Origin of the sequence: Chryseobacterium sp. HMWF035 (assembly GCF_003094695.1) — a bacterium.
Taxonomy (GTDB): domain Bacteria; phylum Bacteroidota; class Bacteroidia; order Flavobacteriales; family Weeksellaceae; genus Chryseobacterium; species Chryseobacterium gambrini.
Genome location: NZ_QEHP01000096.1, coordinates 15,634 through 73,304, shown reverse-complemented (window position 1 = coordinate 73,304; position 57,671 = coordinate 15,634). Strand labels below are relative to the sequence as shown.

Sequence of the window (57,671 nt, the reverse complement as noted above, 5' to 3'; positions counted from 1 at the left end):
TTTGATTTACAATCCACAAGTCAAGACTACATAAGAGCGATGATTTAAAAAACTGAATTTCTTTGTAAAAATTCAAATAAAAAAAACCGACTGAAAAGCCGGTTTTGGGAACAACTATTTTTTTGATTCTTCAACAGAAACTTTTCTGAATTCCTTGAAAAGCTTGCTTAGTTCCAAAGCTGCTTTACGAGCTCTTGTTCCAGCTGCCTTGTTTCCTTTTTCTGCTTGTTGGTTTGCTTCAGTTGTGAAAGCTTCAAATTCTGCGTTGATTTTTTCAATTAGTTCTTTCATTATTTTTAAAATTTAGGCTGCAAATATAGCTTTTATGGTGATTCCAGCCTAATAGTGAAGAAAAAATTTCCAAGAATTCACAAATAATTTCAATTTTCCGGCAAAATGCTTCAGATTGCCGTAAAACAAGCCGATCCGGAGGAATCGAAAAACAATTCTGCTGCATTTAAAAATTCCTACTGAATGGCGACTGAATATTCTTCATCTATCACCGCTTTCAGCCACGTAACCTGCTCATCACCTTCATAATTGGTGATGGCAATATGCGTCATGGAAGTTTTGGAACCTGCTCCATGCCAGTGTTCTGTGTTTTCAGGAATATTAATTACGTCTCCTTTCTTAATAACCTGAGCGGTTTTTCTTTTTTCCTGATAAAGACCTTCTCCGTCAATAACCAGTAAAACCTGTCCTTTGGGATGCGTATGCCAGTTTGTTCTGGCTTCAGGTTCGAAAGTAACACTTCCTGCGGAAAAATTATTGTTTTTATCTTTTGAAACCAAGGGAGTAAGAAAAGCTTTTCCGGTAAACCATTCTGCCGGAAGCGGCTCTCCTTTTTTAAATAGATCTGCTGTATTCATTGTTTCTTTTTTATGATATTGACATCCTGACAATATAAGAGCCGGAATGATAAATGCTGCTTTTTTCATGGTAATAAAAACTTAAACGGAATCAATCGTTTTAATAATTTTTGCCGGAATTCCTCCTACAATTGTATTTTCCGGAACATCTTTGGAAACTACCGCTCCTGCAGCAACGACTGCATTTTCTCCAACGGTAACGCCGGGCAGAATCGTTACATTGGCTCCTATCCATGCATTCTTTTTAATAACGATAGATTTCCCCGTAAGACCTTTTCTGTGTTGAGGTTCCAGAGGATGATTTTCTGTGATGAGGCTGACTTTCGGACCGATCAGGACATCGTCTTCTATTGTGATTCCTCCCAAAGAAAGAAAAGTACAGTCGAAATTGATGAACACATTTTTGCCGATGGTAATCCCTTTTCCGTAATTGAGGTAAAGAGGCGTGAAAACCGTTACATTTTCAAGTTTCTTTTCTGTAATTTCACTTAACAGTTCTGAAATCTCATCCGGATCGGAAGAATTGTTCAACTGATTGAGCTTATTTTTGATTCCATAAAATGCTTCTCTCAAATGATGGATTTCAGGATCATCCGGCAAAACCGTTTCGCCATTCTGTAATCTGCTGAAGATATTTTCTTTATAATTCAATTCTGATTGTTTTAAAGTTAAACATAAGATTATTTTAAATTTGTTCTGAAAAAGTTTTCCAGTTTATCAAAAGGAATTACTTCTATTCTGTCATACAAATCTACATGAACCGCATTAGGAATAATCATTAATTCTTTAGGCTCTGTAGCCATTTTATAAGTGTCTTCAGAAAAATATCTGGAGTGGGCATTTTCTCCGGCAATCAAAAGAACCGGTCTTGGAGAAATTTCTCTGATATAAGCTAAAATCGGAATATTCATCAGAGAAAAACCGTTTGTTTTCGTCCATGCCTGATTTGAATTAACAGAACGTTCGTGAAATCCTCTCGGTGTTTTATAATAATCAAAATAATCTTTTACGAACTGAGGTTCATCCCCTTTTAAGACGTTTGCATTAGGACCGTTTCCATAATCCGGAGTTCCTTTTTCAGCGTCTTCCCATCTTTGCAGGCTCATTGTTTTAAGAATCTGATCCCGCTCTTCCTGAGTCATTTTATCAAAATATCCTTTTGAAGAAACGCGGGGCATATCATACATACTTGTTGTGGCAACCGCTTTTACCCTTTTGTCTATGGCGGTTGCGTTCAGTGCAAAGCCTGCGAAACCGCAGATTCCGATAATCCCGATTTTATCCCGGTCAACATTCTTCTGCAAACCCAGAAAATCTACTGCCGCACTGAAATCTTCCGTATTGATGTCCGAAGAAGCAATATTTCTCGGCTCTCCTCCGCTTTCGCCGGTATATGAAGGATCAAAGGCAATCACTGCAAAGCCTTTCTCCGCCATATGATTGGCATATAAACCTGAAGACTGCTCTTTCACAGCTCCGAAAGGTCCGCTGATTGCCAAAGCAGGAAGTTTTTCGTTTTCTTTGTTTTTGGGAAGATAATAATCTCCTGAAAGCACAATTCCGTAACGGTTTTTAAAGCTGACTTTCTTTCTTGTCACTTTATCGCTCAGGGTAAAAGTGTAATGTTCTTTTTGTTCTTTTGTATTCATTTTTTTCTGATGGGTCTGATTTTTTTGCGCAAATGCCTGTCCGATCAACATAGAGGACAAAACCACCGCAGCGGTAATTATTTTCATATCCTGATTTTTAATTAAAAATTGATGATACAAAATTAGAAACCGCAAGAGCGCAGCAGGTAATGATAATCAAACCAAAAATTAAGAAAATCAAACTTCAGCAGATCTGAAAGCTTTTGGATTGGTTCCTGTCTGTTTTTTAAAGAAATTGTTGAAATAAGTAGGATAATCGAAGCCCAGTGCAAAGGCAATTTCAGAAATATTCCAGTCTGTATGCTGCAACAGAGCTTTTGCTTCGGTAAGAATTCTTTCGGTGATATGCGATGTGGTGGATTTCCCTGTGATTTCCTTTACAGAACGGTTAAGATAGTTCACATGAACATTAAGATTTTTCGCAAACTCCTGAGCGGATTTGAGTTGCAGCGGATGATCTGTTGTTTCAATCGGGAATTGTCTTTCCAGCAATTCAAGAAAGACGGAAGTTAATCTGGATGCCGCATTTTGATTCTGATCTATATTTCCCGCAGGTTCAAGCTTTAAAGACTCATGAATGATCAGACTGATGTAATTTCGGATGAGTTCATCTTTATAAAGGTAATCGCTTTCCTGCTCGGCAATCATTTTTTTAAACAGGGTATTGAGAAAGTCTCTCTGTTCTTCGGTGATTTTCAGCACAGGAGTTCCGCCGATCTTAAAAAATGAAGATTGCTGAAGACTTTCTGAACGTTCGGAATTTTTAAAGAATTCTTCAGAAAAAAGAATGGTATAGCCTGCATAAGCTGAAGAAATCGTTTCCCAGGAGTACGGAATATGGGGATTTCCGAAAAACAGAATGGTTCCTTCCTGCTCAAAGGTTTTATCTGAATAATGAATTCTGCTTTTACCGGTAGTAAGACAAATCTTGTAGAATTCTTTGCGGCTGTAAGTGCGGGTTTCATTAGTATCCTGCTCTATCTGAAAAGCACGGAATCCTTTTAATTTCAGTTCACTGTTAAAATCCGAAACCGTTCTTTTTACTTTGTCTTTCATAGAACAAAGTTAAGAAATTCAAACAAATGAAAAATATGTATTTATCTTTCATTATTGATTTTTAAATTACGGAAAATTATCTTTTCACTGCACAATTAAGTAAAACTACTGACTTTTTTCTTTCCCAGACTGATTAATTTTGAAAAGTAAAACTGATGATTTCGGAAATCTTTAAACCTCTATTTTGAAGTTTAAAATAATTTTCAGAATCAAAAAAACTAATCATTATAAAAACGAAATTACCATGCTGAAAAGACAAAAAGAAAGTATTGAGCAGGAAAGCCTGTTTCTGAGAACATCCGCAGACAGTTCTCAGGGTTTTCTGGAAAACCTTATGAAAGGGTATTCCAAACTCACGATCGATGATCCGCTGATTCCTTTCAGAGAAAAAAATCTGAACCAGATTGTAGATAATGTAGACTATGGAATTTTAAAGGCTCTGGACGGAACCTGGGTGAGCTACAACGCCGATTACAATAAAAATATCGACAGAACAATGAACGGAAGCGGCATTCATACCACGATTATGCCTTCACCGGGAACCAATTCGGGAACAATTCCGGGAAAGTTCAGCTTCGAATGTGAAGAATACATTGAAAAACTGGTTTTTTCTCTTGTTCCGGGAGGTGTGCGCAATCGTGGCGGGGCAAATGAGCTTTTCTGCGGGGCTATAAAGTATGAGCAGAGCATTAAAAGTGTAAATACCCAAAAAGATAATCCGGATTTGCTGTACACGCCTATTCATGAAGAAAATGGGATGTATCTTTGGCTGAGTGATGTCTACAATCACGCAGCCACAAAGGAATCTATAGAAAGAGACCGCGGAATTCATGCTTTTGATGAGGAAGATTATAAAAACTACGGGTACAAAGGCGAATACAGAAACGAACCTTTGGTACAGGTGAAAGATGAAAACGGCAATCCTCTGTATATTCTGATGAGTGAACTGAAGGAAGGACAGGAATATTATGAGATCATTCCGGCAAAAGAACTGAAACCGGGAGCCGGTAATCGCGGACCTTATTTTATTCCCGATTATTCTATTTCGCGAAGCGGAGTGATTCCTCACGGAAGCACGATTACTTTACTGGGCGACATTGTTCCTTCCCAATCCAATTATCTTGTTCAGGGAGCTCCGCAGTTTCCGGAAGGCGATAAGGCATGGAATTACGATTTTCTTTCTGTTTCGCCAACGATGGGAGGAGCAGGAGCGAGTGAAACGCATCCTATCAATCTGGATGAACCCGCTCCGGCGTGGGTTCACGAAACACTGAATGACCAAAATGATCCGGGAGAAAATAAAATTTATACGCAGAGAATTCTTGCACACGATCTTTATCCTTATTCGGTAAGACCGGATCTGAGATTAAGAGATACGCTCAGCGGACAGGAAGTTAAGAATTATGTTTTTCTTCAGATGTCTTCCAAAAACAAGACCGGCGCACAAGGCGGGATTTTAAATGTTCCTTTCGTAAACCGTTTTGTTCCGACGGTGGAGGTAAATTTCAGAATGTGGATTGAAACCGTTGTGGAAAACGGAAGAGAGATTCTTCAGCTTCAGTATGAGCAGATTATTCTTTTTGAATTCCATTTCGGAGATGACGGCGGAACGACAAGCTGGCCGCATATTCAGGTGAACACGCTTCGAAAACTGGAGGATATTCCTGAAGATCAGAGAAAAATTATAGAAGAGCAGTTTTTTGAAGGAACAAAAACTCCGGAAAATATATCCTTAAATGCTCCGGCTGCAACATCAGGCTGTCCGTATCACAAAGGATAAGTAAATATTTAACTATGGTTTTAAAGAAAGCAGCGACGGCACAAGTGCCGTCGCTGCTTAATATATGCAATACCTATTTAAACAATTATTAATTTAACGATAAAATTAAACATCAATTCTTTATTGAAAATCTTTGATTTTCTTGCGCCTTAAAGATTTGAGACTAATAGAAATCTTGCGTCTTTGTATTTTCCAACAAGAATATTTTTGTTTTAAAAAACTTTAAAATCTTTATTAACTTTAACTACGGCAGCTCAATCTTTTGTCCTTTTTTGTGGTTCAAATAAAGAGCTTAAACAAGTTTAAATTTAATGATTACCCTTTTGCTTTTTCGTCTGTGAAAAGTTCTACACAATCTCTTTTTTCAATAAGCTGCATCGGATACTGTTCGGGATTGTAAACTCCGTTTAAAACTTCATTCAGAGCGTGTTTTTTGCTTTCTCCAAAGGTGACGATTAAAATATTTTCAGCGTTATTGATGACTGGAGCTGTAAGGGTAATTCTGAACATTTCCTGAGGTTTCAGGTAATACGCATCCACCCACTTTTCTTTTTCCCAAAGCACTTTTTCTCCCGGAAACAGTGATGCTGTATGTCCGTCGTCTCCCATTCCCAACAGAATAAAATCAAAACTTCCATCATTTCCCAGTACATTTCTGATCTGATTTTCATATTCCGCAGCAAATTCTTCCGCAGAAACTCCGTCTTTATACATCGGGAAAATGTGATCTTTAGTTACGGAAACATGATCGAGAAGTGTATCGAATGTCATTTTAGCATTGCTTTTCTCGTCATTCAGCGGAACCCATCTTTCGTCTACCCAGAAAAAAAAGACTTTGCTCCACTCTATTTTATCTGCATATTCCCCGGAAGCCAACAGCTTAAAGATAGCTTTCGGAGAAGAACCTCCACTTAGCGCCACCACAAAATGGTCGTGATCCTGAATCGACTTTTCGGCCAAATCTACAAAACGGTCTGCAGCTTTTTTATATAATGTATCTAAATCGTTAAATACGGTAATCTTCATTTTTACTTTTTTCTTTATTATATTAAATCTGTTTAGAATTTTATTTAACCGCGAAAGTCACCAAAGATGAACTAAACTTTTATTTAAAGCTGACAATTATAAATGAAAAAGCTCACAATAGTTTTTAAAAATGAGCGCTTTGATTATTATAGAAATTCACTTTAAAATTGTCTATCGTTTCTTTTGTGGTTAATTCTGAAATAGTTTAACACAAGTTTATTTTTAAACCCAGTGATGTCCCTGTCTTTCTACCAGAGCAGTACTTTCTTCCGGTCCCCAACTTCCGGCTTCATAGTTCGGGAAAGAGTTATCTTTTTCATTTGCCCATGCTTCCTGAATGGTTTTTACCACATCCCATGCTTCTTCCACCTGATCGGAACGCATAAACAGGGTTAAATCTCCTAAAAGTGCATCCAGCAATAAGGTTTCGTAAGCTTCCGGCGTATCTTCCTGACAGGCAAAATTATCAAAAATCATTTCTACAGGTTTTAAAACTAAAGAAAGTCCCGGTTTTTTTGCCATAAACTGGAGTCTGATATCCATTAAAGGCTGAATATTGATAATCAGTCGATTGGCAGACAATTGTTGCGAACTTTCTGAAAACGTAGAATGCGGAAGCGGCTTAAACTGAATGGTGATGTAAGAATGTTTTTCTTTCATCTTTTTCCCTGTCCTTACGTAAAACGGAACATCCTGCCATCTTTCATTATCCAGATAGAACTTTACGGCTGCAAAAGTTTCTGTGTTGGAATCCGGCGCAATCCCTTCTTCCTGTCTGTATCCCTTCGCTTTTTCGCCATTTACCGATCCTTTTCCGTACTGTCCTCTTACTGCGTAATGGTCTACTTTTTCCGCAGGAATTCTTCGGATAGACTTTAATACGTCCACTTTACGATCTCTGATCTCTCCGGATTCCAGCGAAGCAGGCGGTTCCATTGCCACCATGCAAAGGATCTGCAAGAGGTGATTCTGGATCATATCTCTCAATGCACCGGTCTGTTCATAGAAGCTGCCTCTGGTTTCCACTCCTACTTCTTCAGCCACCGTAATCTGTACAGATTCAATATGTTTGTGATCCCACAAAGGTTCAAAAATAGCATTTCCGAACCTGAAGGCAAGAATATTCTGTACGGTTTCTTTTCCCAGATAATGATCGATGCGGTAGATCTGTTCTTCTTCAAATGCTTCTGCCAAAAGGCTGTTCAGTTCAATGGCAGACTGTTTATCGTGTCCGAAAGGTTTTTCGATAATAATACGGTCTTTTTTAGGATCTGAAGCAAGCGATGCATTTTTGATATGATTGGAAATGGTAGCGACAAAATTAGGACCTATTGAAAGGTAAAAAAGTCTGTTTCCTCTTGTTCCGTAGACTTTGTCAAAACTTTCCAGCTTCTGATTAAGATTTTTATAGGAACTCTCTTCATCAAGCTGATGCTGAACATACGTTATGTGCGCCTGAAAACCCGCCCAGTCTTCTGAAGTTACTTTTTTTCTTGAAAAGCTGTTCAGGTTTTCTCTGATGTAATTTTTAAAATATTCGTCGGAATTATCTGCTCTTCCCAAAGCGATGATGTTAAAGCCTTTCGGCATTCTTCCATCTATATACAGGTTGTAAAATGCAGGAAAAAGTTTTCTTTTTGCTAAATCTCCTGTTGCGCCAAAAATGATAATTGTGGTGGGCTGCAAAACTTTATTTTCGCTCATTTCTGAATTTTAATGATTAAAACTTTCCCAGTTGGTGTGAAAAACTCCCTTTCTGTCGGTTCTCTGGTAAGTGTGTGCTCCGAAATAATCTCTTTGTGCCTGAATCAGATTCACCGGAAGAGATTCTGTGGTATAGGCATCAAAATATCCTAAAGCCGTCTGAAGTCCCAAACTTGAAATACCGTTTGAAACTGCAAAAGCTGCTGTTTTTCTCAATGAAGAAACCTTTTCTTTAACGATAGCTGCGATATTTTCATCAAGCAGAATATTAGAAAGCTGAGGATTTTTTGTATAAGCAGTGTAGAATTTCTCCAATAAAACAGAACGGATAATGCATCCTCCTCTCCAGATTTTTACCACGTCTTTCAGAGGAATTTCAAACTGATATTCTTCAGAAGCCTTTACGAGTAAAGCCAGACCTTGTGCATAGCTGATTAATGTAGACAAATACAGCGCCTCTCCCACTTCTTTAATGAAAATTTCTTTGTTCTCAGGAGTTACAACTTCACTGTGAGAATACAGTTGGGACGCTTTTATTCTTTCATCTTTATAAGCAGAAAGAATTCTGGACGTTACCGCAATATCAATCGTCGGAATTGAAACGCCGATTTCCATTGCCTGTTCGGAAGTCCATTTTCCGGTTCCTTTAGCACCTGCTTTATCTAAAATCTGATCAACCAGATAACCATCGGTTAAAGAATCTTTCTGCTGGAAAATGTCTCTTGTAATTTCGATCAGGAAAGAATTCATCTCTCCGTTATTCCATTCTTTAAACACTTCATAGAGCTCATCATTTGTAAGCTTTGCTCCTTTTCTCAGCAAATCATACGCTTCGCTGATGATCTGCATGATGGCATATTCAATCCCGTTGTGAACCATTTTCACATAATTTCCGGCAGAACCTTTTCCCATGTAGGCTGTACACGCATCACCATCTACTTTGGCTGCAATGGCTTCCAGCATCGGCTGTAAAAGTCCGAACGCTTCCTGATCTCCGCCCGGCATAATGCTTGGTCCTGTTCTCGCTCCTTTTTCGCCTCCGGAAACTCCCATTCCCATAAAATGAAGCTTTTGGGAAGCCAGATCTGCCACACGTCGGTCGGTATCTTTGAAATAAGAATTTCCGGCATCTATTACGATATCTCCTTCGCTCAGAATCGGTTTAAGATTTTCTAATACCGCATCTACCGGTTTTCCGGCAGGAACCATCAGAATAATTTTTCGCGGTGTTTCCAGCTGCGATACAAAATCTTCCAGAGAAGGTATTCCTTTGATATTCATATCGGAAGTTTTCTGTTCTTCCAAATCTTTTATTTTTTCATGATCAAGATCAAATCCTGCAATAGAAAATCCGTGATCGGCGATGTTGTACAGGAGATTTCTCCCCATAACTCCCAGTCCGATCATACCATAACTGTATTTTTCCATTATGATGATGTATTAGTAAATGTTTAAACGTTTAAAGCTTTAAAATTAAGCATTATGAAAGTGATATAGAAATAAGATTAATAAAAATTTTCTATCTTATGTTTAAGGCAATATTTAAAATTTAGTTAAAAATATAATCCTCAAATGTTTACCGCTGAGATATCACACAAAAAACTGGCAACACGTTTATGTGCTGCCAATTCTTAAAAAATAATCGGATATATTTGAAATCAAGAAATTTTTCCTGCCAGTCTTCTTACCATCCCTTTAAAGATAATTCCGTGAAACGGCAAAACAGAATACCAATAGAGTCTTCCCGTTAATCCGTGAGGTCGGAAAACCGCTTTTTGCCAGAGTTTTCCTTTATACACTTTAAACATTAACCACGCTTCTCCGGGAAGTTTCATTTCTGCGAAAAGAATCAGTTTTCCTTCTTCTTTGTTGGCATACAGAACACGCCAGAAATCCAGTGCATCACCTTCGTGAAGTTTATCGGGATGTGTTCTTCCGCGTCTCAGTCCCGGTCCGCCAACCAATAAATCCATAAATCCGCGAACCTTCCAGAGACTCTGACCGTACCATCCGTTTGCACCTCCCAAGGAAAAAACTCTGTGGAGACATTTTTCACGGTCATCATATTCTTCAGTTCTTAAATCTACAAAGCAGCCGTACTTCGGAACATCGAGATAATCTTTCAGGCTGGAATCGCTTCTGCTGCTAATAAAGCTGTCTTTCCAGCTTGAAGCAATTTCGTTGTCCTGAATTTTAGCCAAAGTTCTTCTTAACGCCGTATCATAAGAAAAAGGCTGAACTCCGGTAATCTGTTTAATTTCCGCAAGGCTTTCCGGTCTGCAGATAACTTCAATTTTCATACTTCCAACCAATGCAGAAGCTAAATTATAGGATGTTGAAGTAATGAAATACAGCCAATACGAAGAAAGTTTCGGAGTCATTACAGGAACGGTAAAAATTTTTCTTTTCAGTCCTCTGATTTTAGCAAACTCCAAAAGCATTTCTTTGTATGTCAAAACATTATCACAACCAATATCAAAATTCTTGCGATAAGCTTTTTCTTTAAATAAGGTAAAAATCAGAAAATCCAGAACATTGGCAATTCCAATCGGCTGACATTTTGTGTGAAGCCATTTCGGAGCCACCATCACCGGTAATTTTTCTACCAGATCTCTGATGATTTCGAAAGAAGCACTTCCTGAACCAATGATGATTCCTGCCCGTAAAACCGTTGCCGGAACTTTACATTTCATCAGGATTTTTTCAACTTCAAATCTTGAACTCAGATGTTGAGAAAGCTCCTTTTCATTCGCCAAACCCGAAAGATAAATAATGTGTTTACAATCGGTGGTTTCAATATAATTTGAAAAATTAACGGCGCATTGTCTTTCAATTTCTGCATAATCGTTGCTGTTGCTCATCGAATGCATCAGATAATAGGCTCCAGAAATATCTTTCGGGATATTTTCCAGTGTTTCGGGTTTCAGAAAATCCACTTCCACCACTTCAATCTGGGCATCATCAATATCCACACTTTTAGAAAAACGGTTTTTATCTCTGCAGCAGCAGATTACCTGATAACCCTGAGCTGCGATTACGTTAATCATTCGTTTCCCGATATATCCGGTAGCGCCGGTAAGCAGAATTTTTTTCATAAGATTGGTTTTGGTGACTGGAATTTGTTTCTCAGCGTAATGAGAAAATTATACCTTTTCTAAGAGGTGTCCAAAATAATCTTTCTTTTTTGAAAGATAACTTTCGTTCACTTCGTTCGATTCTATTTCCAAAGGAACTCTGTGATTGAGAATTATTCCGCTGTTTTCCAAAGATTTAAGCTTATCCGGATTATTGGTCAGCAAATTAATTTCTTTCACATCCAAAATTTTAAGCATTTCCACCGCTACATCAAAATTTCTTCCGTCTGCAGGCAAACCAAGTTTCAAATTCGCTTCCACCGTATCAAAACCTTTTTCCTGAAGCGCATATGCTCTTAACTTATTAATGATTCCGATATTACGACCTTCCTGTCGAAGGTAAATAATCATTCCTCCGTTTTCCGACATATATTTCATTGCCGCGTCTAATTGCTGTCCGCATTCACACTTTTTAGAATGAAAAATCTCGCCTGTAATACATTCCGAGTGAAAACGCACGTTTACCGTTTTGCTGAAATCTGTATTTTCTGCCACCCAAACCAAGTGCGGATTCCAGTCTTCTTCGTGTTCTGAGAATGCATAAACAGTAAACATTCCAAAATCTGTAGGTATATTCGATTGTGCCTGTATTGTCAACATAATTCAAAAATTAAATGGTTTATATAGTACAAATTTATACTTTATTTTAATTAAATGTAAATTTATTTACTAAATTTGTCAATAAATAAATTCTATTATGCAAGAACAAGCCAATATCACGCAGGAAAAAATATTTGAATTATACGGAGATTATCTTTTGAATCACGGAGAAAAACCGAAAAACGTTTACCTTTTTGCGAAAGAAAACAATTTTGAGGAGAAAGAATTTTACCACTATTTCTCAGGATTCGAGCAAATCGAAAGAGAAATATTGAATCATCTTTTCACGAAATCTCTGGAACTCGCTTCGGAAGTAAATTCCTCGAGCGAAGTGACAACCAAAGAAAAACTCCTGAATGTGTATTACATTTTCTTTGAAAATATGACGATGAACCGTTCTTTAGTATTATCAATTTTGGGAAGCAATAAAATCCAGAACATCAAAACGCTTCAGAATCTTCGGGAAACCCACAAACAATTTGTTAATACTCTCGATTTCAACGAGTGGGAAATGATTGAAAAAGCGAAAGAAGATATCAGAAAATTCAACGAAAAATCGAGACAGGAAGCACTTTGGCTCCATTTGGTTTCCGCCATTGATTTCTGGAAAAAAGACACTTCTCCCGATTTTGAAAAAACGGATATTTTCATCGAAAAAACCATCGATACGGGTTTTGAACTGATGGACAACGAGCCTTTGAGAAAAGTTTTCGACCTTGGAAAGTTTCTGTGGAAAGAAAAGTTTAAAATGAGTTGATGAATAGCGATTGGCAATTGGCTTTTGGTTTCGAATAAGCTAATATTTATTTGGGCAGCTATTTCCGACCTCCGTTCTCGCTTTTTTGTACCAATGCTTTTTCCAGTCTTACAAAAAGAGCTCCACTCAGGTCGGGCTGCGAGATTCGCCGATTCAAGAATTAAAGATAAAAGAATGAGGCAATTCGGCTGCGAAAATGAATGAAAATAATCTAAAGAATAGTGCGCTCCGTAGGTGCGGAATCTGTGTAGAAATTACGAATAATTGTGTTGAAGAGAACTCCGTAGGAGTTCAATCTGAAAATTCAAAGATGAATTAAAAATAGCACTCCTACGGAGTGCCACCAAAAACAAATGATTTAAGCTACACAGATAAAGCTCCCAAAGGAGCTTAACACAACACCTTTGCGAACTTAAAAACAGTTAGCAATTAAAAAATCTTTGCGAACATTGCGTTAAAAACATTTGACAAACAAAATTTAAAAATGAAAACATTAGATAAAATTCCTACAGGAAAAATTGAACGGACAAGCAGCCTGCTTAAAGCGGGAGCGAAAGTCGGTGTCAATTACCTGAAATATTACGGAAATAAAATCACGAAAGATGAAGATGAAGCCCGCAAAATCCTGAATGAGGACAATGCAACAGACATTTACGACTCACTTAAAGAATTGAAAGGTTCCGCGCTCAAAGTTGCCCAAATGCTGAGTATGGAAAAAAACATTCTTCCGGTGGAATATGTGGAGAAATTCTCACTTTCGCAGTTTTCCGTTCCGCCTTTGTCGGGTGCTTTGGTGAAGAAAACATTCCGAAAATATTTCGGGAAAAATCCGGAAGATATTTTTGATGAATTTTCCGCAGAATCGGTTAATGCTGCAAGTATCGGACAGGTTCATACCGCGAAAAAAGACGGCAAAAAACTGGCTGTGAAAATCCAGTATCCCGGCGTAAGAGAAAGTATTTCAAGCGACCTTAAAATGGTAAAACCGATTGCGATGAAAATGTTCAACATCAAAAAAGAAGGTTCGGAATCCTATTTTCAGGAAGTGGAAGACAAATTGTTTGAAGAAACCGATTATAATCTGGAACTGAAACGCAGTCAGCATTTTGCAGAAGAATGCAGTCATCTTCCGAATGTAAAATTTCCGCATTATTATCCGGAATTTTCGTGTGAGAAAATCATTACGATGGATTGGATGTCGGGAATTCATTTTTCGGAATTTACTAAAAAACAGAATTCTCAGGAGGATTTGAATAAAATCGGACAGACGCTTTGGGATTTTTATATGTATCAGATGCATATTCTGAAAAAAGTTCACGCCGATCCGCATCCGGGAAATTTCCTGATTTCGGAAAACAATGAATTATTGGTTATCGATTTCGGCTGTATCAAGGAAATTCCGGAAGATTTCTACATTCCGTATTTCGAATTGGCGAAAGAAGAAAATCTGAAGAATCCTGAGATTTTCCGTGAGAAATTATTCACCTTAGAAATTCTTCGAGCAGAAGATTCAGAAAAAGAAAAAGAGTTTTTTGCCAAATTATTCTACGAATTGCTGGAATTGTTTACGAGACCTTTTAATCAGGAAAAATTTGATTTTTCGGATGAGTCGTTCTTTCAGGAAATTGCCGATCTGGGACAAAAATATGCGAAAGCAAGTGATATGAAAGGAATGAATACCAACCGCGGTTCCCGACATTTTATTTACCTGAACCGTACGTTTTTCGGACTGTATAATATGATGCACGATCTTAAAGCGAAAGATGTGGCGATTAATAATTTTAAAAATTATTGTAAGTGATATTTAACTGCAAATCGAAGATTCGACGGAGTCAAAAGTCACAAAAGATTTTGATGAATTACAGGTTATTAAAAGAGCCGAAAGGTTTGAAAACGATTTTGTTGGAATAAATGAATCATTAACAGGTCGCTCCTACGGAGCTCATATCATATAAAAATGTTAGCTATTAACAGTCAGCTCCTATCGGAGCATTATAAAATTCCGTAGGAATGTACTGTTAATAGAAAATAGAAAGCCGTAAAAAGGAAGCTCCGTAGGAGCGACCTGTTAACATTACAATTGTATTTGAATTAAAGTTTAATATAAAAAATATGCCTTCAGGATTACCTTCCAAAATCTGTGAAGTCTGCGGACTACCCTTCAACTGGCGGAAAAAGTGGAAAAAAAACTGGGACGAAGTAAAATATTGCAGCGAAAGATGCCGAAAAAACAAAAAATCAACATCCTCTGGTTCACCAAAGATTTAAGAACAAGAGATTCAGAATCCTTATACAATGTGATGCAGGAAGAGTTGCCTTTTCTTGCAATGTATGTTTTTGACGCTGAATTTTTTGCTCAAAAACAGTTCGGTTCAAGAAAAATCGGAAAATACCGTGCAAAATTTTTGTTGGAAAGTGTAGAAAATTTAAAGCAGAATTTAGCGAAACAGAAGATTCCTTTTTTAGTTAAGTACAGCAAAACGGAAGACGTTTTTAAAGAAATTTCCGAGGAATTTGAAATCGTGAAGATTTTTTGTCAGGAAGAATGGACGAAGGAAGAAACCGAACTTCAGACAAAAATCAGAAGTGTGGTTACGGCTGCCGTTTGGGAAAAATCGTATTCTCAGTTTCTGGTTCATCCGCTTTTTGTTTTTAAAACTTTGGATAAAATTCCGATACTTTTTACCGCGTTCCGGCAGAAAATTGAAAAAAATCTGCTGATTCGCCCTGAATTTGAATCGGAAGATTTGATGTACGATAAACCGGAAATTCATTTTAAAAGTGATACCATTTCGTTAAAATCGCTCGGTTTTGAAGATTTTGAAACGGACGAAAGAACTGCTTTTCCTTTTTCGGGCGGAGAAAATGAAGCATTGAAAAGATTGCATCATTATTTCTCGGAAACACAGAATCTGAGTCAGTACAAGCAAACCCGAAACGGTTTGGTGGGAACAGATTACAGTTCGAAATTTTCGGCTTGGCTGTCGGATGGAAGTCTTTCTGCGGTAACCATTTACCACGAGATAAAAAAATATGAGGAAGAATTCGGAGCCAATGATTCAACATATTGGTTGATTTTTGAGCTGCTCTGGAGGGATTTTTTCAGATATGTTTCTTTACAGTATAAAGATTTGATTTTCTGGAAAAGCGGAATTAATCATCAAAAGTATTTAGCGGAAAACAATAAACCATTGATTCAAAAATGGAAGGATGGAGAAACGGATTCCGATTTCGTCAATGCCAATATGCTTGAACTGAAAAATACAGGCTGGATGAGCAATCGCGGTCGTCAAAATGTAGCTTCCTATTTCTGCAAAATTCTGAAACAGGACTGGAGAATCGGAGCGGCGTATTTTGAAGAAATGCTGATTGATTATGATGTTCACAGCAATTACGGCAACTGGATGTATCTCGCCGGAGTCGGAAATGACAATCGTGACCGGACTTTTAACCCTGAAAAACAGGCAGAAATGTATGATTCCAATCAAAAATTCAGACGTTTATGGCTAAAGCAGTAAAACATACCGCCCAATTGATTTTTCCACATCAGCTTTTTGAAGATATGGATTATCTGGATAAAAGTCAACCTGTATTTTTGATAGAGGAATTTTTGTTTTTTAAACAGTATTCATTTCATCAACAGAAGATTGCGTTTCACCGTTCGACAATGAAATTTTATGAAACTGAATTAAAAAAGGTGGGTTTTGAAGTTGAATATGTTGAAAGTTCATCGAAATTCAGCGACATCCGAAATTTAATTCCGAAACTTGAAAAAGAGAATTTTACAACGATAAAAACAACGGATGTTTGCGACAACTGGCTGGAAAAAAGATTAAAGGAAACAAAATTAGAACTCGAAATTTTGGATAGTCCGCTTTTCATCAACAGCAAAGAAGACCTGAAAGATTATTTTGAAGATAAAAAAGCCTATCATCAGACTGATTTTTATAAGCAGCAGAGAATTACCCGAAATATCCTGATGAAAGCCGGAAAACCTTTGGGCGGAAAATGGACGTACGACACCGAAAACCGGAAAAAATATCCGAAAAATAAAAAAGCGCCCGCGATTCATTTCCCAAAAAACAATGAATTTTACGAGGAAGCAAAACAATATACCGAAAAGCATTTTGCAAAGAATTACGGAACGCTTACGGATGAACAGCTCTACCCGACTACTTTTAAGGAAGCTGAACATTGGCTGGAACAGTTTCTTGAAAACCGCTTTCTGGAATTTGGCGTTTACGAGGACAGCATCGTGGAAAAGGAACATTTTCTTCATCACAGTGTGCTTTCTCCATTAATGAACGTCGGACTTCTAACACCAGAAAATGTTTTGGAAAAAGCGATTTCATTTGCTAACAACAATGATATTCCGGTGAATTCTTTGGAAGGTTTTGTCCGCCAGATTTTGGGTTGGCGAGAGTTTGTTCGCGGGGTTTATGTTTATCAGGGGACGTATCAGCGGAATAAAAATTACTGGAACCATAAGCAAAAACTTCCGGAATCTTTTTACACCGCCAAAACAGGAATCCGCCCGATTGATAGTTCGCTCCAGAAAATCCTGAAAACCGGCTATGCCCATCACATCGAACGACTGATGATCTTTGCCAATTTTATGAATCTTGCTCAGTTCAATCCGGATGAAGTCTATCAATGGTTTATGGAAATGTTCATTGATTCTTACGATTGGGTGATGGTTCCGAATGTGTATGGGATGAGCAGTTTTTCAGACAGCGGAAAGATGAGTACGAAACCGTATATCAGCGGAAGCAATTATATTAAAAAAATGAGCGATTATCCGGACGGAGAATGGAATGAAAAATGGGATGCTCTGTTTTGGAACTTTATTAATGACCATCAAGATTTTTTTGCCAAAAATCCAAGATTGGGAATGATGCTGAGAACACTAGAGAAAATGCCGGAAGAAAAACGAAAACAGCATTTTAAGACGGCGAAGGAATTTATTGGAAATCTGAAATGATTTTTTAAAAATAAAAGAATTTAATATCAATAGGAACGGGTTTTAACCCGTTTGCAAAAAGAAATAAAATGGTTGGCTTTAGCCAAAACTTAAAATATATTTCGGCTAAAGCCTTTTGTAAATTAAACTTCAACATCGGGCTAAAGCCCGATGCAATTGATAGAATATTTATCAAAATCAAAAAAATGAATACAAACCTCAACATAAAAGAAATCGACAGAATCATAGAAATGGCGTGGGAAGACCGAACGCCGTTTGAAGCGATACAATTCCAGTTTGGAATCAGCGAATCGGAAGTAATTGAACTGATGCGTTCGGAACTGAAAGAATCGAGTTTTAAGCTTTGGAGAAAAAGAGTGAATTCGGGAGTAAGCCAGAAACACCTGAAAAAAAGAAGTGAAGAGATCGATCGTTTTAAATGCAGCAGACAGAGAGTTATCAGCAATAATAAAATCTCGAAAAGGTAGTTGATTTAACCGCAAAAGGCACAAAAGAATTGTTTGGAAATAAAGTTTTGCAAAAGAGCAAAAAAGCATTGTAAATAGACACTTTATTTCGTCAGACTCAGGATAAACTAAGCTCAGCCTGACAATTAAGAGATAATTAAACGAATAGTATTAGAGATGTCACACTGAGCCTGTCGAAGTGTCTCGAAATAAAACCTTCATGTTCAAAACATTAAAATAAAAATTATGAAAAATATCGTCATCATCGGTTGCGGAAAGGGAATAGGATTAGCAACGGCAAAAATTCTTGCAGAACAACACAAAATCATTGGAATTTCCAGAACGGAAAATCACGAACTGAATCATCCGAATATTGAATTTCACGCAATGGATATTCTTTCGGGAAATTTAGATGAAATTACTTTCCCTGAAGTGGTGGATGGATTGGTTTATGCACCGGGAAGCATTAATTTAAAACCTTTTAACCGACTTTCTGTGGATGATTTTAAGAATGATTTTGAAATCAATGTTTTGGGAGCGGTTAAAATTATTCAGAAACTGTTGCCGAATCTTAAAAAGTCGGAAAGTGCCTCTGTTGTGCTTTTCAGTTCGGTGGCAGCAAAACTGGGAATGCCTTTTCACGCTTCGATTGCGGCGAGTAAAAATGCAGTGGAAGGTCTTACGAAAAGTCTGGCGGCGGAATTTTCGGCTCAGAAAATAAGGGTGAATGCGATTGCACCATCTTTAACGGACACGAATTTAGCATCACAGCTTTTAGCAACGCCTGAGAAAAGAGAAGCCTCTGCAAAAAGACATCCGTTGCAAAGAGTGGGAACGGCTGAAGAAATTGCGGAAATGACGGCTTTCCTTGTTTCGGATAAATCTTCGTGGATCACAGGACAGGTTTTCGGAATTGATGGCGGAATGGGAAGTGTGAAACTTTAACTTTATTGAGAGAGAGTTTGAGGGGTTTGAGCGTTGGAGGATTTGAGAGTTGGAGCGTTGGAGGATTTAGATTCTTAAACCTCTTTATTAGATTATAAAAAATATTTAAAATACTTAGATTAAATTTGCACTATGAATACTGATTTTTTCATTGATTTGCTGCATCAGGTTAAAGAATTTGAAAATTCCGAAGCTTATAAACCTCACTCTACGGTCGAGGATTTCCGTCTTTGGCTGAATGATAAAAAATACAGAAAAGAGAGTCCGACCAAGCTTTTTAAAAATGAACAGCATCAGGTTTCGTTCACAGAAAATGAAATCTGCAAACAGGTTCTGCTTTTGGGACGATATTCTAAACAACTGATCCGAAAGGGACTGAATGATTTTCCTGAACTCGCCAATGAAGAATTTACCTATCTCTACCGACTGAAAGACGAACCGAATCTGACTAAAATTCAGCTGATTGAAAGAAACGGGCACGAAAAACAGACGGGAACCCAAATCATCAAACGTCTTCTGGAATATGGCTTAATCGAAGAAAAGAACGACAGCGAAGATAAAAGAAGCAAGCGTCTCAACATCACCGAAAAAGGTGAAGATTATTTCCACCGTTCCGTTGAAAAGGTAAATATGACGTCGCGAATTCTTGCCGGAAAACTGGAAAACAAAGAAAAAACCGAACTTCTGGAATTGCTGAGGAAGCTGAATGATTTTCATTCGCATGTATACTCGGAATACAGAAATGAAGATATTGGAAAAGTAATGGATTTGGTTGCCCACAAAAGGCATTCATAAATATATTTACCAACAAATTTTAAAATTCGTAAAAACTTTCAGACATTTTTGTTTTGTTTGAAAGTTTTATGCGGACTTATACATTCACATAGAAAAAATAAATGTCTGAATCTTAGCATAATTTTCCCAATCAGATAACAGAAATTGTGATATTCTTTATAATGGTACGATTTTTTTATTTTTAAATTTAATTAATCCGCTTCCGCCAATACCATTATCATCACAAAATCTTATATATGCTAATATCAGAAGAACTTTTACTCCACTATGGCGCAGAAGAAGAAACTTTCGATCGCCATCAAACCATTTTTAATGAAGGGGAAAAACCGAAGTATTATTATCAGGTTGTAGAAGGCAGAATAAAACTGAACCATTACAATGATGAAGGCAGGGAACTTATTCTTGCCATTCTGGACAGAGGACTGAGTGTATGCGAACTTTTGCTGTTCATTGATCAGACCTATCCAGTAAATGCCGTTACTTTTGAAAAATGTACTGTATTAAGACTTTCAAAACAAAATTTCGTAAAGCTTCTTGACGAAAATCCTGAAATTTCAAGAGACATCAACAAATTCTTGTCCGAAAGACTTTATTACAAATATATTATGCTGGAAAACAATTCGTCTCTTCGTCCGGAAACACGAATCGTAGGTGTTTTAGATTATCATAAAAGTTTTTATGAAGACCAGTCGAAATATTCCTATGAAGTTCCGCTGACCCGACAGCAAATTGCCGCTATTACTGCTTTAAGAGTCGAAACAGTGGTGAGAGCAGTGAAAAGACTTGAAAAGGAAAATTATCTGAAAATCATCAACAGAAAAATCTTCGTCTGATCTTTTCATACCACAGTTGTGTGTTTTGAGCCAAAGTGGTCTTATAGTTGCAGATTCACCAGCAACCAAACACTAAAATAGTATATTATGGAAACGAAGACCGCAACTAAAAAAACACCTGCGAAAAAATCAGCCCCAACAAAAAACGCAGCAAAATCAAATGCCAAAACTTCACCAAAAGCAACCTCTAAAACGCCTGCAAAGAAAAATGCAGCAAAAGAGCTGAAAGATCTTTTTGAGGATTCTTTAAAAGATATTTACTGGGCAGAAAAAGCTTTACTGAAAGCTTTGCCTACCATGATGAAAAATGCAACGCATGAAAAGCTGAAAACTGCTATAGAAAATCACATCACAGAAACCGAAGGTCATGTGGAAAGATTGGAAGAATGTTTCAAAGCTCTGGGCAAGAAAGCGCAGGCTAAAAAGTGTGATGCGATGCAGGGTTTACTGGATGAAGGAAAAAGCATTATTGAAGAAACAGAACCCGGAGCTGTAAGAGATGCCGGAATTATTGCCGCAGCACAGAAGGTTGAGCATTATGAAATTGCCACCTACGGAACTTTAGCAGCTTTCGCAAAAGTACTGGAAGAAAAAGACTGTCTTCAGCATCTTTTAAGCACTTTGGAGGAAGAAAAAAAGTGTGATGAGCTGCTTACAAAGGTTGCAGACACCAATCTTAACAGCAAAGCATTGTAAAATATTTTACGGAAGGTAAAAGAACTTTTAAATCAAATAAATAGAGCTTGATCATTCAGGCTCTATTTTTTTATTTGCTATGAAAACGATGTGGTTAATAAAAAAGCAGCCCTGAATGACTGCTTTCTGATAATCTGTTGAATTTCATTAATTTTTACGAGATACTCTCCAGACAATTCCTCCTACATCATCTGCGACCAGTAAAGATCCATCTGCCATCTGCAAAACACCAACCGGTCTTCCGTAAACATCTCCTTTCGCTTCATTTGCTATAAAACCTGTAAGAAAAGGCTGATATGAACCGGAAGGTTTTCCGTTTTTAAAAGGGACAAAAGCAACCTGATAACCTACCAAAGATGAGCGGTTCCATGATCCGTGCTGTCCTATAAAAGCTCCGTTTTTATATTTTTCCGGAAACTGAGAACCTGTATAAAATGTTAAACCTAAAGATGCGGTATGGCTTCCCAAAGGTACATCCGGAACTATTGTTTTCTGTACAAGATCGGGTCTTTCTCCTTTTCTCCGCGGATCTTCGTTTTTACCGAAGTAAGAATACGGCCAACCGTAAAAAGCATTCTGTTTTACACTGGTAAGATAATCCGGAACTAAATCGTCTCCTAATTCATCTCTCTCATTTACAACAGTCCAGAGTTCTCCGGTTACAGGATTCCAGCTCATTCCGACAGGATTTCTGAGACCTGCTGCATAAATTTTCTCACCGCTTCCGTCGGGATTTACTTCTAAAATATTGGCTCTTCTCACCTCTTTATCCATTCCGTTCTCCCCTACATTGCTTCCCGATCCTACAGAAATATAAATTTTAGACTGATCTTTATTGGCAAGGAGATTTCTTGTCCAGTGATTGTTGTATCCACCCGCAGGAAGATTTACGATCTTTTTTCCCGGTTTTGTAATCTTCGTATCTCCCAGTTTGTAAGGATAGACCCATAATCCGTCTGTATTGGCAACATAAAACTGATCATTAATGATGAGCATTCCGTATGGCTGGTTAAGATTAGCTAAAAACACTGTGGAAGATTCCGGAATACCATCTTTGTTGGCATCACGGTAAAGGATTATTCGGTTGGCAGATTTTCCGTCTACTTCAGCATCACTCTTACCACTGATGTCATTTTTAATTTTCTCCGAAACAGTACGTTCAGAATTAGACAACACCACAAATACGTCTCCATTCTCAGCCTGAATCATATTTCTGGGGCTTTTAATATTTTCTGCAAATCTTGTTACGGTAAATCCTTCAGGAGCAACAGGCGCTTTTCCTTTAGACCATCCCAATACGTTGCTGAATTTTGTCTTGCTGTTTTTTTCATCCGGTGCAGGAAGCTTCAGCGTATCGGTTTTGGTAACGGCGGTATTGCCCTCTTTTTTTTCTGTTTTATTTTCTTTGCAGCTCAACGTCAGCAAAGTTAACATGGGTAGAAAATAGTGTTTCATATATTTTTAAGTTGTGATTTTGTTTCTCAGAGATTACAAAAAGTATTCCTTTAAGAAAATAACTTATATCGATGAATATTATTAATCGATTTATTCCGAATCAGATAAAATTGATCTTCAATTTTTCATTAATTTAAGATTTCATTTAAGATTGGCTTTGTTTTTGCGATGCAACGGATATGAAAACAATTTTTATCGTTGAAGATGAGACAGGCATCAGAGATGCATTGCAGCTACTCCTGTCATTTGAGAATTATGATGTACGTTCTTTCGCCAATGCTGAAGCATTTAACAACAGAGATCAATCCATAGTTCCAGACATTTTTATCATGGATGTGAAATTACCGGATGGTTTGGGAACAGATTTATGCAACCAGATCAAAGAAAATCCCGCAACCTCTCATATTCCCGTAATGATTATCAGCGCTCATGCAAAAGCGCTAAACGTTGTAAACTCCTGCAAAGCGGATGTTTTTATCCCAAAACCTTTTGATATTGATGATGTTATTGTGAAGATTGAAGATTTGGTAAAACAGCCTAACCTTCAATAAATTAACATTGCCTTACTATAAATATATCCTCCAAATTTAAATTTTGGAGGATTTTTTAATTGATAATATTATGAATTTCGGTAAACAGATTTGGAAAATTTAACATTTAAATAATTATAAAACCTGGTGAGTTTAAAAATAAGTACTTGTAATATTGATTATTTTTAAATTTTAGAAAATTTAATTGGCAGTAAAATTTATTCTCAACTGCTTTTTTTAACAAATTTTATGTTCAATAACTCAACAAAAAGGCTTTAATTTTAAATAAGTTAAAATACTTTATATTATTTATTTATGATTTTAATTTAGTTGTACAATTTTCTAAAAAATCGTAATTTTACGAATCTTTTTTACAAACAAAATCTAATAAATAAAAATGAATACAGAACAGTTTGTGAGCCGTCACATTTCCTTAAATGAAGCCGATAAACAGGCAATGCTGGAAAAAGTTGGCGTTTCAAGTATCGAGGAGCTTCTCTCTCAAACCATCCCTTCTTCTATCCGTTTAGAAAAAGATCTTGAAATCTCAGAACCGCTTTCAGAATATGAAATGCTGATCCATTCTAAGGAACTGGCGTCGAAAAACACTGATTATACAAGCTACATCGGGTTCGGATATCACAACACGTTGTTGCCATCGGCTATTCAGAGAAACATCTTTGAAAATCCGAGTTGGTACACAGCATATACTCCTTATCAGGCGGAAATTGCACAGGGAAGACTGGAAGCGCTTCTTAATTTTCAGACTGTTGTGTGCGATCTTACAGGTTTTGCCTTGGCAAACGCATCATTATTAGACGAATCTACGGCTGCTGCAGAAGCAATGCATATGTTCTTCAACAACAGAACGAAAGATCAGAAAAAAGCCGGAGCCAATAAATTCTTTGTTTCCGATCTTGTGCTTCCTCAGACAGTATCTGTATTAAAAACAAAAGCCGAAGGTCTTGAAATCGAAATTGTAGAAGGAAATCATAAAACACATGAACTGGATGGTTCCTATTTCGGAGTTTTATTGCAGTATCCTGGTAAAAACGGAATTGTTTTAGATTATACAGATGATATCGCTGAATATAAAAAATTAGATCTTCAGGTAGTTGTAGCGTGTGATCCGATGGCTTTGGTGAAGTTAAAATCTCCGGCTTCAATGGGCGCTGACTGCGCAGTTGGAACAACGCAGAGATTCGGAATTCCATTGGGTTACGGTGGTCCTCACGCAGCATTCTTCTCTTGTAAGGAAGACTATAAGAGAGATATTCCGGGAAGAATTATCGGAGTTTCTCAGGATGTGTACGGAAGACGTGCTTTAAGAATGGCTTTACAGACGAGAGAACAGCACATCAAGAGAGAAAGAGCAACGTCAAACATCTGTACAGCTCAGGTTCTTTTGGCAGTTATAGCTGGAATGTACGCTGTTTATCACGGTCCGAAAGGATTAAATTATATCGCAGATCAGATTCATTTCAAAGCCAACGCTTTGAAGGGAGGTCTGAAAGCTTTAGGATATGAAATCGTGGAAGAACCGATCTTTGATACGGTAAAAATCACGATGAATGAAGATGAGAAAGGAAGACTGATGAGAATGATGCTTGATCACAAATTAAACTTAAACTACTTCACAGAAGGAGTGGTAAGTATTGCGATCAACGAAAGTACAACATTGGATAAGTTAAATTATCTGATGGCTTCTTTTGCCCAGTTCAAAGACAAGCAGACTTTCAAATTAGAAATTAAAGAAGGATACAGCATTCCGGAAGAGAATTTAAGAAAAGATGAAATTCTTACGGAAGAGGTATTCAACAAATACCATACAGAGACAGAATTGATGCGTTACATCAAGCGTCTGGAAAGAAAAGATTTATCGTTGACCCACTCAATGATTTCTTTAGGTTCTTGTACGATGAAACTGAACGCCGCAACGCAAATGTTACCGCTTTCATGGGACAATTGGGGTTCTGTTCATCCGTTTGTACCGGTTGACCAAGCAGGAGGTTATCAGGAAATGATCCGTGAACTGGAGAAAGATTTAGCTGAAATTACAGGTTTCGCAGGAACTTCTCTTCAGCCGAATTCCGGAGCTCAGGGAGAATACGCAGGATTAATGGTGATCAGAGAATATCACATTTCAAGAGGTGAAGGTCACAGAAATGTGGTTTTAATTCCTCAGTCTGCACACGGAACCAACCCTGCTTCTGCGGCAATGGCAGGAATGAAAATTGTTGTGGTTAAAAACCTTGAGAACGGAGAAATCGATTTCGAAGATTTAAAAGCAAAAACAGAACAGCATTCTGAAAATCTTTCTTGTGTAATGATCACCTATCCGTCTACATACGGATTCTTCGATGCCAACATTAAAGAAATTACAGCTTTAATCCACGAACACGGAGGACAGGTTTATATGGACGGAGCGAACATGAACGCTCAGGTTGGATACACAAGTCCCGGAAACATCGGAGCAGACGTTTGTCACTTAAACTTACACAAAACATTCGCAATTCCTCACGGAGGAGGAGGTCCCGGAGTTGGTCCGATTTGTGTGGCTAAACACTTAGTTCCTTTCTTACCTTCCAATGCAAATATCAGAATCGGATCAAAAGATGCGATTGAAGGTATTTCTGCAGCACCTTACGGTTCTGGATTAATTCTGAATATTTCTTACGCTTACATCAAAATGTTAGGAAATTCAGGTCTGAAAAAATCAACGGAACACGCGATCCTGAATGCTAATTATTTAAAAGAAATTTTAGCAGAGCATTTCCCGATTTTATATTCAAACGAAAACGGAAGAGTTGCCCACGAATGTATCGTAGATTTCAGACAGTTCAAATCGTTAGGAATTGAAGTTGCCGATGTGGCGAAAAGATTAATGGACTATGGATTCCACGCTCCTACCGTTTCTTTCCCGGTTGCAGGAACTTTAATGATTGAGCCGACTGAGTCTGAAAGCAAAGCAGAAATCGACCGTTTTGCAGAAGCTTTAATCGCCATTAAACATGAAATTGATGAGATTGCAAATGGTGAAGCAGACGCAGCCAACAACGTATTGAAAAATGCGCCTCACACAGAGCAACTGGTAATCTCCGATTCTTGGGATAAACCATATAGCAGAGAAAAAGCAGCTTATCCTTTAGATTGGGTAAGAGACCACAAATTCTTCGCTACAGTTTCAAGAGTGGACGAAGCTTACGGAGACAGAAACTTAGTTTGTACCTGTGAGCCGATTGAAGCTTATATGTAATTAAAAGTTTTTTAGATATAGAAAAATCCCTTTCAGTGATGAAAGGGATTTTTTATGTCATTGCGAGGAGCGAAGCGACAAAGCAATCTCGTTATAATTTAATAAGACTGAAAACCAGATAAGTAATCTATATATTTTACATTATTCCACATAATCGCCAGATCAAGCGGAGTTTTTTTAGATGAATCTTTAGCGTTTACATCTGCTCCTTTCTCAATTAAAAAGCTAAGGATTTTCATTAATTCATCGTCGAAACCATCTTGGTTTTCGGCAAACCAACCCGCAATTAAATGTAAAATTGTTCTGCCAAATTCTCCTTTTTGATTTATTTTTCCACCGTTTTCTAATATCAAATTAACTGCCTGAATTTTTTTGTTTATAACAGCGCTCCAGAATAAAGGATTCTTACCATATTTTTTATTTAGATCATATCCTTTCTCAATAAAATATTTAATAGCTTCTATTTGTCCACTTCCACAAGCAATTGCAATGGGATAAGAATAACCGTTATTAATTTTTAAACTGAAATCAGCACCTCGTTTTTCTAATTCAAACATCTTGCTCATATTGTCACAATTTTTACAGAGAGTCATTATTTCTTCGTCAAAAGGATTTTTGTTTGGAAATAATACTTCCTGATAATGTATAGTTCCTTCCACATACTGAATAAGTTCTTTTGGGATGTTGCCTAAAGTGGCAGGAATAAATTCTTTTTCAGGAGAAAATGAGATGATTTTGGGATATCTTTCCGAGACCAGATCTTTTTCAAGTAATTTCAAAAAATCGAATGCAGCCTTTTCATAATCTTCCATTTTTTCTACATTTGGATGATTATAATAGTAATTTGGATGACCTCGCCAAAAAATCATAATTGCGGTTGCTTTATCACAATTGCTGTCTCTTACAATTTTTTCTAAGCCGGTTAATCCATTATCCCAGTTATAGTAAAATGCTTTTTTAAATAATGTTTTTGTTTTTGCTATTGATTTTGCCATTTTTTTCTTTCTGATAATGAATCACATATCTGTTGTCTGCTCTGTTATAATACTTTTGGTTTGTTTAGAATATATCCTGCAAACCAAAACTGCTGGAAATTTTTTTTGACTTTATAATAGTTTTTCTATGACAGTCAATAACGAAATATATTTTCAAAATTAATTCTAAGAATTGTTATCAATAATTTCACACAAAGCCGTCACCACTTCGCGGTGTTTTCCATCCGGATAGTTTTCCGAATAGTTTTGCTGCAATGCCGAAGAAGTATAATTATTGTTTTCCTGCAATTCCTTTGTCAAATTAAAAATGTAATTGAGTTCTTTAGCTTCATCTGCATATTTTCCATTCGGGAAAAGGCTTTCATATTTTTGAACCAAATTATTGGCGGCAATAAATTCATGTGTATCTTTAATCATCAGTGAGCAGAAACCTTCTTCACAGTCGATAAGAAATTTATAAGAATCTACCGCGGATTCCCAAATATTATCTTCGCATACATCCGCATCAAAGCCGTATTCTAAAGCTTTGGTGTAATGCGATGTCGCACCCCAGTAATCATTCTTTGAAAGATAAATCATTGCGCCGATCTGGTTATGGTAGATGGCTTTATTGTCGGGAAATCTTTCGAGTAAATTTTTAGAAAGGTTTAAAGCTTCTTCATAGTTTCCTGCCTGAATGGTATTGGAAAGTTCCCAGAAACCGTTTTTCTCTTCCTCTGATGCAAAATTGATTGCCATAGTGTATTAGTTTTAAATTTAGAGCCCTAAAGTATTAAAAATATTTCAGTACGCTACATTAAAAGAATATTTTATGACAACAATAAAACTGCTGTTACAGTTACCGAAAATCCGGATGTAACAGTGGCAGCCTATATTTTCTCTGCGCTAGCTTCCAGCTTCCAGATCAACTTCCCTTTTACCACCGTAAAAGCATGATCTTTCGCCTCAGCAAAAGAAACATCATATTTCCTGTCTATATTTCTTAAATCTGCCGGAAACTTCATCAGCAAATCGTCATAAAAATCATCTAAAAATTGTTTTGAAGGGAGTGCATAATCTATTTTAAGCTGAAAACGTCTCAGTAAAGCGGTGTCGATAATTTCAGGATGATTTGTTGCACATAGAAGAAGCGCGTTTTCCGGAAAATAATCAATCAACTGAATAAGAGTATTTACGAGACGTCTCATTTCGCCCACATCTTTATCATCGCTTCCTCTTGCCTTCCCGATCTGGTCGAGTTCATCGAGGAACAGGACGGATCTTTCTCTTGCCGCTTTATCAAAGATCATTTTGATGTTCTGGGAAGTTTCCCCAATTCTGGAGGAAACGATATTGCTTAAATTGAGGATGATGATGCTTTTTCCCAAAGCATTGGCAATGGCTTTTGCGGTCATCGTTTTTCCGCAGCCGGAACTTCCCTGAAGAAGAATTTTGTTGTTTACCGGAAGTCCGTATTCCAGAAGTTCTTTGGAAAATGTATTTTCTTTAATAAGCTGTACAAGCTGTTCTTTATTTTGGGGATCAAGGAAAACATCATTAAGGCTAACTTCTTCTTTGTCTTGAATAATAAGATTGTACAGATTCATTTTTCGAAAATTATATGCAAAGATAAAGGTTATCCAACAAAAAAGCCGAACAAATGAATGTTCGACTTTCTATCGGCTATTATAAAAATTAAAATTTGTCTTCCTTAGTGTAAAATCTTGTGCTATGTTTTTTGTGCCCTTTTACTCACGCTGAGTAAAAGAGCAGTCAATCTTTGCAGATTGAAAACATATAACAATATAATTTCGTCTTTTTGTTCAGGAACTGAATTTCTCCAGATCAGAACTTTCTAAATTAGTTTCTTTCTCTTCTTGCTGCTGCAAAATAAGAGGCGAATACTACTAAACATGTTGCAATTCCGATGTAAGTGATCATTTTGTTTAATTTTTAATTATTTGACTATTTATTATCAATTTTACATTTGCAATATTACGACTTTCAAACAAGGTTCCAAAATAAATAATCATGATGTATATCAGTGTTTTAAGCGGTTTTTGTTTAAGATTATGACAAAAATAGTTTACAAATAATTAATATAAAAATGAAAAAATAATACGGCTTTTTTTGATTTATGTGTAAAAAATTATTGATCTGTTAATTATTTCACAGCTTGTATTTAAAAGTTGATAATCCAAGAAAGAAAAAATGCAATACATAATAACATTTTCGGGGACAATAATATCTCACTTACTTTTGACATTTAGTCTCCGGAATATTAAGAAATGTTAGCATAGAAACTCTAGAAGGCACATTTTTAAGTGATTCTTTAGAAGAAAAATTTTTAGAAGAAACGAAATAGCAGTTTTTTTCAAGACGAAAAATGATAGTGTTTTTTCTGATTTTCTGTTAACATAACAGAAATTTTTAAAGAAGAATAGTTATTTCCTACAATTTTTTCCAGATGATATAGGAAAATGATAAAAGTAGAATCTATAAATTCACTCAATTATAAAGAGGATTAAGGTCAAACTAAGATCGATAAGTCAAATCACAATCGTCTGTGTCTTTTTTAATGTCCATTTACCGCTTGTGAAAACAGCTTCTATAAATCCGCCACCCAACCCACTTCCGTAATCGATCAGAAACCGTTCTTTATCATCGGTTTTTTTTATCTTTCCGATATAATCAGGAAACATTCCGAGACGATAATCTGATTCTAAATGAGACTGTTCTTTTTCAGGATAAATAAGAACTTTGATGCTTTCAGGATTCATCTTTTGAAAATAATCGCAGTCTGAAAAATATCCTGCGAAAAAGTAATGGCTTTCAGAGAAATGAAACTGTTCGTAATCGTCATTCACAATTTGAGAATACAGATCCGAAAACTTTGATTTTTCAGATTTGTACAGGGGATTTTTATCGGTAAAATCATTTATTCCGTCTTTATCCGTATCTGCTGAATCCGGATTTAATAAGATTAGTTTTTCAAACAGATCATTAAAGCGGTCTTTATCGCTGTCTTTTAAAACTTCTTTCAGATCAATATCAAAAACCAGCCTGTCTTTTACGGCTTCTTTTGATGGAGATTCGGGATATGCCCAATTTCCGCTTATTCTTACAAAACTTCCGGAAAGTATGATGCTGTTTCCGAAAACAAAAATTTCAGGCTGATTTTCATTAAGATGGGTAAATTTACTCAACCCCAGATAATAAGCATTGGGAATATTGTTTTTAATTTCAAGAAGCCAGTATCCAAACTGGTTTTCACCAATTCCATAGATCAGACCATTTTCTTTCTGAATATTTTTATAATAAAACTGATCGCCGAAATTTTTCTTCAGTTCAGAAAATTTCAGGTTATATTCATCCATCCGCTTTTTGCTATCCTTTTCATCAAAAAAACTACTGTTAATTTCATCCTGTTCTTCCTCAAAACTTTTAAAGTTTGCATCGACGGAAAATTTTACATGTTTCGGATTAGATTTGATAATGGTTTCAGGCTGATCCAACTCAGATTCTTCGTATTGAGATTCTTTTTTATTTTCGCTTTTAAAGCAGTTTCTGTCAATTTCATACTGTTTACAGGAAAACAACACAAGAGGAATTAGAATATACGTGAATTTCATGGCTGATGCATTTTTCTAATACAATTTCTGATCTTTTTCACAGAAAAAACTCGTTCTCTTTCCTTTTCCGGTTTCTTTTTTCACAATTTCCAGACCGCATTTCGGGCATTTTTCCTGATGATACACTTCAAAATGTTTTCTCAGGATATTCGCTTTTTTCCATTTCTTAAAATCGAAACTGTAATTTCTGGCTTCTGCAATCAGTTCCTTTAATTTTTTTGAAGGTAAATTTTTAATAAAAGTTTCAGGATGAACTCCAATTCTGAACAAAGCTTCATTTTTAATAATATTCCCCACTCCCGCAAAAATATCCTGATCCATCAAAGCATCACAAACCATCATTTCAGGATTTGTTTTCAGCCTTTCCTCTGCCTTTTCGGGATTCCACAGATCACTCATTACATCGGCTTCCCAATCGATATCTTTTAAAAATTTATCTTTTACCGTTTTTACATTGCAGGTATAAAAAAACATTCCGCAGTTCTTAAACGTTAAGCCCAAACGAAGATTCTGCTCCTGATCTTTTCTTTCAAATAAGCTGTAAGAACCAAACATCAGCAAATGAATCCGGATATTCGCTTTATCAAAAATTAAAAACGTCTGCTTTCCGAAGGTTTTGATTTCGCGTAAAATATGATCTTTAATTCCTGTAGTTTCAGTAATCGAATTTCCTTTTACCTCCATTACTTTTTCGCCTGCAAATTTCTGCAGATCTTCTTTCATCAGAACAATCGGTGGACCTTCGGGCATAGAATATGAATTTGAAAATGTACACAACAATTATTTTGCCATGAATTTTTATTTATTCATAAACGTTTTGGATTTCGGGACAGATTCTTGTGAGGATTGTCGGTAATAATAAATTTAAAACTGGATAAGCCTAAACAAAAGACAGGAAGAATCTTTTTATGATCATTCCGCTTTTCAGTTAAATGAAGCCCTGAATTCTTTCGGGGTTAAATTGGTCTTGCTTTTAAATAATTTATTGAAAGATTGAGAATGCTCAAAACCAAGCTGATAAGCTATTTCACCAACGGATAAATTGGTAGAGGTTAATATCACTTTAGCCTGTTCAATAATTTTATGGTGAATATGTTGCTGCGTACTCTGTCCCGTTAGCGACTTCAGCATATCACTCAGATAATTGGGCGAAACATGAAGCTGCTCCGAAAGATACTGAACAGACGGAAGTCCTGACTCTATGATCTTATTACTGTTGAAATATTCATCAAGCAAAGTTTCCATTTTAACGAGCAAATCATTGCTTGCTTTTTTGCGGGTAAGAAATTGTCTGTTGTAAAATCTGTTGCAATAGTTAAGCAATAATTCCAGTTGGGAAACCATGACATCCTGACTGAACTGGTCTATTGAAGTCTGATATTCCTGCTCTATACTTTTGAAAATTCCTTCTAACATTTTTTCTTCTTTATCCGATAAATGCAGGGCTTCATTTATAGAATACGAAAAAAAACCATAATCTTTAATGGTTTTGCCCAGAGGATAATTCAAAATAAAATCCTGATGAAAAACCAGCCACCAACCCGAAACCTCATAGTTATCTTCACTGTCAGCCGATAAGACTTGTTGAGGGGCGGTCATTCCCAGTACACCTTCATCGAAATCGTAATAATTTTGACCATACTTTAGTTTTCCCTTCAGATTTTTCTTCAGAGATATTCCGTAAAAATTAAGACTAAAATTTACTTTTCCTTTGGTATCAGAACGTCCAATATCATCCATTTTTATTAGACTTATCAGAGGATGCAATGGCTTTGAAAGTCCCAACAGACTGTGCAGTTCAGAAACGGAATTTATTTTTATATTCGGTATTTTATTTCCCATCTTTCAAACTTATAAAAAATCATTAAAGCAAAACAAAATCCTGTCCTGTTTTAATGATTTCGATTCTTATTATTTGTCTTTTATAAACAGCCAAGCCCAGGCAATCAGCAAAAACTGAAAAGGCAGCCTTATTATACTTGCTGTAAAATTCTCGTTACCGGTTCTGTAATAATCAACACTTTGAGGAATGTGGATTACAAAGAAAAAAACAAGTAACATTACAATAATTAATTGAGCCGACATTGCTCTGGTTTTTAATGGAATAAGCAGAACCGCCAATGCAATTTCGGCAACGCCGCTTAATAAAATCAGCAGTGAATGCGATGGAAGCCACGAAGGCATCATCGCATTATACTGTTCCGGTTTAATGAGATGCATCAAACCCATAAGAAAGTAAAAAGCGGCTAAAAGATAAAGCAATATAATTTTTACTTTTTTCATTTTTTACCTATTGAGCATTTTCTGAAACTTCTTTCCATTCTTTCCATGTTTCTAGCCTTTTGTTGTAAGCAGGTTCAATCATCATCAAAGGAAGCGATCCTAAAAACAGTCTCAATGGCGGATTTTCGGCATCTGTCAATTTTAAAATCGCATCGGCAGTTGCTTCCGGATTACCAAAAGACATATTTTTGCTGTTTTCAAGCATAGCGCTCCTTAGTGTGCTGTACGCTTCGATGGGTTTGCTGTGGCTTGCTGAAGTCGTAGCCCAGTCTGTTGCATAAGCAGCAGGTTCTATTAAGGTTGTTTTGATGCCGAACTGAGCAACTTCCTGATTTAGAGACTCGCATATTCCTTCTACAGCCCATTTTGAAGCATGATAAATACTAAGACTTGGAAACGCCATTACTCCGCCAATACTTGATACCTGTAAGATGTGTCCCGCTTTTTGGTCTCTCATAATAGGTAAAACCGCCTGAATCATCCACAGAGAACCAAATACATTGGTTTCAATTTGCTGCCTTGCCTCAGCTTCAGAAATTTCTTCTACATATCCGAAATGTCCATACCCTGCATTATTAATAAGGATATCTAATTTTCCAAAATGACTGACTACTTTTTCAACGGCTGAAAAACAATCTTGTCTATTGTCTACATCTAATGTTACTGGCAATACGGAATCACCATATTCAGATACCAGTTCTTTCAGCGTTTCAGTATTTCGTGCCGTTGCTGCTACTTTATCTCCTCGCTTCAATGCAGCTTCTGCCCATACTTTTCCAAAACCTTTTGATGCTCCTGTGATCAGCCAGATTTTTGATTCCATCTTTTTTTAATTTAAATTGTTAATGATGATACAAATTTCAGCCGATCTGTCCGGATATTTGTAGCCAAATCTCAGAATATTGTATCCAAAAACTAGCGATGAAGTTCTTTAAACATTTCAATATATTTTTCTTTGAACAGTTTTTCGGCATTTTCAGGGAAACGGAAACCATCGGGGCCCACGTAAATTTGTTTTGAATTAAAATCTTTATCCAAAATTCTTGTTTGATTGTATTTCGTTAACCACACATCGAAATGTTCGATCAGTTTTGTGGCTTCGTCCAGTAATTCAGGAGGCAAAGCATGACCATTATTGATGAGCAGATCTCTGATGTGTTGATTGGATTTTAAAATAATTTCATCTTCATAGAATCCGTCATATTCCTGTATTTTGGAATATTTGTTCTGAAAAGCGAGCTTTAAACGGTTCAGATGAATGTAAACCTGCCCCAACAATTCTACGGTATTTTTCCGCCATTCAAAATAAGCCGTATCTTTTTTGGATAATGCTTCAAATTCCCTTTTCAAAACGGAATTGTATTTTTCTGTTCTTTTGTGAAAGAAATAAGCAATTATTGCGGTGAAAAATCCTGTAACAATCGTGCTTCCAAGGATTTGTTTAAAAAATTCGGACATGATTTCAGTTTTTTGGAGTTAATGATCCTAAAATTACGATGAAAATCTGCAAAATGTCACAGGTATTTTACGGAAAAACAAAAGCGGGAAACACGATATTTTTAAGAAAAATCCTTCCGATTAGTTCGTAAAAAATAAAATTTGAAGTAATTTTGAAAAATGATGAACTTAAACCAGATTTTCACGAATCAGCGTACCGGAAACAATCCACAGACAAAGGCTTCAAGAACGGATTTTCAGAGGGATTTTGACAGAATTATTTTCTCTTCGGCTTTCCGCAGACTGCAGAATAAAACGCAGGTTTTTCCGCTTCCGGGAAGTGTTTTTGTACACAACCGTTTAACGCATTCACTGGAAGTTTCGTCCGTTGGAAGAAGTCTGGGAAGTGTAATGGGTGAGTTTATTCATGACGAATTTAAAAATGATCTTACAGAAGATTCCAAAAACTTTTACCTTCACAATTTAGGCAACGTTATTGCGGCGGCTTGTCTCTGTCATGATGTCGGAAATCCCGCTTTTGGACATTCCGGAGAAGATGCGATTGCGAGTTATTTTGAAAGAAATGAATCTGATTTAAAGCCGAAATTCAACGAAAAAGAATGGGCGGATCTGGTGAATTTTGAGGGAAATGCGAATGCAATAAGAGTTCTGGCGCAGCAACAGCAGGGAAAAGATGCGGGAGGAATTCAGCTTACCTTTTCTACTTTAGCAAGTATCGCCAAATATCCTTGTGAAGCCATTGCTAAAAAGAAAGGAATCATTCACCGTAAAAAGTTCGGATTCTTTCAGAACGAAAAAGATATTTTCCTTGAAATTGCAAAAGGCACAAATTTAATTTCAGAAAGCGAAGAACCTTATATTTTTAAGCGACATCCTTTTGTCTGGCTGGTTGAAGCAGCAGATGATATCTGTTACAATATTATCGACATGGAAGATGCGCACCGATTGGGAATAGTTTCTACCGCGGACTGCAAAAACCTGTTCTTTGAACTGGTAAAATCTGAAACCGACGATATAAAACGGGTAAAAGACAAGCTGGATTCCATAGGAAACGAAAACGAACAGATTTCTTATTTAAGAGCTAAAGTAATCAATGCATTAATCAACAAATCGATTGAGCTTTATAAAAATAACTTTAATACCATTCTGGAAGGAAATTTAGAAAAAGGTCTTCTGGATATTTATAAGTCTGAAAATAATGCTTTGCAGGATATTGAATCTTTCTCGATAGAAAAAATTTACAACCATAAAGCGGTGGTGGAAATTGAAAATGCAGGTTATAATGTAATGTACGAATTGCTGGATCATTTTATTCCCTCCATTCTCAAATCACATGATGAAAGAAAATCTTACGACAAAAAAGCGTTAAAATTACTTCCAAAACAATTTGTATACGACGATGGGACCGATTACCAGAAAGTTTTGGGTGTAATAGATTTTGTTTCAGGAATGACGGATAATTATGCAACCGATCTTTACCGTAAAATTAAAGGAATCGACATCGGAATGACGGTATAAATGTTTTTTAGATATACAAAAACGACTATCAGGATTTAAAAATCAGGAACTTCTTCAATTTAAAATTGTTGAAGTTTTTTTATGCCCTGAACTCACCGTAAATTTCTTTTTTCTCCGTGCAAATCAACTGTTCATTATCATAGCGGTAACGTTTAAATTATTTTTTATATATTTAAACAAACACAGACAAATGTTTTTCAGTTAATTAAAAATTTACACCCCATAAAAAAATCAAATTATGACATATTTAGGAATTATTGTTTTTATCGGATTGGTAACCTTATTTGCTTCTTTTTTCACAGTGAAACAGGAAACTGCGGCAATTGTAGAGCGACTCGGAAAATTTCACTCCGTCCGTCATGCAGGTTTGCAGCTTAAAATCCCTTATCTGGACAGAATCTCAAAAAGAATGAACCTCAGAATCCAGCAACTGGATGTAATGATTGATACGAAGACTCTGGATAATGTTTTTGTGAAAATGAAGATCTCCGTACAGTTTCAGGTGATCAGAACACAGGTTGCCGATGCTTTTTACAGGCTGGAAAGTCCGCACGACCAGATTACATCATATGTTTTTGATGTCGTAAGAGCCGAAGTTCCGAAATTAAAACTGGATGATGTTTTCTTAAAAAAAGATGATATTGCCATCGCTGTAAAAGCAGAACTTCAGGAAGCCATGCAGAGTTACGGATATGATATCATCAAAGCTCTGGTTACAGATATCGATCCGGATGAGCAGGTAAAACACGCCATGAACAGAATCAACGCTGCCGAAAGAGAAAAAACAGCCGCAGAATACGAATCTGAAGCCCAGAGAATAAGAATTGTAGCCGTGGCAAAAGCCGAAGCAGAATCTAAAAAACTGCAGGGACAAGGTATTGCAGACCAGAGAAGAGAAATTGCAAAAGGTCTGGAAGAGTCTGTAAGAATGCTGAACAACGTTAATATCAACTCTCACGAAGCATCTGCGCTTATTGTTGTAACGCAGCATTATGACACGCTTCATTCTGTGGGAGCAAGCAACAGAAGCAATCTTGTTTTACTGCCCAATTCGCCCACCGCAGCAAGCGGAATGCTGAATGATCTTGTGGCCGCCATGACCACTGCCAATACAGTAGGAGAAATGACCAAAGGAAATTATCCTAAACCGCCGAATGATCACGATCACAATACAAACAACAGCAGATAAAGCAAAACCTCCGGAAATTCCGGAGGTTTTATTGTTTATTTTTTAGTTTTAGATATTTGCTTTACCAAAGTGTATCTTATGGAAGATCCGTCTGCCGGAGGATTTTCTATTTTTTCTGTTTTTACTTTTAAAACATATTCATAACCCGGTTCATAAGTGAAGCCTTCGATATTGGTATAAAAATTCGTCCACGAATCTGAAGCGTTTTCTTTTACCTGAAGACATTTCATGGGTGCAACTCCGGTGCAGTCTGCGGTTTCAGGACCTACAATAAATGTCTTTTCGTTCGCAGCAGCAACGTTGGAAGAAGTTGTACACTGCGTAAGAATCATAACAAAAATTGCCGAAAACGTTACTTTTAAAAATGTTGTGAAATTTTTCATAAATAAAATTTTAGGACAGGGTTGCAATTACTGTGCCGTGAAATGATCTTAAAATTTACTTTTCAGCAGGTTTTTTATCTGAAACTCCCCAAAATTTCTGTCTCCCGATCAACAGTTCAAAAAAAAGCCTGAAATCTGAGATCAGCGACCAAACCGGATATTTGAAGGTTGCAGGTTTATTTTTTTCAATTACAGCATGGCTGAACCACGCGAATCCGTACCCGAAGATCGGGACGTACCAGAGAAACCGTTCTTTTCCGGAGCTGATAACATATCCTATCACAAAAAAGACAAGCAGGGTTCCCAGAAAATGAAAGATTCTTGTCCCTGTTTTACTGTGTTCCGTAAGATAAAACCGGTAAAATTCTTTGAAGGTTTTAATTCTTTCAGACATAATTATTAGTAATTTAAAGTTCCAATCATAAACGTCTTAGAAGCATTCAATGCCCGTGAATTTTTAGTCAGTTCCTTTATTACACCTTCATTCTTAATGTAATTGGAATGAATAAAATAAGTGTCTTTGTTTTCGCGGGTAATGTAACCCGTATGAAAATCCAGTCCTACAATATATACCTGATTTTTATTTTTTCCTAAAATATAATGCTCCAGATCCTGTCTTTTGCTGAAATATTTTATATCCTTACAGAGCTTTTTTATCATTACGGAAGAAGCCTGCTGCGCGAGATACGTTCTGTTGATATCAAAACCGTAATCCGATAAAGTATTCGTTACAAAATATCCGCAGGCAATACTTCCCTTCTTCGGCTCTCTGGAAGTTCCTGCAAAAGACCATGGTGTTTTTGCCCAGTATTGAGGAACATCATTATTGATAAATTTAAAAAAATACTGCTTTTTCTCTGCTTTTGTTTTTTGATGAATTGCTGTTAAATATTCTTTATAACTCTGTTTTATTTCTGTACGTTTATCAGCCGAATTGATTTCCTGCTCAGATGTCTTTTTACATCCCGCTAATAACAGAAGCGAAAAAACAAGCAGGTATTTCATCATACAATTAAGCTTTTCCGAGTTTGCTGTTTCTGTATCCGTAGCAGAAATAGATTACTAAACCTACAGCAAACCACAGTCCAAACCAGAACCAGTTGTCATGGCTCATTCCGGTAAGAAGATACAAACAAGAGCTTAATCCGATTAACGGGATCAGAGATAGATTTTTAACAAACGTCAATACAAAAAGCAGTAAATTAACCAGAATAAAGAAGAAAATAGAAGCTCTGAATTCACCTTCTTTAGGATCTTTCCAGTCCATTAAATTATGGAAAAAATCAGGCTGCCAGAAATAGAAAACCACTAATCCTCCGATGAAAATAACAGGGAAAATAAGCTTTCCGTTGATGTAAGGTAAATGAAATCTTCCTTTGATCTTTTCTTTTGCCGGAAGCATTAAAACTCCTGCACAAACCAAAACAAACGCGAAAATAGTTCCGATACTTGTAAAATCGAGGATGAAAGATTTATCGGTAAATAAAATCGGAATTCCGACAACAATTCCTGTAACCAAGGTTGCAAACGATGGTGTTTTATATTTTGGATGTACCGTCTGAAATTTCTGTGGCATCAGTCCGTCACGGCTCATGGCGTACCAGATTCTCGGCTGTCCCATTTGGAACACCAAAAGAACGGTTGTAATGGCTACAATCGCTACAAACGACACAACAAGTTCCATCCATGCAACATTGGCGTTTCCTTTTTCAAAAATAAAGGAAAGCGGATCTCCAACGCCGTCAAATTTTCTGTAATCCACCATTCCGGTAAGAACCAGCGTTAAAGCAATATAAATAAATGTACACAATACCAAAGAAATGATCATTCCCTTCGGAAGTGTTTTCTGAGGATCTTTTGTTTCTTCCGAAAGCACACTTAAGGCATCAAACCCGATATAAGCGAAGAAAACTCCCGAAACCGCACTCATTACCCCCGCAAAACCATTCGGCATGAAAGAAGTAACCTGAGTTTCCGGATTTAAAGGCGTCCAGTTATCTGTATTGATGTAAGCAAATCCCACTAAAATCACTAAAACAATCACCGCTAATTTCAGGATTACCAAAGCGTTATTGAAGTTTTTACTTTCCTTAACTCCTACATAACACAGCCATGTAATCAATCCGTTGATGACCAAAGCCGGAACATCAACGATGAATTTTAAACTTCCTATTAACGGAGCATTCGTCCATGCATTAATCAGTTCTTTGTTTTCGGAGCCGCTCATAAAAGCTTTTTTAGCTTCGGTATAACTGCACGTAAGATAGTCGGGAATATGCATTCCTAAACGGTGCAGGAAACTTGTAAAATAATCCGACCACGAAAAGGCAACATAGATATTCCCGAAAGAATATTCCATAATCAGCGCCCAACCGATGATCCATGCTATTAATTCCCCGAAACTTGCATACGCATAAGTATACGCGGAACCCGCAGTCGGGATTCTGCTCGCAAATTCTGCATAGCAAAGTGCAGTAAAACCGCACGCAAAACCACAAATCAAATATAATAAGATCACACCGGGGCCTCCTCTGAAGACGGCTTCGCCGAGACTGCTGAAACTTCCGGCTCCGATAATGGCGGCAATACCAAAAAATACGATGTCCCAAACACCCAAAACCCTCAATAAACTCGTAGATGTGTCTGTCTCTGAATAGATTTTTCTTCTAAAAAGTTGATTCATTCAATTCTATATTTGATTCGAAAAAAGCAAATGTAATTATTTCTCTGAAATAATTTTTATTTTCTTAAGGTTTCTTATTAAAAAGTTAAGAAGTCTTAAAAAAATATTCAGTTACTAACAATGTGTTAAAACGCTTGTTTATACAATATCTTTTCAATATTTTCGTTGATAAATTGTGGATAAAAATTCCCGTAATTTTAAATATCTGAACCTGGTTTTCAGGCTTCTTCATGTTAAAATTTAAAATTAATGAAATCGAAAAAAATACTTTTAGCGGCTGCTGTAATGTATTTCGGGATCTCCGATGCGCAACAGTCTCAGTACTTTACCCAAAAAGAAAACTACAGATTCAATCTCGCTGAAAATCTTTATCAGACCAAAATATACAACGCTTCACAATACGAATACGCCAGACAATATTTCTACAATCAGCATTTGTCACGTTCGAGAAAAGAAGCTGCGCAGTTTTTTGATAACGTGATCGGCGTCATTCTTCAGAAAAATCATGCGGAAGAAGGATTAACCGCTTTTATGAAAGAATATCCGAACTCTGCGTATTTTGCACAGGCAAATTTACCGTTGGCTGATTATTATTTGGCTAAAAAAGATTTCGCCAAAGCTCTGGAAACTCTGAAAAAAGTAAACCAATATCAGCTTTCAAAAGAAGAAAATACACAGTACATTCTGAAACTGGGCTATGCCAAATTCATGATGGGCGATTCCAAAGGCGCAACAGATGCACTGGAAGAAGCTTATAAAACGGCAGATCAGTCTCAAAGAGGCGATATTGCTTATATGTTGGGACATTTATATTATTCCAACAGACAGAATGATAAAGCGTTCCGTTATTTTGATTCTATTAAAGAAGAACCGAAATATTCTAAACTGGTGCGTCCTTACTATGTTCAGATGTACTACAATGATAAAGATTATGATAAAGCGATCTCCGAAGGAACTGCTTTACTGAATGAAGATATTTCAGATTCCTATAAAGCGGAAGTTCATAAGATCATCGGTGAAAGTTATTTCATGAAAGACGATTACACTTCGGCGTACCCGCATTTGAAAGATTATCTGAGCGTTCAGCAAAATCCGTCTGAAAATGATCTTTACGAGATGGGATTTGTAGCGGCTCAGCTTAAAAAATATGACGAAGCAGTTTCTTATTACAATCAATTACTGAACAGCAATTCTGCATTGGCTCAGAATGCTTATTATCAGCTTGGAAATGCTTATCTGGCGGTTGGTAAAAAACAGGAAGCACTTTCTGCTTTCCGTTCTGCGTATCAGATGAATTATGATAAGAATGTGAAAAAGCTTGCGCATGAACAGTACGCCAAATTAAGCTACGACATCGGAAATCCGTTTGAAAGTGCTTCGACGGTAATCCAGAATTATATTAATGAAAACCAAAACGGAACCAATGCTTCAGAAATGAGATCACTTTTGGTGAAATCCTATTTATATTCCGGAAATTATAAGGAAACCCTGAATGCGATTGACCGTTTACAGAGCTCAACGCAGGAAATCAATAAGATCGATCAGGAAGTTTCTTATCTTTTGGGAACTGAAGAATTCAACAAAGGAAATTATGATGAAGCGGAAAATTATTTCTTAAGAAGTTTAGGATTTAACATCAATAAAGAATTCAACAACAGAGCATTATACTGGTTAGGACAGGTGTATTATCAGAAAGGAAATTATCCTTCCGCAATCGCCCGTTATGAAAAATTACTGGGCGAAAATTTTCCTGAAAAACAACAATTATCTTATGATTTAGGCTATGCTTATTTCAAATCTAAAAAATTCGATCAGGCGGAAACGTATTTCAAGCAATATTTAGCAAACCCGAAACCTGAGTTTAAAAATGATGCAGAACTTCGTTTGGCAGATATTAATTACGCAAACAATAACCTGAACGAAGCGATTGCCATTTATGATAAAAATGAAGACGCCACAGATTATACACTGTATCAGAAAGCAATGGCTTTAGGATTTAAAGGTGATACTCAGGCGAAAATTACCAACCTGAAAAACCTTTTATCCAAATATCCGGATTCTGATTATTATGATGATGCACAATACGAAATCGGGACAGCTTACGCAGCGCAGGACGATTTCAGTAATTCAAATGATTACTTTAATAAAGTGATTAAAACTTCGTCTGATAAAGATTTGGTTGCCAATGCATCGATTTACAGAGCACAAAACTACATTGACCAGAACCAAAATGATAAGGCTTTGTCTGAACTGAGATCTCTTGGAGAACAGTATAAAAATACGGCGTATGCTGAAAAAATCGTTCAGGCTGCAAAACCAATCTTTACAAAGAACGGGGATGTTTCCGGTTACGAAACTTTCGCAAGAAATTTAGGAGTTAATATTGATGCTTCAGAAATTGATGAAATTAATCTTTCGACAGCGAAACAGTATTTCACGAAGAAAGATTACAAAAATGCGATTTCTTACTACGAAAAATATTTAACGCAGAATCCGACCGGAGAAGGGCTTTATCAGGCAAAATATGAGCTTGGTGAAAGTTATTATCAGATCAAAGATACTACAAAAGCACTGTTGGTTTTACAGGAAGTTGCCAATGTTCAGAACGATTATCAGGATGATGCACAAACCCGTTTAGCGCAAATCTATGTCAATCAGGGGAATACAGCTGAAGCTAAAAAATATCTTGAAAATATTAAAAACTCATCAGACGTTAACATTAAAAATTACGCCAATGTTGAACTGATGAAAGTTTATGCCGATGAAAAGAACTTCTCTCAGGCCGAAAAATTAGCCGATGCGGTGATTGCCAACAATAAAAACTCTGCGGCGGTTATTGAGACGGCAAAAGTAATTAAGGCAAGAAGTCTGATGAATTCAGGAAAAGACAAAGACGCACAGTCGGCTTACGCTTCTCTTGAAAAATCATCAAACACCTCAGTTGCCGCAGAATCTCTCTACGCGAAAGCTTATTATCAAAACAAAGGAAAAGCGTTTAAGTCCTCTAATGAAACGATCTTTAAATTAGCCAATAATTATGCTTCCGAAGAATATTGGGGGGCAAAAGCGCTTGTTCTGATGGCGAAAAACTATGTTGGTCTGAAAGACAATTATCAGGCAAGTTATACTTGTGATCAGATCATTGAGAACTACAAGGATTTCCCTGAGATTGTTGCAGAAGCGAAGGAAGTTAAAAAGCAGATTAAAAAGTAAAAATATATTTAATGTATCAATTTATCAATGTAACAGTTTACCAATCAAACTATACATTGCCAGATTGTTGCATTGATAAATTGGTACATTATTAATACAAAAAGTAATGAATAAAAGAATTCAATTATTATCCATCATATTTTTAGGGGTTTCGTCGGTAGCGTTTTCCCAGATCAAAGAAGAAAAACTGATTCTCAATAAAAAAAGAGAACCGGAAGTAAAGAAGATCGAAAAAAAGAAAACTTCGGTAGAAACCATTAAAAATTATCCGCCGGAAGAAAAATCTCAGAATCCAGTACAATACAACATTACAGATGTTCCTGCGGTTTCGGATTTTAAAACATCAACCATTCAGGGAGCAGATGTGACCCCGAAATTCGAAGGTTCGGCTCAGAATAACTATATCCAGTTCGGAATGGGAAATTTCGGTAAAATTCTGGGCGATGCAAACATTTCGAAAACGCTGGAAAATAAAATTGAGGTTGGAGTGGATGCTCATTTTCTCTCTACACAAGGTTTAAAAAAGGAATACGACTGGGATTCTAAGCAGAGTTCAACCACTTTAGGAGCTTTTCTGAATTCTTACGGAGATAAAGGAAAATTCAATCTGAATGCAGAATATGGTTTAAACAGCTATAACTATTATGGGATTTATGCCCTGACTCCGAGCAATGATGTTGACCTGGATCAGAGAGTCAATCAGTTTAAAGTAAATGGTTATTATGACTTTTATTCGAACGAAATTCTGAATGATGTGAGGGTGAAATCTTCATTTTTAAAAGATCATTTTGATGCTCAGGAAAATCAGGCTTCCGTTTTGGCTAACTTTTCGAAACATGGGGTTGAAATCGGCAAATCAGGTATCAGCTTAAATGCTGATTTAGGCGTTGGTCTGGAAACGGTAAAAACTGAATTTTCAATCAGAGATAAAAATTCGTCCAACTTTTTTAATACAAATTTGAGTCCGAAAGTTACTTTCAGAAAAGGGGATTCTTACCTGAAATTAGGATCTCAGTTCGCGTTTCTGAATGGTAAAAACCAGAATGATCTGATGGCTGAGCAAATGAAAAACAATAAAACCTATTGGTTTCCGGAAGCGGAATTTCAGGTTGCTGCCGCACAGGAGTTTAAATTTTACGGAGGAGTTGACGGAGGTTTAAAGCTGAATACCTATTCGGATTTACTGCAGCAGAATCCTTTCATCGTTTCTGACCAGTATTTAAGACCAACTGAAACAAAATATCATTTTTATGTAGGTTTAAGAGGAGATATTGATGAAACTTTTAAGTATGATGTTTCTGCAGGATATGGAAAAATGAGAGACATTATGTTCTTTAAAGCAAATGATCTTTTTGACACGAATTTTACCCTGAACCGTTCTGCCTATAACTTCGCAAATACTTTTTCTGCGGTGTATGATGACGGAAATGTAGGAGACATCAAAGGTAGTTTACAGTATTTTCCTCTGGCAAATTTAGTATTGGACGGAGAAGTAAAATTTACCAAGTTTGATCTTAAAAACTACGAAAATATCTACAATGTACCTTTGGTTACGGCAACAATCGGAGCAAAATATACGATGTTGGATCAAAAATTATTATTAGGTTTTAAAGGGATTTTTGCCAGCGACAGAACAACGAATTCATTTATGATTCAAGGAGTTGAAAGTCCTCTATTCTATCAGTCTACAGAGAATACCAACGATAAAGTGGGAGGTTATGCAGATTTAAATTTGTCTGCAGAGTATAAAATTCACAAAAATTTCAGTATTTTCGCGCTTGGAAACAATCTTCTGAGCTCAAAATATCAGACGTACCAAGGCTATAAAGTTCTGGGTGCACAGATTTTGGGAGGCGTGAAGATTACGTTTTAGAGTGAGAGAGTTTGAGAATTTAAGCGTCTTAGCGTTTAGTTTAACTCTAAAACTCTCAAACTTTGCGACTCAATACGGCTGCATAGTTTAATGGATAGAACTTCGGATTTCGGCTCCGACAGTGAGGGTTCGAATCCTTCTGCGGTCACTTTTAAGGACAGACATTTGATGTTTGTCCTTTTTTATTGATCTTAATTGAAGTTGATTTTATTTCTTTGATATAAGTCATTAATTTTTTTTAAAATTTATTATCTGGATTTATTCTAAATTAATATATTTGCATCATGAATATGATTGTTCCTTTCAAAGTAGCTCCATTGGCTCCTGCTTTTTCAATGAATACCGAAGAAATGTACTGCGGCGATAAGAAATCATGCTGCAAAAAATTTAAAAAGGGAAAAAGATGTAAAAAGTGTCCGGGAAGAAAGAAAATGGCTTAATTAAAGCTTTTCAGCAGGAAATAGACCGCCAGAATTAATAAAAGTATCCCGATAATAATTCTCGCAATTTTTGGCTGTCCATGAGGATTTGCAACAGTTCTTGGCTGTGACTTAAATAATTCCTCTGCCTTATCTTTAAATTTTTCCGAATTGTTTTCGAAAACTTCGGTAATAGTAATTCCCTGAACGGCTGTTTTGTGCAGTAGTGAATTCGTAGCGTGAAGCAAAATCTGGAATTTACCGTCTTTAAATTCCGTTATTTTAAAAACTCTTTCTCCATAAGATTTTTCCAGTCCGAAAGGTAACACTTTCACCACATCGGCATTTTGAGTCTGCCAATTAATGATGATCTCCTCCCCTTTTTTCGCATGAATTTTGTTTGCCGTAAAAGTTTTAATAGAAGGCGGAATATTGTACCTGAAGCTTTTCTGATGACTTTCTAAATTCTGATCGTAAGAATGTCTTCTGCTTTTGTCGCTCAATGTTTCGTAAGCTTCCTGAATTTCACGGAACCGGTCTGCGAAAAAATCATCGTTATCATTTTTGTCAGGGTGATATTTTAAAGATAATTTTCTATACGCTTTTTTGATGTCTTCTTCCGAAGCATCGTGAGAAATCCCGAGAAAATAGTAGTAATCTTTCATTAAGCTATGCAAAAATAAGGATTTTATTTTCTTTTTTAAACGCAAATGGCACGAATAATTTCACAAAGATCTCGAATAATTTTGTGTTATGCTTTTCAATTCTTTTCTTTTAAAACAAAGTTTACACAGATCTTTTTTAGAAACTATTGAGAATACTTTTCGTTCACAAAGGCATTTCACTCAGCAAAGGGTAAAGATATTAATGCTTTTTAATGCTGAAAACATCTCAAGATTGCTTGTTTAAATCTTTTTAATGTTTCGGTTCAGGCGGCTTTGCCGCCTGAACCGAAACCCTATTTTCTGAGATCGCTTCTTTGCTCATCATAATGACTGTAAAAAATTCCGGCTCGGGAAGCTTCGCTTCCCGAGCCGGAATTAAACAATTTCAATTGAGTTACTTTTATTATGCTTCTGCGACGTTTTCTTTTCTTTCGAAACCTCTGTGGCGGCATCTTGAAGCGAATTCTTTTTTAAACTTTCCTTTCAGCTCCCGATATTGCTCGTCGTTCATTTCTCTGATTTTATCTGCCAATCCGAAAGGAGATTTTTCTTTGATTCCGTATTCCTCAAAAATACCCTTTACAAATCTTTTTCTCTGCGCTGCTTTTTTAACAACTGCTGCAACTCCTACTACGGCTAAAGCAGCTAAAGCGCCTTTTAATACTGAATTTTTCATTTTTTCAAAATTTTAAATTTTACTACTTCTTGTTTTTTTATATAGACGAATAAATTTCCATTTTACTTTACTACTTCTAAAATTTTCACTATTCGTTTGTTCTGTTGTGCCTGTTGAAAAAACCTGCTGAACATTTGTCTCTCCACACTTCTTTGAATTTCTCTCTTTCTTCGGGAGTAAGGTTCATCATTTTTTCTCTCATCTTCTTTTCTTTAAAATCCCTCATTCCTTTTCCGAAATGAAATCCTCCGAAAAGAATTTTACTTAAAATCAGAATTCCCATAGCCTGCCAGAACGTGATTGATTTTACCCCTAAAATTTCAGGAAGAAGGCAGTTCCAGAGCGCCATTACGATCCATGTAACGCCTAAAAAAATCAATGGTGGACAAAGAATCAGGAAAATCCAGCCTTTTTTATGTTTATGATTCATATCTTTTTATTTACTAACTGTTTAAATCTTCGTATAATTTTTTCAATCGGTTTCTTAAATGTTTTACGGCGTAATTTTTACGGCTGATAATCGTTTTAATGTTTTCGCCATGCTCATCCGCAATTTCCTGAAGGGTTTTGTCGTTGAGTTCGTTTTCCACGTAGACCAGTCTTTGCTTTTCCGGAAGTTCATCCAGAGCTTCGAAAAGTTTTTTCCAGATCTCATCCTGAAACATTTTAATTTCGGGACCTGCGCTTTCATCCATGAGCAGAATATCTTTGATGGAAAAATCGCCGTCTTCATCTTCGTACACGAAATCTTCAAGATTCTCGGTTTTCTTCTTGCGGTATTTGTCCGTGATTTTATTTGCCGTTACTCTGTACAGCCAACCGCCAACATTCACAATCTCGGAAAGATTGGTAAGACTACTGAACTGATACCACACTTCCTGCAGAATATCTTCCGCATCCTCCGTATTTTTCACTTTCGGACGAATGTACGACATCAGCTTTCCTCCGTACTTTGAAACGGTCTGTGAGATGATATTTTCCTTCTCCTTCTGTGGCATTGTTATTTTTTCGACAATCTCCATATTGCTATGACGATTGAAAATTTTGTTTTACTTTAATAAATTTAAAATAATTTTTAAGAAATTAAGATTTTCTTTTATTCATCAGAATTTTAAAACACGAATAACACCAATATTTTTTTCGTTTGTAACACAAATCCATTTATTATGTTTAATTTTTAATGATGAAATTTTTGAAAGATATATATCCCGTTTATATTTAAACAAAAAAAACGGAAAGCTGAGCCTTCCGTTTCTATTTTAAATGATATGTTTTTAATTCAGATAAATTCCAAAGTACCAAGTCCAAAGAATTAAAATAATCTGCATCGGAATTCTTTCTTTATACAGATAATTCATTCCGGGACCAGTGAAATCTGCTTTAAAAATATTGATCTTTTTTCGGGATGAATTAATATTGGCAATGAATACCAAAACGTAAAAAACAATCAACAAAACGGCAGTCAGTTCACGAATGGAAGGAATCATCAATCCGATTCCGGCTGCAACTTCAATAATACCTGTAAAATAAACCCAAAATAGTTTTGCAGGGATAAAATCCGGAATCATCATTGCCATTCCTTTCTGGAACTTAAAATGAGAAAATCCTGTAAATATAATGAAAACAGCCATTCCCAAATTTCCTGAAAACAAAAAATTCCAGTCGCCCTGAAAAATTTTGGTTGCTACTAAAGCCAAAATGAATGTTGTAAAAAGAATGGTAAGTAATTTCATAAGATTTCTTTTTGTTTCCCGCAGATACTTTTATCAACTATAAATATAGCTTAAAATAAGTGCAAAATCGTGGAAAATAATTATTTTTCAGCAAGTTCTTTTACAATTTGCAGACCTTTAGTAAAGCCTGTATTCATATGCTCTTCCCAATCTTTTTCAGTCTGAACTTCGGCATGAAGTTTTGTTTTGCCATCAAAATCGATTAAAAAATATTTTTCAAAGCAGCCGCTCCACTGTTTCACCTCCATGCTTTCTGTGTCTTCGTTACCTGCTTCATCTCGCATTCCCAAATGTTTAAAAACAATCTGATCCGGCTTTTCCAGACTGTCTATTGTAGAAACCATTCCTGCTCCTTCTGCATTTGTAAAATAGGTTTTCCCGTTTACTTTCCAGTCAGATTTCATGAAAGAAGCAGACTTCGGATTAAAAAATTTTGTCCACTCACTGTATGTATTTTCATTCCACAAAACGTCCCATACTTTTTCTTTGGGAGCGTTGATGATGATTTCGTAAGATAAAGTTTCCATATTGTTTTTATTAAATGTTTAGAGTTGGTTTTCGGATAAATGCTTCACATTGGAAAGGGCATCCGGAAATTTTTCTTCGAAAAAACTTTTAGACTGTTCTAAAGTCTGAATTTCTACTTTCAGATGGGTTGTATTTTCATCTTCAGTCAAAATGTATTTTTCCGTGGCTTCACCCCAGTTCTGCGGTGCTTCTACTCCATTGTAAATCTCACCGAGATGGAGAAATTTAATTTCCTGATTGGGAATTAATGTAACAATTTTACTGAACATCCCGTTGTTTTGGGGATCCAGAAATTTAATGATCTCATTTTCTTTTAAATTTCCCTGATAAAAAGAGCCTTCCGTAAATGCAGAAGTCCATTGCCTGAAAGAAAAATCGTCCCAGAGTACACTCCACACTTTTTCCGCTTCCGCATTGATCTGAATATCAAAATGTAATTTTTCCATAAAAAACTGTATAAACTAGCTGTTATTTTAATTAAGATTTTATCCTCCTACAAAGTCTCCGCCATTAATATGAATGATTTCTCCCGTTATAAAACTGGAATCTTGCGAAGCCAGAAAAACATAAGAGGGAGCAACTTCCGATGGCTGTCCTGCTCTTTTTAACGGATTGTCTTTTCCAAAAGTTGACAGATCGTCGAAAGTTTCCTTTACAAGAGGAGTCCAGATTGGACCCGGAGCAACACCGTTTACCAAAATTCCTTTCTCAGCAATATTTACCGCCAGAGAACGGATGAAAGTAGCAATCGCTCCTTTCGTAGCTGAATAATCAATTAAATGATCACTTCCCCGATATGCTGTAACAGATGTGGTACAGATAATTCTCCCCCCTCTTTTCATTAATGATAAAAAATCTCTGGTGAAAGCAATCATAGAAACAATATTGGTATCAAAGGTTTTCCGGATCTGATCGTCTGAAATCTTTTCAATATTATTTTTAGGAAACTGAATTCCCGCATTGTTTACAAGAATATCCACTGTTTTCCAGTCTTTTTTGATCTTCTCCAGACATTTTGTTCTGAAAGCTTTTTTTGAAACATCCCCTTTCAGCAAAATACATTTTCGCTCTTCTTTTTCTACGAGTTTTTGCGTTTCTTTCGCATCCTTGTCACTTTCTTTATAAATAACTGCAACATCGGCTCCTTCTCTCGCAAAATGAACCGCAATTGCCTGTCCTATTCCACTGTCTCCTCCGGAAATTAACGCTTTTTTATTTTGAAGTTTTTTGCTTCCCAAATAGTTTTTACGTATAATTTCGGGATAAAGTTCGTCTTTAGGGACTTTAGATTTTGAACCTGACTTGTTCTGTGTCTTCATAAGCAAATCTTTTATGAATAACCATCAAACAGCAAGCCGAAAAGAAAAAGCAGGAAGTTCTGAAAGGTTAAAATTATTTCAGTCCTTATTTTCCTTCTTTTGGTCAAATTAAGAATGATAAGCGTCTTCGAGATCCTGAATGACAATTTTCTGCATTCCCATCATTGCCTGAAACACTTTCTGCCCTTTTAATGGATCTGATCCGTTCATCAGCTCAAGTAACTTTTTGGGAACAATCTGCCAACTGAAACCAAATTTATCTTTCAGCCAGCCGCACATACTTTCCCTTCCTCCGTCACTCGTTAAGGCATTCCAGTAATGATCGGTTTGTTCCTGATCATCAGTCATTACAACCATTGAAATCCCTTCATTGAAATCGAACTGATGATCGTAAGAATTGTCCATGCAGAAGAAACTATAGCCATCAATTTCAAAATGGGCATGCTGAATATTTTCAGCAGGTTCGGGAGCAGGATGACCTTCGCTTCCATCACCGTATCTTAAAATATTTCCGATTTTAGAATTCGGGAAAACTTTAGTGTACAATTCCATCGCTTCTATTGCTTTACCATTATTTTCATGGATAAACATCAAAGTAGGAATAATCTTTTGGTCGCTTTGTTTTTCGCCTAAAAATATTTGCCAGGTTACGTCATATTTATCTTTCAGCCATCCATATTTTTTGCTCCAGGAATAAGAATCCAAAGGCATTAAAGCCGTTCCGCCTTCCAATAACTGATCCCAGTATCGTTGTACCTCATCTTCCGTTTCGCAAATGACCATAAAAGAAACCGAAGCATTTTTCCTGAAATGCGGACCGCCGTTCAGGAGCATCATTTTCTGACCAAAAAGTTCGATGTTAATCACCATTGGAGTATCTGTGGTAATTTTTCCGTCAAATATTTTGCAGTAAAAGTCTGCAGATTCTTTCGCGTCTCCGTCGTACCAAAGACACGGGAAAATATTTTTGTTCATAATTTTAAATTTATTTTTTTTGTCTTAAACACGAGTAGCTGCAAATATTTTTCACGAACAATCATGAATGGTTCGACAGAATCTGCATTGCCGATGAAGCATTTAATCAAAATTTATAATGAAAATGTAAGCAGATATTGGTGCAGTTTGTGTTCGATATCAATTTTTAAAGGAAACATTGTTTTCCTGCATATAGGCTTTGAGTTTGTGCATTGCATTTTTTCCGAAACCGTGAAGCTGCATAATTTCTTTTTCAGAATAATCTGAAAGTTTTTCCAGAGAATCGATTTTTTCTTTCGCCAAAGCTCTTCTCGCAGGTGCAGAAAGAATTCCCTGTAAAAAAGTTCCGCTCACTACATGACTCACCGCGCAAATGGAACTTAAACATTTTGCCATTATTACTAAATTGATCATGGTTCTGAAAATTAAAATCGTTCTTAATTGTTTTCTACATACTTATGAAAATTGTTCAGAATAGCGTACCATCCTTCTCTCTGCATTTCTACAGGATTTTGCGTTTCCGGATCGAAAGTGATGGTAACGCTGGTTGTATTTTCGTCGATCTTATCAAAAATGATCTCCGCTTTTCTTCCGTCTTCCATATGATATTTTATTCTTTCGTTGAGAATAACTTCATCATACGTTCCCACAAAATCGAATCCGAAACTTTTATCTTTGGCTTCCATTCTGTTTTTAAATTGTCCGCCAACCCTTAAGTCGTTTTCAGAGCTCGGACATTCCCAGGATTCGTGGGCAAAATTCCATTTTGTAATATGTTCCGGTCCGTTGTAATAATCCCAGACTTTCTGAACGGGAGCCAGAATGGTAATATCGATGTGAATTGGTTCCATAATATTATTTTTAAAGGTGTAAAAGGCAACCAAAGTTAAGTTGCCCCTTCAATATAATTCAGTTTAAAGATAAGTCTATTTTACATATTCTTCATTATAATTGATCATCCAGTGAACACCATATTTGTCCTGAAAGCTTCCGAAATAGTCTCCCCAAAATTGGTCTTCAATCGGCATTTCTATATTTCCGCCTTCAGAAAGCCCTTTAAAAAGTCTGTCGGCTTCTTCTCTGGAATCCGGAAAAACAGAAACATAATTGTTATTTCCCACATTCAGTTGTTGTCCGAAACTTGGAACGATGTCTGATGCCATCAACAAATCTCCGCCAACAGGAAGTGCAATGTGCATCACTCTGTTTTTTTCTTCTTCCGATAAATGTTCAGTTCCGGGAGCATTGCCCATTCTGTAAATTTCACCAACGAATTCTCCGCCGAAAACGGATTTGTAAAAATTGAAAGCTTCTTCCGCTTTCCCATCAAAATTTAAGTAAGGATTTAATTTAGCCATAATTTTTTTTAGATTTAAACACAAATAGCTCTAATATTTTTCACGAATAACACTAATAATATTTGTGGAATTTGTATAGATCATTTTTGTGATTAGTTTTTTTTAAACACAAATAGCTCTAATTTTTTCACGAATAACACTAATAATATTTGTGGAATTTTTGTAGAGTATTTGTGCGACTAATATTTTTAAACACAGATAGCACTAATTTTTTCACGAATACCACTAATATTATTTTTGAAATTTGTGTGATTAGTATTTTAATCAGCAAAGATTGAACAGATCGTTTGTCATTCTGACGAAGGAAGAATCTATCTTATTGATTTTTTAACCTCATACGATTGAAGAAAATTTCTTTAAAAAATGACAAAGAATATCCGCACAAATTTTATTTCACAAAAATTGATGTAAGAGTTAAATGATATGGGTTAAGGTTTTACTCTTTAGGCATTTGGGAAGGATCTGCAAACATTACATTCCAGCCATGTCCGTTGATATCCCAAAAAGAATTATGATACATCCATCCGTAATCCTGCGGTTCTTCATGTTGAGTAGCTCCATTTGCTACGGCTGCATTTACTACCTGATCTACTTCTTCACGGGTTTCTAAACTGATTGCCACCAAAACCTGCGTGGTATCGCCATTGGGTAATGGCCTCTCGGAAAAAGTCTGGAACGATTCTTCCGTTAAGAACATCACATAAATATTCTCGTTCATTACTACACAAACGGACTTGTCATTTGACATTTCTTCGTTGGTGGCGAAGCCTAAATTTGTCCAGAATTCTTTGGTTTTCTGTACATCTTTCACCGGAAGATTCACATAAATTTGATTGATTTTCATTTTGCTATTTTTTTATTGTTGAACTTGTAATCAAAAGTACCAAGTTAAAATAAAAATCAACTTGCCATAAGACAAGATTTAAATTTTCTTCGGATGGGAAACCAGTTCTTTACGAATTCTGCTCAAAGAAGTGTCTGTAACGCCTAGAAATGAGGCTATCTGCTTCAGGGGAGCAAATTGCACAACGTGAGGTTTCTGTTCTAAAAGATTGAGATAACGTTTGGTTGCGGAAAGGGTAAACATCTCTACGGAACGCTGTTTCCCGATGAAAAGCTGCTGCGACATCCAGGCTCTTCCCCATTCTCTGAGATTCGGAATTTTATGAAACAATTCCTGAAAAGTCTCAAAATCAAATTTCCAGCACTCGCAGTCTGTAATGCAGACAATATTTTCCTGAGTGGGAATTCTCTGAAACAGTGAAGAAACTTCGATGATGATTTCATTTTCAACAAAAAAGTTGATCGTTACTTCATTTCCGTTAAAATCGTTGACAAATGAGCGAGCCAGACCTTTCTCCAGAATATAATATTCGTTGGCTGTTTTTCCTTCTTCCAGAATGAAATCTCCTTTGTGAAAAAGGACTTTTTCATGCGCCTGAAATATCTCCTGAAGCTCATCATCAAGGAAAAAAGGGAAATCGTAGCAGATTTCTAAGGCTTTATTGCTCATCATGTGAATGTTTTTAAAGTTTTAAAAATAGAATTTTTATTGGAACTGATGAAGTAATTCTTACATAAAGTGATGATTTGCGGAATCATAAACTAATCACGCTCTTACTTTGAGATGCTTCAATCCACTTTGTTCTGTTAGGATAACAAATATATTTGATTATTAACAGATTTTAAAACAGAGAAAGCTGAATAGGTTTTGGATTCGAAGGTTTCTGAGCATCTCCGAAAACGGTTTTACCTCCAAAACGCCAGGAATTCTGTCTTTCTTCTTCAATTACTTCCTGAATATCAAAATCGGGAGTAAAATCTTTCTCAGTCGATTCGATAATCTGATGTAACTTGTTTAAGGTTTTTAACTTGTCTGAATTGCCAAGTTTAGATTTTTCAATTCCTGATTTTAAAATCTGTAAGCTTTCATCATAGACTTTGGTAGGAACCGGAAACGGATGACCGTCTTTTCCGCCATGCGCAAATGAAAATCTCGCCGGATCTTTAAATCTCGCCGGCGCACCGTGAATGACTTCGCTTACCAAAGCCAAAGACTGCATGGTTCTCGGACCGACACCTTCCAACATCAGCAACTCTTCAAAATTTTGCGGTTGCTGCTCTCGGGTTACATATAAAAGCGCTCCGAGACGTTTCAAATCAACATCAGAAGCCTGAACATCGTGATGATTGGGAAGAATTAGCCTTGAAAAATCGCTCATAATTTCAGCAGAATCGGTATGGGAAATTTCTAAAATTCCTTTTCTGTTCCTGGAAGCTTCCGCATCTGTAAGATTTAAAATGGTTCCTCTTGAAATTCCGTTGATTCCGGTGTGAGGTTCTTCCACAAAGGATTTTATATTTTCTGAATGCCAATGATAGCGTCTTGCGGTTCCGTCCGATTCGTGCATCCCCTGCTGAACAACGCTCCAGTTTCCGTTATCCGACAGAATAAAATTATGCAGATAGAGTTGATATCCATCCTGAATTGCGGTGTTATCTACTTTCGCCGAAAGTTTGCTGGCTTTTACAAGATCATTTCCGTTTAAACCCGTTTTATCGGCAATCTGAAGGAGTTCTGAAGGTGTTTCGCGGGAAAATTTTCCTTTTCCGCCACAAATATACAATCCTAACGACTGGGAATTCGGATTGATGGAACGCTTCAAAGCGCCCATTACGGAAGTTGTAATTCCTGAAGAATGCCAGTCCATTCCCATCACTGCGCCAAAACTCTGAAACCAGAAAGGATCTGCCAGTCGGCGGTGAACTTCGTCTTTACCATACTCCATGAGAATAACCTCAACGATAGAAAGACCGAGGATCGACATCCGTTCGTAAAGCCAGGGCGGTACTTTGCCATAGTGAAGGGGTAAATCTGCGGTTCCGGAACGTTTCATGATGTAAAGGTAAGCGGAAAGTTTTTAATTTTTAATGATTCAGGTCAGTAACTTTGCCGAAGAAGGATATATTTTCTTTTTGAATTTAATAAAAAAAGTCCTGTAAAATAAACAGGACCTGATTCAAAATTTATTACCTGAATTTTTACTTCAACGCAGCTAATGCAGCCTCATAATCCGGTTCATCTGCAATTTCTGAAACCTGCTCTGTATAAACCACTTTATTGTTTTCATCCGCTACAATGACAGCACGGCTTAAAAGACCTTTCATTGGAGAGTCTGTAATCGTTACTTCATAATCGTCTCCAAAACTGCTTCTGAAATCCGAAAGGGTTTCTACATTGTTCAGACCTTCCGCAGCGCAGAATCTTCCCAAAGCAAAAGGTAAATCTTTAGATACATTAATAACGACTGTATTTTCTAAAGCTGAAGCTTCTTCATTAAACTTTCTTGCGGATGATGCGCAAGTAGGAGTATCAATACTTGGAAAAATATTAAATACTTTCTTTTTCCCTTCGAAAGTCTCCAGAGTTTTTACATTCAGTCCTGAATCTACCAAAGCAAAGTCTTTAATTGTGCTTCCTACTGATGGTAAACTTCCTATTGTATTTACTGCGTTTCCTTTTAATGTAATACTTGACATAATTTATTTTTTTATTGTTTTTCAAATTTAACTAAAAAAGAAAAATTATCTATCCAAATAATGATTAAAAATACTTAAACAAAAAATAAAATGACACAAATCTGAAAACCATCTTTATAATCAAAAATTTATTTATATTCGCAGTCCTTAAAATTATTGACCATGAGAAAAAAAATTACTCTATTCTTATTCGGAGTTCCTTTTTTTGGTTTTGCCCAGTCTGTGATCGGGAATATGAACTCGGGAGCGGTTTCTGCGGATAACTTTACGCATTCGGTGGGAGAAATTTATGTGATTCCTACGGATCCCGACAAAGCAAATTCAGGAACAATGGGAATGTTTTACCAATCTGTTTTACAGGTTTTGGGTGTTTCAGAACTTGAAAAAGACCATGTGAAAATTTATCCCAATCCTACTGCTGATTTCATTTACGTTAAACTGAATTCAAAATCAAAAATCGAAGGTGCGGAAATTTATGATCTTTCCGGAAAACTTGTTTTTAAAACCAAGTTAGATGCTGAACAACTGGATCTCAGACCGCTTCAACAGGGAGTTTATATGATCGTTTTCAAAAACTCCGACATCAAACCTATCAAAATTATCAAAAAACCTTAAAAAACTATTTGAACATGAAAAAGCTTTACGCAACTATAGGATTATTTTTAGCAAGTTTAGTAAGCGCACAGGTTCCGCAGGCTTTCAGCTATCAGACGATTGCTTTCAATGCGGCAGGAGCTCCG

General features: G+C 36.5%; 59 protein-coding genes and 1 tRNA gene. 20 read left to right on the top strand and 40 right to left on the bottom strand.

The window, feature by feature from the left end:
• Positions 1-114: 114 nt before the first annotated feature.
• The 5 genes from DD829_RS14695 to DD829_RS14675 all read right to left on the bottom strand — a co-directional run bounded on the left by DD829_RS14695 (position 115) and on the right by DD829_RS14675 (position 3,574).
• Positions 115-291 (bottom strand): histone H1, encoded by a 177-nt coding sequence (locus tag DD829_RS14695; RefSeq protein WP_076394683.1) that lies wholly within the window; start codon positions 289-291, stop codon positions 115-117.
• 176 nt (positions 292-467) lie between these two features.
• Entirely contained in the window at positions 468-869 is a 402-nt protein-coding gene (locus DD829_RS14690; RefSeq protein WP_108409285.1) for a cupin domain-containing protein, read from the bottom strand.
• An 81-nt stretch (positions 870-950) separates the two neighbouring features.
• Positions 951-1,520 (bottom strand): DapH/DapD/GlmU-related protein, encoded by a 570-nt coding sequence (locus DD829_RS14685; protein ID WP_108409281.1) that lies wholly within the window; start codon positions 1,518-1,520, stop codon positions 951-953.
• A 29-nt stretch (positions 1,521-1,549) separates the two neighbouring features.
• Positions 1,550-2,605: an alpha/beta hydrolase gene (locus tag DD829_RS14680; protein WP_108409282.1), complete on the bottom strand. Its 1,056-nt coding sequence runs from the start codon at positions 2,603-2,605 to the stop codon at positions 1,550-1,552.
• Positions 2,606-2,695: 90 nt separating this feature from the next.
• Positions 2,696-3,574, bottom strand: a complete 879-nt coding sequence (locus DD829_RS14675; protein WP_108409283.1) for a helix-turn-helix domain-containing protein — start codon at positions 3,572-3,574, stop codon at positions 2,696-2,698.
• A 244-nt stretch (positions 3,575-3,818) separates the two neighbouring features.
• Here DD829_RS14675 and DD829_RS14670 point away from each other — a divergent pair, with 244 nt between their 5' ends.
• On the top strand, positions 3,819-5,354 hold the full coding sequence (locus DD829_RS14670) for a peroxidase, FMP-type (protein ID WP_108410672.1): 1,536 nt from the start codon (positions 3,819-3,821) through the stop codon (positions 5,352-5,354).
• 315 nt (positions 5,355-5,669) lie between these two features.
• Here DD829_RS14670 and pgl read toward each other — a convergent pair whose 3' ends face one another.
• From pgl to ribA, 5 genes are all read right to left on the bottom strand, one after another.
• The gene (pgl, locus tag DD829_RS14665) at positions 5,670-6,380 is read right to left on the bottom strand and encodes a 6-phosphogluconolactonase (RefSeq protein WP_108411699.1); all 711 of its coding nucleotides are present in this window, start codon (positions 6,378-6,380) and stop codon (positions 5,670-5,672) included.
• A gap of 222 nt (positions 6,381-6,602) precedes the next feature.
• Positions 6,603-8,084, bottom strand: a complete 1,482-nt coding sequence (zwf, locus tag DD829_RS14660) for a glucose-6-phosphate dehydrogenase (RefSeq protein ID WP_108411700.1) — start codon at positions 8,082-8,084, stop codon at positions 6,603-6,605.
• 9 nt (positions 8,085-8,093) lie between these two features.
• Positions 8,094-9,512, bottom strand: coding sequence for an NADP-dependent phosphogluconate dehydrogenase (gene gndA / locus DD829_RS14655; RefSeq protein ID WP_108411701.1), 1,419 nt, complete (start codon positions 9,510-9,512; stop codon positions 8,094-8,096).
• 230 nt (positions 9,513-9,742) lie between these two features.
• Positions 9,743-11,179, bottom strand: coding sequence for an SDR family oxidoreductase (locus DD829_RS14650; protein WP_108411702.1), 1,437 nt, complete (start codon positions 11,177-11,179; stop codon positions 9,743-9,745).
• A gap of 48 nt (positions 11,180-11,227) precedes the next feature.
• Positions 11,228-11,818: a GTP cyclohydrolase II gene (ribA, locus tag DD829_RS14645; RefSeq protein ID WP_076394667.1), complete on the bottom strand. Its 591-nt coding sequence runs from the start codon at positions 11,816-11,818 to the stop codon at positions 11,228-11,230.
• 97 nt (positions 11,819-11,915) lie between these two features.
• Between ribA and DD829_RS14640 the strand changes: the two genes are divergently transcribed.
• The 10 genes from DD829_RS14640 (at position 11,916) to DD829_RS14595 (ending at position 21,271) form a co-directional block, all read left to right on the top strand.
• Positions 11,916-12,575, top strand: a complete 660-nt coding sequence (locus tag DD829_RS14640; RefSeq protein ID WP_108411703.1) for a TetR family transcriptional regulator C-terminal domain-containing protein — start codon at positions 11,916-11,918, stop codon at positions 12,573-12,575.
• 484 nt (positions 12,576-13,059) lie between these two features.
• A complete protein-coding gene (locus tag DD829_RS14635) occupies positions 13,060-14,376 on the top strand; it encodes an ABC1 kinase family protein (RefSeq protein ID WP_108411704.1) in 1,317 nt (438 codons plus the stop codon).
• Positions 14,377-14,687: 311 nt separating this feature from the next.
• Positions 14,688-14,843: a DUF2256 domain-containing protein gene (locus DD829_RS14630; RefSeq protein WP_082423549.1), complete on the top strand. Its 156-nt coding sequence runs from the start codon at positions 14,688-14,690 to the stop codon at positions 14,841-14,843.
• Positions 14,795-16,093: a DASH family cryptochrome gene (locus tag DD829_RS14625; RefSeq protein WP_116547877.1), complete on the top strand. Its 1,299-nt coding sequence runs from the start codon at positions 14,795-14,797 to the stop codon at positions 16,091-16,093. The genes DD829_RS14630 and DD829_RS14625 overlap by 49 nt, the downstream gene beginning before the upstream one ends.
• Positions 16,078-17,556 (top strand): cryptochrome/photolyase family protein, encoded by a 1,479-nt coding sequence (locus DD829_RS14620; RefSeq protein ID WP_108411705.1) that lies wholly within the window; start codon positions 16,078-16,080, stop codon positions 17,554-17,556. The genes DD829_RS14625 and DD829_RS14620 overlap by 16 nt, the downstream gene beginning before the upstream one ends.
• Positions 17,557-17,741: 185 nt before the next feature.
• Positions 17,742-18,023, top strand: a complete 282-nt coding sequence (locus DD829_RS14615) for a TIGR03643 family protein (protein ID WP_108411708.1) — start codon at positions 17,742-17,744, stop codon at positions 18,021-18,023.
• 225 nt (positions 18,024-18,248) lie between these two features.
• Positions 18,249-18,947, top strand: a complete 699-nt coding sequence (locus tag DD829_RS14610; protein ID WP_108411706.1) for an SDR family NAD(P)-dependent oxidoreductase — start codon at positions 18,249-18,251, stop codon at positions 18,945-18,947.
• A 132-nt stretch (positions 18,948-19,079) separates the two neighbouring features.
• Complete coding sequence (locus DD829_RS14605; protein ID WP_108411707.1) at positions 19,080-19,742, top strand: MarR family winged helix-turn-helix transcriptional regulator; 663 nt, start codon at positions 19,080-19,082, stop codon at positions 19,740-19,742.
• Between the two features lie 236 nt (positions 19,743-19,978).
• Entirely contained in the window at positions 19,979-20,575 is a 597-nt protein-coding gene (locus tag DD829_RS14600) for a Crp/Fnr family transcriptional regulator (protein WP_076394653.1), read from the top strand.
• Positions 20,576-20,662: 87 nt separating this feature from the next.
• A complete protein-coding gene (locus DD829_RS14595) occupies positions 20,663-21,271 on the top strand; it encodes a ferritin-like domain-containing protein (RefSeq protein ID WP_108410943.1) in 609 nt (202 codons plus the stop codon).
• Between the two features lie 147 nt (positions 21,272-21,418).
• Here DD829_RS14595 and DD829_RS14590 read toward each other — a convergent pair whose 3' ends face one another.
• Positions 21,419-22,726 (bottom strand): PQQ-dependent sugar dehydrogenase, encoded by a 1,308-nt coding sequence (locus tag DD829_RS14590; protein WP_108410944.1) that lies wholly within the window; start codon positions 22,724-22,726, stop codon positions 21,419-21,421.
• Positions 22,727-22,905: 179 nt separating this feature from the next.
• Between DD829_RS14590 and DD829_RS14585 the strand changes: the two genes are divergently transcribed.
• Positions 22,906-23,277: a response regulator gene (locus tag DD829_RS14585; RefSeq protein ID WP_108410945.1), complete on the top strand. Its 372-nt coding sequence runs from the start codon at positions 22,906-22,908 to the stop codon at positions 23,275-23,277.
• A gap of 376 nt (positions 23,278-23,653) precedes the next feature.
• A complete protein-coding gene (gene gcvP, locus DD829_RS14580) occupies positions 23,654-26,512 on the top strand; it encodes an aminomethyl-transferring glycine dehydrogenase (RefSeq protein ID WP_108411051.1) in 2,859 nt (952 codons plus the stop codon).
• 98 nt (positions 26,513-26,610) lie between these two features.
• Here the strand turns inward: gcvP and DD829_RS14575 are convergent, their stop codons facing one another.
• The 9 genes from DD829_RS14575 to DD829_RS14535 all read right to left on the bottom strand — a co-directional run bounded on the left by DD829_RS14575 (position 26,611) and on the right by DD829_RS14535 (position 34,859).
• Positions 26,611-27,507: a DUF4274 domain-containing protein gene (locus DD829_RS14575; RefSeq protein WP_108411050.1), complete on the bottom strand. Its 897-nt coding sequence runs from the start codon at positions 27,505-27,507 to the stop codon at positions 26,611-26,613.
• Positions 27,508-27,672: 165 nt separating this feature from the next.
• The gene (locus tag DD829_RS14570) at positions 27,673-28,245 is read right to left on the bottom strand and encodes a tetratricopeptide repeat protein (RefSeq protein ID WP_108411376.1); all 573 of its coding nucleotides are present in this window, start codon (positions 28,243-28,245) and stop codon (positions 27,673-27,675) included.
• A 131-nt stretch (positions 28,246-28,376) separates the two neighbouring features.
• Positions 28,377-29,117, bottom strand: coding sequence for an AAA family ATPase (locus DD829_RS14565; RefSeq protein ID WP_228408212.1), 741 nt, complete (start codon positions 29,115-29,117; stop codon positions 28,377-28,379).
• A 918-nt stretch (positions 29,118-30,035) separates the two neighbouring features.
• The gene (locus tag DD829_RS14560; RefSeq protein WP_108409418.1) at positions 30,036-31,118 is read right to left on the bottom strand and encodes a hypothetical protein; all 1,083 of its coding nucleotides are present in this window, start codon (positions 31,116-31,118) and stop codon (positions 30,036-30,038) included.
• 15 nt (positions 31,119-31,133) lie between these two features.
• Entirely contained in the window at positions 31,134-31,868 is a 735-nt protein-coding gene (locus DD829_RS14555) for an endonuclease (RefSeq protein ID WP_108409419.1), read from the bottom strand.
• Positions 31,869-32,042: 174 nt separating this feature from the next.
• Positions 32,043-32,960, bottom strand: coding sequence for a helix-turn-helix domain-containing protein (locus DD829_RS14550; RefSeq protein WP_108409420.1), 918 nt, complete (start codon positions 32,958-32,960; stop codon positions 32,043-32,045).
• A 69-nt stretch (positions 32,961-33,029) separates the two neighbouring features.
• A complete protein-coding gene (locus DD829_RS14545) occupies positions 33,030-33,401 on the bottom strand; it encodes a DoxX family protein (RefSeq protein WP_108409421.1) in 372 nt (123 codons plus the stop codon).
• 7 nt (positions 33,402-33,408) lie between these two features.
• Positions 33,409-34,224 carry an SDR family oxidoreductase gene (locus DD829_RS14540; protein WP_108409422.1) on the bottom strand — a complete coding sequence of 272 codons (816 nt, stop codon included), beginning with the start codon at positions 34,222-34,224 and terminating at the stop codon, positions 33,409-33,411.
• A gap of 92 nt (positions 34,225-34,316) precedes the next feature.
• A complete protein-coding gene (locus tag DD829_RS14535; RefSeq protein ID WP_108409423.1) occupies positions 34,317-34,859 on the bottom strand; it encodes a hypothetical protein in 543 nt (180 codons plus the stop codon).
• Between the two features lie 162 nt (positions 34,860-35,021).
• Between DD829_RS14535 and DD829_RS14530 the strand changes: the two genes are divergently transcribed.
• On the top strand, positions 35,022-36,377 hold the full coding sequence (locus DD829_RS14530; RefSeq protein ID WP_108409885.1) for a deoxyguanosinetriphosphate triphosphohydrolase: 1,356 nt from the start codon (positions 35,022-35,024) through the stop codon (positions 36,375-36,377).
• A 238-nt stretch (positions 36,378-36,615) separates the two neighbouring features.
• Positions 36,616-37,566, top strand: a complete 951-nt coding sequence (locus DD829_RS14525; protein ID WP_076394624.1) for an SPFH domain-containing protein — start codon at positions 36,616-36,618, stop codon at positions 37,564-37,566.
• A gap of 35 nt (positions 37,567-37,601) precedes the next feature.
• Here the strand turns inward: DD829_RS14525 and DD829_RS14520 are convergent, their stop codons facing one another.
• The 4 genes from DD829_RS14520 to DD829_RS14505 are packed head-to-tail and all read right to left on the bottom strand — an operon-like array spanning position 37,602 to position 40,632.
• Positions 37,602-37,949 (bottom strand): DUF4377 domain-containing protein, encoded by a 348-nt coding sequence (locus DD829_RS14520; RefSeq protein WP_076394622.1) that lies wholly within the window; start codon positions 37,947-37,949, stop codon positions 37,602-37,604.
• A 55-nt stretch (positions 37,950-38,004) separates the two neighbouring features.
• A complete protein-coding gene (locus DD829_RS14515) occupies positions 38,005-38,343 on the bottom strand; it encodes a DUF962 domain-containing protein (RefSeq protein WP_108409579.1) in 339 nt (112 codons plus the stop codon).
• A gap of 5 nt (positions 38,344-38,348) precedes the next feature.
• The gene (locus DD829_RS14510) at positions 38,349-38,957 is read right to left on the bottom strand and encodes a hypothetical protein (RefSeq protein WP_123906878.1); all 609 of its coding nucleotides are present in this window, start codon (positions 38,955-38,957) and stop codon (positions 38,349-38,351) included.
• Positions 38,958-38,961: 4 nt separating this feature from the next.
• Positions 38,962-40,632, bottom strand: a complete 1,671-nt coding sequence (locus tag DD829_RS14505) for an APC family permease (protein ID WP_108409577.1) — start codon at positions 40,630-40,632, stop codon at positions 38,962-38,964.
• A 249-nt stretch (positions 40,633-40,881) separates the two neighbouring features.
• On the opposite strand from DD829_RS14505, the gene DD829_RS14500 reads away from it, so the two are divergent.
• The 4 genes from DD829_RS14500 to DD829_RS23675 all read left to right on the top strand — a co-directional run bounded on the left by DD829_RS14500 (position 40,882) and on the right by DD829_RS23675 (position 46,158).
• Positions 40,882-43,845, top strand: a complete 2,964-nt coding sequence (locus tag DD829_RS14500; RefSeq protein WP_108409576.1) for a tetratricopeptide repeat protein — start codon at positions 40,882-40,884, stop codon at positions 43,843-43,845.
• 106 nt (positions 43,846-43,951) lie between these two features.
• Positions 43,952-45,718: a TonB-dependent receptor gene (locus DD829_RS14495; RefSeq protein WP_108411392.1), complete on the top strand. Its 1,767-nt coding sequence runs from the start codon at positions 43,952-43,954 to the stop codon at positions 45,716-45,718.
• A 76-nt stretch (positions 45,719-45,794) separates the two neighbouring features.
• Positions 45,795-45,866: transfer RNA gene (locus tag DD829_RS14490), tRNA-Arg, on the top strand.
• A 136-nt stretch (positions 45,867-46,002) separates the two neighbouring features.
• A complete protein-coding gene (locus DD829_RS23675) occupies positions 46,003-46,158 on the top strand; it encodes a hypothetical protein (RefSeq protein ID WP_165796735.1) in 156 nt (51 codons plus the stop codon).
• On the opposite strand, the gene DD829_RS14485 is transcribed toward DD829_RS23675, so the two are convergent.
• The 16 genes from DD829_RS14485 to tpx all read right to left on the bottom strand — a co-directional run bounded on the left by DD829_RS14485 (position 46,155) and on the right by tpx (position 56,931).
• Positions 46,155-46,802, bottom strand: a complete 648-nt coding sequence (locus DD829_RS14485) for a J domain-containing protein (RefSeq protein ID WP_116547876.1) — start codon at positions 46,800-46,802, stop codon at positions 46,155-46,157. The genes DD829_RS23675 and DD829_RS14485 overlap by 4 nt on opposite strands.
• 403 nt (positions 46,803-47,205) lie before the next feature.
• Positions 47,206-47,478, bottom strand: coding sequence for a hypothetical protein (locus DD829_RS14480; protein WP_116547875.1), 273 nt, complete (start codon positions 47,476-47,478; stop codon positions 47,206-47,208).
• 88 nt (positions 47,479-47,566) lie between these two features.
• A complete protein-coding gene (locus DD829_RS14475; protein WP_108411098.1) occupies positions 47,567-47,908 on the bottom strand; it encodes a hypothetical protein in 342 nt (113 codons plus the stop codon).
• Positions 47,909-47,921: 13 nt separating this feature from the next.
• Positions 47,922-48,476, bottom strand: coding sequence for an RNA polymerase sigma factor (locus tag DD829_RS14470; RefSeq protein ID WP_228408211.1), 555 nt, complete (start codon positions 48,474-48,476; stop codon positions 47,922-47,924).
• Positions 48,477-48,752: 276 nt separating this feature from the next.
• A complete protein-coding gene (locus DD829_RS14465) occupies positions 48,753-49,211 on the bottom strand; it encodes a hypothetical protein (protein ID WP_108410971.1) in 459 nt (152 codons plus the stop codon).
• Positions 49,212-49,291: 80 nt separating this feature from the next.
• Positions 49,292-49,738 (bottom strand): SRPBCC family protein, encoded by a 447-nt coding sequence (locus DD829_RS14460; protein ID WP_108410970.1) that lies wholly within the window; start codon positions 49,736-49,738, stop codon positions 49,292-49,294.
• An 18-nt stretch (positions 49,739-49,756) separates the two neighbouring features.
• Positions 49,757-50,185, bottom strand: a complete 429-nt coding sequence (locus DD829_RS14455) for an ATPase (RefSeq protein ID WP_108410969.1) — start codon at positions 50,183-50,185, stop codon at positions 49,757-49,759.
• Positions 50,186-50,224: 39 nt separating this feature from the next.
• Positions 50,225-51,058, bottom strand: coding sequence for an SDR family oxidoreductase (locus tag DD829_RS14450; protein WP_108410968.1), 834 nt, complete (start codon positions 51,056-51,058; stop codon positions 50,225-50,227).
• A gap of 108 nt (positions 51,059-51,166) precedes the next feature.
• On the bottom strand, positions 51,167-52,033 hold the full coding sequence (locus DD829_RS14445; protein WP_108410967.1) for a VOC family protein: 867 nt from the start codon (positions 52,031-52,033) through the stop codon (positions 51,167-51,169).
• A gap of 159 nt (positions 52,034-52,192) precedes the next feature.
• On the bottom strand, positions 52,193-52,447 hold the full coding sequence (locus DD829_RS14440) for a DNA-directed RNA polymerase subunit alpha C-terminal domain-containing protein (protein ID WP_108410966.1): 255 nt from the start codon (positions 52,445-52,447) through the stop codon (positions 52,193-52,195).
• 23 nt (positions 52,448-52,470) lie between these two features.
• Positions 52,471-52,884: an SRPBCC family protein gene (locus tag DD829_RS14435; protein ID WP_108410965.1), complete on the bottom strand. Its 414-nt coding sequence runs from the start codon at positions 52,882-52,884 to the stop codon at positions 52,471-52,473.
• Between the two features lie 75 nt (positions 52,885-52,959).
• The gene (locus tag DD829_RS14430; protein ID WP_076394588.1) at positions 52,960-53,391 is read right to left on the bottom strand and encodes a VOC family protein; all 432 of its coding nucleotides are present in this window, start codon (positions 53,389-53,391) and stop codon (positions 52,960-52,962) included.
• A 436-nt stretch (positions 53,392-53,827) separates the two neighbouring features.
• Complete coding sequence (locus DD829_RS14425) at positions 53,828-54,235, bottom strand: VOC family protein (RefSeq protein WP_108410441.1); 408 nt, start codon at positions 54,233-54,235, stop codon at positions 53,828-53,830.
• A gap of 78 nt (positions 54,236-54,313) precedes the next feature.
• Positions 54,314-54,904: a Crp/Fnr family transcriptional regulator gene (locus DD829_RS14420; protein WP_076394584.1), complete on the bottom strand. Its 591-nt coding sequence runs from the start codon at positions 54,902-54,904 to the stop codon at positions 54,314-54,316.
• Between the two features lie 172 nt (positions 54,905-55,076).
• Entirely contained in the window at positions 55,077-56,288 is a 1,212-nt protein-coding gene (locus DD829_RS14415; RefSeq protein ID WP_108410440.1) for a DUF763 domain-containing protein, read from the bottom strand.
• 145 nt (positions 56,289-56,433) lie between these two features.
• On the bottom strand, positions 56,434-56,931 hold the full coding sequence (gene tpx, locus DD829_RS14410; RefSeq protein WP_116547874.1) for a thiol peroxidase: 498 nt from the start codon (positions 56,929-56,931) through the stop codon (positions 56,434-56,436).
• A gap of 162 nt (positions 56,932-57,093) precedes the next feature.
• Here tpx and DD829_RS14405 point away from each other — a divergent pair, with 162 nt between their 5' ends.
• Complete coding sequence (locus DD829_RS14405) at positions 57,094-57,546, top strand: T9SS type A sorting domain-containing protein (RefSeq protein WP_108408943.1); 453 nt, start codon at positions 57,094-57,096, stop codon at positions 57,544-57,546.
• Positions 57,547-57,671 lie beyond the last annotated feature (125 nt).

Excerpts from the sequence above, each read along its gene's own strand:
- DD829_RS14615 (WP_108411708.1), top strand. The coding sequence starts at position 17,742 with ATGAATACAAACCTCAACATAAAAGAAATCGACAGAATCATAGAAATG.
- DD829_RS23675 (WP_165796735.1), top strand. The coding sequence starts at position 46,003 with ATGAATATGATTGTTCCTTTCAAAGTAGCTCCATTGGCTCCTGCTTTT.
- DD829_RS14515 (WP_108409579.1), bottom strand. The coding sequence starts at position 38,343 with ATGTCTGAAAGAATTAAAACCTTCAAAGAATTTTACCGGTTTTATCTT.
- DD829_RS14450 (WP_108410968.1), bottom strand. The coding sequence starts at position 51,058 with ATGAAGACACAGAACAAGTCAGGTTCAAAATCTAAAGTCCCTAAAGAC.
- ribA (WP_076394667.1), bottom strand. The coding sequence starts at position 11,818 with ATGTTGACAATACAGGCACAATCGAATATACCTACAGATTTTGGAATG.
- DD829_RS14480 (WP_116547875.1), bottom strand. The coding sequence starts at position 47,478 with ATGAAAAATTCAGTATTAAAAGGCGCTTTAGCTGCTTTAGCCGTAGTA.
- gndA (WP_108411701.1), bottom strand. The coding sequence starts at position 9,512 with ATGGAAAAATACAGTTATGGTATGATCGGACTGGGAGTTATGGGGAGA.
- DD829_RS14620 (WP_108411705.1), top strand. The coding sequence starts at position 16,078 with ATGGCTAAAGCAGTAAAACATACCGCCCAATTGATTTTTCCACATCAG.
- DD829_RS14630 (WP_082423549.1), top strand. The coding sequence starts at position 14,688 with ATGCCTTCAGGATTACCTTCCAAAATCTGTGAAGTCTGCGGACTACCC.
- DD829_RS14675 (WP_108409283.1), bottom strand. The coding sequence starts at position 3,574 with ATGAAAGACAAAGTAAAAAGAACGGTTTCGGATTTTAACAGTGAACTG.
- DD829_RS14495 (WP_108411392.1), top strand. The coding sequence starts at position 43,952 with ATGAATAAAAGAATTCAATTATTATCCATCATATTTTTAGGGGTTTCG.
- tpx (WP_116547874.1), bottom strand. The coding sequence starts at position 56,931 with ATGTCAAGTATTACATTAAAAGGAAACGCAGTAAATACAATAGGAAGT.
- DD829_RS14680 (WP_108409282.1), bottom strand. The coding sequence starts at position 2,605 with ATGAAAATAATTACCGCTGCGGTGGTTTTGTCCTCTATGTTGATCGGA.
- DD829_RS14555 (WP_108409419.1), bottom strand. The coding sequence starts at position 31,868 with ATGCCCGAAGGTCCACCGATTGTTCTGATGAAAGAAGATCTGCAGAAA.
- DD829_RS14690 (WP_108409285.1), bottom strand. The coding sequence starts at position 869 with ATGAATACAGCAGATCTATTTAAAAAAGGAGAGCCGCTTCCGGCAGAA.
- DD829_RS14525 (WP_076394624.1), top strand. The coding sequence starts at position 36,616 with ATGACATATTTAGGAATTATTGTTTTTATCGGATTGGTAACCTTATTT.
- DD829_RS14605 (WP_108411707.1), top strand. The coding sequence starts at position 19,080 with ATGAATACTGATTTTTTCATTGATTTGCTGCATCAGGTTAAAGAATTT.
- DD829_RS14535 (WP_108409423.1), bottom strand. The coding sequence starts at position 34,859 with ATGTCCGAATTTTTTAAACAAATCCTTGGAAGCACGATTGTTACAGGA.
- DD829_RS14475 (WP_108411098.1), bottom strand. The coding sequence starts at position 47,908 with ATGAATCATAAACATAAAAAAGGCTGGATTTTCCTGATTCTTTGTCCA.
- DD829_RS14455 (WP_108410969.1), bottom strand. The coding sequence starts at position 50,185 with ATGGAAAAATTACATTTTGATATTCAGATCAATGCGGAAGCGGAAAAA.
- DD829_RS14670 (WP_108410672.1), top strand. The coding sequence starts at position 3,819 with ATGCTGAAAAGACAAAAAGAAAGTATTGAGCAGGAAAGCCTGTTTCTG.
- DD829_RS14695 (WP_076394683.1), bottom strand. The coding sequence starts at position 291 with ATGAAAGAACTAATTGAAAAAATCAACGCAGAATTTGAAGCTTTCACA.
- DD829_RS14590 (WP_108410944.1), bottom strand. The coding sequence starts at position 22,726 with ATGAAACACTATTTTCTACCCATGTTAACTTTGCTGACGTTGAGCTGC.
- DD829_RS14545 (WP_108409421.1), bottom strand. The coding sequence starts at position 33,401 with ATGAAAAAAGTAAAAATTATATTGCTTTATCTTTTAGCCGCTTTTTAC.
- DD829_RS14470 (WP_228408211.1), bottom strand. The coding sequence starts at position 48,476 with ATGCCACAGAAGGAGAAGGAAAATATCATCTCACAGACCGTTTCAAAG.
- DD829_RS14405 (WP_108408943.1), top strand. The coding sequence starts at position 57,094 with ATGAGAAAAAAAATTACTCTATTCTTATTCGGAGTTCCTTTTTTTGGT.
- DD829_RS14425 (WP_108410441.1), bottom strand. The coding sequence starts at position 54,235 with ATGAAAATCAATCAAATTTATGTGAATCTTCCGGTGAAAGATGTACAG.
- DD829_RS14510 (WP_123906878.1), bottom strand. The coding sequence starts at position 38,957 with ATGATGAAATACCTGCTTGTTTTTTCGCTTCTGTTATTAGCGGGATGT.
- DD829_RS14625 (WP_116547877.1), top strand. The coding sequence starts at position 14,795 with ATGCCGAAAAAACAAAAAATCAACATCCTCTGGTTCACCAAAGATTTA.
- DD829_RS14540 (WP_108409422.1), bottom strand. The coding sequence starts at position 34,224 with ATGGAATCAAAAATCTGGCTGATCACAGGAGCATCAAAAGGTTTTGGA.
- DD829_RS14415 (WP_108410440.1), bottom strand. The coding sequence starts at position 56,288 with ATGAAACGTTCCGGAACCGCAGATTTACCCCTTCACTATGGCAAAGTA.
- DD829_RS14530 (WP_108409885.1), top strand. The coding sequence starts at position 35,022 with ATGAACTTAAACCAGATTTTCACGAATCAGCGTACCGGAAACAATCCA.
- DD829_RS14610 (WP_108411706.1), top strand. The coding sequence starts at position 18,249 with ATGAAAAATATCGTCATCATCGGTTGCGGAAAGGGAATAGGATTAGCA.
- DD829_RS14570 (WP_108411376.1), bottom strand. The coding sequence starts at position 28,245 with ATGGCAATCAATTTTGCATCAGAGGAAGAGAAAAACGGTTTCTGGGAA.
- DD829_RS14635 (WP_108411704.1), top strand. The coding sequence starts at position 13,060 with ATGAAAACATTAGATAAAATTCCTACAGGAAAAATTGAACGGACAAGC.
- pgl (WP_108411699.1), bottom strand. The coding sequence starts at position 6,380 with ATGAAGATTACCGTATTTAACGATTTAGATACATTATATAAAAAAGCT.
- DD829_RS14505 (WP_108409577.1), bottom strand. The coding sequence starts at position 40,632 with ATGAATCAACTTTTTAGAAGAAAAATCTATTCAGAGACAGACACATCT.
- DD829_RS14595 (WP_108410943.1), top strand. The coding sequence starts at position 20,663 with ATGGAAACGAAGACCGCAACTAAAAAAACACCTGCGAAAAAATCAGCC.
- DD829_RS14430 (WP_076394588.1), bottom strand. The coding sequence starts at position 53,391 with ATGGCTAAATTAAATCCTTACTTAAATTTTGATGGGAAAGCGGAAGAA.
- DD829_RS14460 (WP_108410970.1), bottom strand. The coding sequence starts at position 49,738 with ATGGAAACTTTATCTTACGAAATCATCATCAACGCTCCCAAAGAAAAA.
- DD829_RS14520 (WP_076394622.1), bottom strand. The coding sequence starts at position 37,949 with ATGAAAAATTTCACAACATTTTTAAAAGTAACGTTTTCGGCAATTTTT.
- DD829_RS14560 (WP_108409418.1), bottom strand. The coding sequence starts at position 31,118 with ATGAAATTCACGTATATTCTAATTCCTCTTGTGTTGTTTTCCTGTAAA.
- DD829_RS14420 (WP_076394584.1), bottom strand. The coding sequence starts at position 54,904 with ATGAGCAATAAAGCCTTAGAAATCTGCTACGATTTCCCTTTTTTCCTT.
- zwf (WP_108411700.1), bottom strand. The coding sequence starts at position 8,084 with ATGAGCGAAAATAAAGTTTTGCAGCCCACCACAATTATCATTTTTGGC.
- DD829_RS14650 (WP_108411702.1), bottom strand. The coding sequence starts at position 11,179 with ATGAAAAAAATTCTGCTTACCGGCGCTACCGGATATATCGGGAAACGA.
- gcvP (WP_108411051.1), top strand. The coding sequence starts at position 23,654 with ATGAATACAGAACAGTTTGTGAGCCGTCACATTTCCTTAAATGAAGCC.
- DD829_RS14445 (WP_108410967.1), bottom strand. The coding sequence starts at position 52,033 with ATGAACAAAAATATTTTCCCGTGTCTTTGGTACGACGGAGACGCGAAA.
- DD829_RS14640 (WP_108411703.1), top strand. The coding sequence starts at position 11,916 with ATGCAAGAACAAGCCAATATCACGCAGGAAAAAATATTTGAATTATAC.
- DD829_RS14500 (WP_108409576.1), top strand. The coding sequence starts at position 40,882 with ATGAAATCGAAAAAAATACTTTTAGCGGCTGCTGTAATGTATTTCGGG.
- DD829_RS14575 (WP_108411050.1), bottom strand. The coding sequence starts at position 27,507 with ATGGCAAAATCAATAGCAAAAACAAAAACATTATTTAAAAAAGCATTT.
- DD829_RS14550 (WP_108409420.1), bottom strand. The coding sequence starts at position 32,960 with ATGGGAAATAAAATACCGAATATAAAAATAAATTCCGTTTCTGAACTG.
- DD829_RS14465 (WP_108410971.1), bottom strand. The coding sequence starts at position 49,211 with ATGAAATTACTTACCATTCTTTTTACAACATTCATTTTGGCTTTAGTA.
- DD829_RS14600 (WP_076394653.1), top strand. The coding sequence starts at position 19,979 with ATGCTAATATCAGAAGAACTTTTACTCCACTATGGCGCAGAAGAAGAA.
- DD829_RS14485 (WP_116547876.1), bottom strand. The coding sequence starts at position 46,802 with ATGAAAGATTACTACTATTTTCTCGGGATTTCTCACGATGCTTCGGAA.
- DD829_RS14435 (WP_108410965.1), bottom strand. The coding sequence starts at position 52,884 with ATGGAACCAATTCACATCGATATTACCATTCTGGCTCCCGTTCAGAAA.
- DD829_RS14440 (WP_108410966.1), bottom strand. The coding sequence starts at position 52,447 with ATGATCAATTTAGTAATAATGGCAAAATGTTTAAGTTCCATTTGCGCG.
- DD829_RS14585 (WP_108410945.1), top strand. The coding sequence starts at position 22,906 with ATGAAAACAATTTTTATCGTTGAAGATGAGACAGGCATCAGAGATGCA.